Raw genomic sequence first — 56,068 nt, 5'->3', positions numbered from 1 at the left:
GGCGGCAATCCCGGCGGCGGCAACGGCGGTGGCGGGAAGCCGCGTTGAGGGCGCGTTGGTCGTCTTTGAGGTTGAAGGCTCGCGATGCGATATCGGCGGCGCTGCTTTTACTGGCGATCGGCGGTGGACTGGTCGCCGGCGCCCTCCGGCCGATCGACGACGTCCTGGCCGTCCTGCGCTTCGACGCGACCTCTCGCCCTGCCAGCCAGTCGCTGACGGTTCTGGAGATCGACTCGCGCAGCCTGCGTTCAGCCGGCGCATGGCCTTGGGATCGGGCCCGATACGCCGAGGCTATAGACAACCTCGTTGAGGCGGGCGCGACCCTTGTCGCCTTCGACGTAGACTTCAGCGCCCCCTCGACGCCCGCGGGCGACAAGGCCCTGGCCGAAGCGATCGCCCGGCATCCGGGGCAGATCGCGCTGGCCAACTTTGTCCAGAACGACACCTACGGCGCCCGCGACAGCGGCGTGGTCGAGAACAGGCCGATCCCCGAACTTCGTCAGAACGCGTTGCTCGCTACCGTCAACGTCCCTGTCGATAGCGACGGCAAAGTGCGTGGCTACGACATGCGTTCGCTCACCTCGTCGCAGCCTTCGGTGGCCGCGCTGATGGCCGGATCGTCCTCGGGTCCCGGGAGCTACGACATCGATTTCGGGATCGATCACCGGACGATCCCCCATCTCAGCTTCGAGGATGTTCTCCAAGACCGGTTCGATCGGTCCCTGGTCTCCGGACGCGTCATCCTGGTGGGGGCGACGGCCCTTGAGCTGGGCGATGAATTCGCCACGCCGGCAGGGCTGATCCCGGGCGTCTACATCCACGGCCTGGCCTACGAGAGTCTGGTTCAGGGTCGCCGCCTCTTCACCCTCCATCCCCTGGCGACGGTGGCGCTCTGCGGCCTGCTCATATTCCTGCTCCGCCCGCGCCGTGGCGGCGGCGCACCCCTCCGTGGACTGATCATTCGTCACGGAGTGAGCGCCCTTCTATTGCTTTTTGCGCCCATCGGATTGCAGGCGATCAGCCCCCTGGGCCTCCAGGTCGGAGTCCTGCTCTGCACCCAGGTCGCCATGGCCGTCTGGGCGACCCGGGTTGAGCTGGCCCGCCGCGCCCACGCGATCATTCAGGAGCGTGAGGCCGGTCTGCTCCATCTCGCGATGCATCAGCCCGAAACGGGTCTCCCAAATCGTCGCTCTCTCACACAACGCATTCAGGCGGCGTGGGAACGCTGCCCGGAGGCCGGGATCGCCGTTGTGACGATCGGCGTGGCGCGGCATGCCGAAATGCGGGGGGTTGTCGGTTACGCTGTCGCTGACGGGCTGCTGTCACAACTTGCGGCACGCACCCGGGCGCTTGTCGGCGTCGAGGTCGCCCAGATCGCGACCTCGACCCTTGCCTTTATGCTTCAGGACCTTCCGGAGGGTGAACTCGGAGGGGTTCTCGACGGTTTGAAATCGCTGGAGACGACCTTTCAGGTCGATGGGCACGCCATCGATATCTTCCTGCGTATGGGCGCAGTCGAAGAAGGGCGAGGCCCGGTGTCCCCGGAGCTCCTGCTCGAGCGGGCGACCCTCGCGCTAAACCATGCCGGAGAGGCGGACGGGCATGCCGTCGTCTACAGCGACGACAGCTTCGGATCACCCGCCAACAACCTCGCCCTCATGTCGGAGATGCGCCGCGCCATGGCGAGCGGCGACATCGCCCTGCACTATCAGCCCAAACTCTCCCTGTCCGACGACGGCGTAAGGTCGGTGGAGGCGCTCTGCCGCTGGCGCCACCCGGAGCGCGGGTTCATTTCGCCGGACCTGTTCATCCCGATCGCAGAGGAAACGGGCCAGATCCGTGCGCTGACGGAATGGAGCCTCGAGCAGGCGATCCGGGATCAGGCGCGCCTGCAGGAGTGGGGGCACGACGTCATGATCGCCCTCAACATATCCGGTCGACTTCTGACGGATGAAGCGTTCCGCACCCACGTCCTCGAACGCGTGGCCCGACACCCGCTGCGCCTCTGCTTCGAAATCACCGAGACGGCGGTCATTCAGCACCCGGTGCTCGCCACCGACGCGCTCGCCGCCTTCCGGTCAGCCGGCATCAAAATCTCGATCGACGATTACGGATCGGGACTGTCGTCTCTCGGCTACCTGAAGGCGTTGAAAGCCGACGAGTTGAAGATCGACAAGTCCCTGGTCGTCGATGTGCTCGACAGCCAGCGCGACCGCTTGATCATGAAGTCGACCGTTGATCTCGCTCACAGCCTCAACATGACTGTGGTCGCGGAAGGCGTGGAGACCGAGGCCTTGGCCGCCAGCCTCCGCCTTCTCGGCTGCGATGCGATCCAGGGCTACTGGTTCGCAAGAGCTCTTCCGATACTGCAGCTCGCGGAGTTTCTGGATGGTCGCGCCGAGGCGTTTCCGACCCTGTCGATGCCAGTGGATTTGTTAAAGGCCGGGTGACCGGCCGAGCGGCGCCGGCCAAAGGCGCGAGGCCGACAAGATTCGGTTGCGAGCCATCGGGATCCGGGCGAACACCGCCCCGATGACCTGCAAGCCCGCGCCGTCGCCGACGTCCTCGACCAGCCGGCAAGGACGGCTTCGGACACGAACTCGGTGAGCAAATCGAGCGAGCCGACCTGCTCCACGCGCAGACTCCGGGCGAAGACGGAATGCGCGAGGAACGGTCATCAAAGCCTCCCGGACGCTAGGTCCGCTGCCGGAGTCTGGCCTATGCGAGCATGCGTACATTCAGCTCCCGGTCCCACTGCCGGGTGCGGGCCGGCTTGAGCCAAGCGTCCGCGCCCTTTGCAATATCCACGACGCCGGCGTCCTTTGCGACACCGGCCTTGTCGAGCAGGGGCTGGGCCTCCGGCGTATGGCCGATCGCTTTCAGGTGGGCGAAGGCGAAGGCGGCGAAGTCGACGGCCGCGCTCTCCTTCAGCAGTTCAGCGCAACCGGCTTCGGACAGCACCAGCGCGACAGCGTCGAACACCACCGACGGCGTGCCGGCCAACTGGCCGTCGGCCTTCAACGTCTTGCCGCCCTTGAGCGTCACGCCGCCGATTTTCGGCGCCACGATCTTGACCGTGGCGCCATCGGCCTCGGCCGCCGCCCTGACGGCCTCGATGACCGCGCCGTCCGCGCCGTCGGTGACGAGGATGCCGACCGCGCGCCCCTTCAGGGTGTCGGGATATTTTCCGACGATGCGCAGGGCGGGGGAGTCATCCATGTCGAACGGCTTGGCGGCCGCGTCGGCCTTCGCGGGCAGGGCGACATTCATACCGTCGGCGGCGCGCTGGGCGAGCGTTTCATCCACGTTTCGGAGGTTGGCAAGCACGCGATTGCGCACATGGTCCATCGTCACCTTGGACAGTTCGAACACCAGCGCACTGGCCAGGTGGGCCTGCTCGATCTCGGTCTGCGAGCGGAAGAACAGTCGCGCCTGACTAAAGTGGTCGGCGAAGCTTTCGGCGCGCAGACGGACCTTGGTCTCCTCCATGGGAACCTCGAAGCTGCGGAAGCCGCCCTTGGGATCCTCGCGCGGACCGCCCTCCTCGCCCGCCTGGCTGAGGCTGTTGGGCTCGTAGTTGGCGCGGCCGGTGAAGACCTGGGTCTGCATCTGTCCGTCGCGTTGCATGTTCTGGAACGGGCAGCCCTTCGCCTGATTGATCGGCAGCTGGTGGAAGTTGACCGTTCCCAGCCGGGACAGCTGGGTGTCCTGATAGGAGAACAGTCGCCCCTGCAGCAGGGGGTCTTCCGAGAAGTCGATGCCGGGCACGATGTTGGTGGGCAGGAAAGCGACCTGCTCGGTCTCGGCGAAGAAGTTGTCGGGGTTGCGGTTCAGGGTCATCTTTCCGACCACGCGAATCGGGTGGAGTTCCTCCGGGATCAACTTGGTCGCGTCGAGAATGTCGAACGGCAGGGCGTCGGCGTCCGCCTGACTCAGCAGCTGCACGCCGAAATCCCACTCGGGGAAGTCGCCCGCGTCGATTGCCTCGAACAGGTCGCGGCGGTGGAAGTCGGGATCGGCGCCGGCGATCTTGACCGCCTCATCCCAGCAGGTCGACTGGGCGCCCAGCCGGGGCCGCCAGTGGAATTTCACGAACGTCGCCTCGCCCCCCGCGTTGATCAGGCGGAAGGTGTTGACCCCGAACCCCTCCATCATGCGCAGGCTGCGCGGGATGGTCCGGTCAGACATGGCCCACATGATCATGTGCGTGGATTCCGGCATCAGACCGATAAAATCCCAAAAGGTGTCATGGGCGCTGGCGGCCTGGGGATAGCCCCGGTCGGCCTCCATTTTCACCGCATGGATCAGATCGGGGAATTTGATCGCGTCCTGGATGAAGAAAACCGGGATGTTGTTGCCGACCAGGTCCCAGTTGCCTTCGGTGGTGTACATCTTCACCGCAAAGCCGCGCACGTCACGGGGCGTGTCCACGGAACCGGCGCCGCCTGCGACAGTGGAGAAGCGGGTGAACAGCTCCGTCGTCTTGCCGACCTCGGTCAGAATTTTTGCCGTGGTGTAATCGGCGAGGCTTTCCGTCAGTTCGAACACGCCGTGCGCGGCCGAACCCCGAGCGTGAACGATCCGTTCGGGGATGCGCTCATGGTCGAAATGTTGGATTTTTTCGCGGAGGACGAAATCCTCCAGCAGGGTCGGGCCGCGAGACCCCGCCTTGAGCGAGTTCTGGTTGTCGCTGACGGGAACGCCGTGGTTCGTGGTGAGGCGGGCGTCGGGCGCAGAGGCGGCCTGATGGGTCTCCCCGCCCGTTCCGGGCGTGGATGTGGTTCTGGAAGCGGCCATGGAAGAAAATCCCGACAAGAGGAAGCGATGGTCTCCCAACGCCCGGCCGTCCGGGCCGCCTCAGCTTGGCCGTAGCTTATTTAAGTTCTGGGAGCCGGCGGGTCGAACGCCATAACGCCTCACCCTGCTGCGCGGGGGGCGTGGACGAGCGTTTCCGGGAGGTCAAATGGCGCCTGGCCGTCACGCTGCCGCCTACGCCTTCCGGGATAAATCCGCTCCAAGGGTTCGGCCGCCGGCGCCCTGGATGCTCGTCGGGTCTTGGCGCGGAAGCGGACAGCCCGGTTTCCGGGCTCACGGCAACGACCTTCATGGCCTCGCCGATGATTTTACAGCCTTGCGACCGGGCAAGCGGTGTCTGAGGAGGCTGTGAAGCTTACGCCTCCGCTGACCTGTGGTGTCAGACCCAGTTAGAGCGTCCCGAGCCATGGCAGTCCGTCCCTCGCCAGACCCCCTCAAGCGGGATTCTGCGCGAACAAGTCCTATGGCGACCGCTCGACAGCCCCGTCGATGTGATCGCGGGTCAGACCGGTTCAGGGTCGTCCACGCCCTGCCAGCTCTCAGCTCAGGCTCTTCATATCGATGACGTAGCGGTACCGCACGTCTCCGTTCTCGATCTTCACATAGGCGTCGTTGATCTCCTCGATGTCGATCATCTCAACCTCGGGAGCGATGTCGTTGGCGGCGCAGAAGTCCAGCACGTCCTGGGTCTCCTGCAGGTTGCCGATCAGAGAGCCGGCGATGCTCTGGCGTCTGAACGCCAGTTTGGAGTTGTCGACCCCGTCAATCACATCGAGATTCCCCACTACGACGAACTGGCCATCGCGCTTCAGCAGATCCAGCAGGGCGCCCACCTCATGCTTCTCCGGCACGGTGGACAGAATGAAGTCGAAGGCGCCCATGTAGTCTGCCAGCGCGGTCTTGTCGGTCTCGATCACCGCGTGGTCCGCGCCGTGCCTGATCGCATCCTTCAACTTGTCCGGACTCGAGGTCAGGACGGTGACCTCGCATCCGATCGCCTTCGCCAGCTTCACCGCCATGTGACCCAGCCCGCCGAAGCCGAGTACGGCGACCTTGTCGCCCTTTTCAATGCCCCAGTGCTGCATCGGCGACCAGGTCGTGACGCCGGCGCACAGAATGGGGGCAGCGGCCTTCGGATCCAGCCCGTCGGGGATGGTCAGGACGAAGTCTTCGGGCACGACGACCACATCGGAATAGCCGCCGAAGGTGTTGTCCCGACCATAGATGTTGGAGTTGTCCTCCGTTTCGGTCGCCGGAGTCATCGGCCCGTTGTAGGTCGCCAGCCAGCCATTCGGCCCCTCGCAGTAGTTCTGATCGCCCTGCTTGCAGGGATCGCATGTCCGGCAGCTGTCGATCATGCATCCGACCCCTACGAGGTCGCCTTCCTTGAACCGGCTCGTCGCGGATCCCGTCGTCTTCACCCGGCCGACGATCTCGTGGCCCGGGATGCAGGGATAGACCGTGTTCTTCCACTCGTTTTTCACCTGGTGGATGTCGGAGTGACAAACGCCAGCGTAGAGCACCTCGATCGTCACCTCATTATCCTTCGGGTCCGGCCGCTCGATCTCCATGCGCTCGAGCTTGGATTGGGCGGTTCTGGCGCCCCAGGCGATGGATTTCATGACGGTGTTCCGCTGGCTTGAACGAGAGCCGGGAAATCCTCGGGATCGCGTCCCTGTTCCGTAAAGCCAAGGTTCCCGGACTGCTCATCGACCCGGTGGGGGGAGCGTCTTCCTCGCGACGCAGTGGAGGATCGACGGAGGGACGTTCACTCATAGGCCGCTTCGGTCCCCTGCACCCTACTCTCGCGGGGGCGCCCAGTCCGATCCGCGGAATACTCCGATATACTGGGCGTAGTCCGACGCGGGAATGGCCGGATCGAGCGTGAAATCCTGTCCTACGGACGTGCGGATCGTCATGAAGTCGCCATTCCCGATCGGACTGCCTTCACCGGCGGGATTGAAGATCAGGATCCGGTCGGGCTTCGAGGCCGCACGCAGGGTCGCCGCCCCCTGGACTTTCACGAAGGGGCCGTCGATGCTGAAGTCCGTCAATCGCAGACGTCGTACCCCCTCGGGAGTGGGAACGGGGATTTGGACGGCGCTGTCCAGGGAGAGGATGGCGATCGTGACGACCTTGTCGCGGCTCGACAGGTCTGACTGGTCAACACGCGCCGCAAACGGCGCGGCGCCGTTCACCGGCCCCTGCATGGCGTGAAACATTCCCCAGAGCCCATAGGCGGGGCGGTCGCCGAGTTCGCCGGAGCGCACAGCCCAGGCATAGGTCTCGAATATCGCCGTCTCGCGGTGGGTGTCTGCAGAGAGCCGCCGAAGGAGGTCCGTCAAACGTCGACCCACGGCGTCGGACGCGCGTCCCTGCAGCGCCGCAAGCGCCAGCGCCGCCTTGCCCCTCGCCCCTCCGGCCGCCCAGGCGCTCTCGTCCAGGACCCCGCCTCGAGCTTCGACCCATGTCCTGAGAAGCGCCCAGTCATGAATGGAATCCACGCCGATGAACCGGACGCGTCGCTCGGCCGGCAGGGTCTGGTTCAGGGCGCGGACGCCCCGGACCTTGTCCTCGAACGCGGTGTTGCCCCACTGCGCCCCGGTGCGCGTCCAGTGGTCGAAGACCCGCTTCAGTAGGGCCTCGTCTCCGGTGTCGAGATAGGCGTTAAGCTGATCGCCCTGCACCGGATCGACCTCGGCGACATAGTCCCGCAGGCCGATGCGTGCATTGAGATGCGTCAGGAGGTCGAGGTCGAGACGCTGGGGCGCCGCCGAACCATGGCTTTCGGCCAGCAGGAACAGCCGGTTCTCATAGAAGGCCGTCGGGAAGTCGAACCTCATACCGCCGGTCACCGGTCCGTCCGCAACGACGTGAGCGGCGAGCCAGGCCGCTGAAGCCTCGTCGACCGTGTCCGCCAGCACTTCGGCCGGAAGGGGTTGCGGTGGTCCGACCTGTGAGGACGCGGGCGCGCCGACCAGCCCGATGGCCAGACTGACGATCGCAAGAAGGGAGGATTTCATTTCGTTTCCAGTTGAAAAGGAAGGGGCGGAGACGATCAGCGCGCGTCTTCGGGCCGGAAGACGAGCAGATCGGCGGGCTGGCAGTCGAGTTCACGGCACAGGGCGTTGAGCGTCGTGAAGCGGACGGCCCGCGCCTTGCCGGTCTTCAGGACCGAAAGGTTGGCGATGGTCACACCCACCCTCTCGGACAATTCCGTCAGCGACATGCGGCGCGACGCCAGGAGCCGGTCGAGTTCCACGATAATCACGGCCACCCCCTCAAACCGTTCCCTGGACGTCTTCGCGCATGTCCGAACCCTGCCGGAACACCTCGGCGAGCATGAACACGACGAGCACCCCGAGCCAGGCGCCAAGGTCCAGCTGAAACCGCACGCCCTCGCCCGTCGGCCCGAGGGCGTGCATGGCCATGGTGGTGAGCTGAAGTCCCGCCATCGCGGCGCCCATCAGGCGAAGTCGACCCACATTGGCGGCTTCAAATGCCCGACCTTCGTTGACCGACAGGAAGATGCGGCGCAGCCGGTTGATGACGAGCCATGTGAAGCCGCAGGCGAAGGCCCCCGCCGCCATTACGGCGGCCAGCCCGCCCGCCCCTTGATCCGTCAAGCCCGGATCGACGTCACGCGCAGCGTCGAAGGTTCCGGAAAGCAGATCGGGCGCCGCCCACGTCGCGATCAGGCTGCCGAGGCAGACAAGGCCGCCGATCAGAACAAGGACATTCGCAATCCCGAGCACCCAGCGCACGACGCTGGCGACCGAGCGTTTCCCAACCAGAGCCACCATATCAAATCCTCCCCGGCCCCCGCGGCCGTCTCGATAAACGATAAGGAATATCGATTATCGATCAAGGATTTTATCGTTATTCGAGATGAAACTTTCGTAATCGATCGGCTGCCGATCGATGTCGGCCTAGCCGCCAGATGGCGCGCCATTGACCGGTGAGCCGGAACACGTGCTGGCCAGACCCGATGCGCTGACGCCGCGCCGCATGACGAGTGCAATGGAGCCGAGCGCGTCAAGGCTGACGGACGGATCGCCAGGCATGGCGATGAAATCCGCCCAGGCGTTGGGTTCCAGGACGCCGATCGCGCCCGGGTCGACCAGCTCGCCGGCGCTGAAGGTCGCGCTCCGGAGCGCCTCTGCGGGCGAGAGGCCCGCATCCAGATAGCCTTCCAGCGTGCTGCGCGCACCCACGCCTCGACCAAGGCCGTAGGGGACGTAGAGGTCCGACCCCATCGCCAACGGGACACCCGCGTCATGCGCCCGGCGCAGCCGGCTGCGCAGCCCGCTCAGTTGCTCGCGCACTTCCGCCTCCGGTGGTCGCACGGGCCAGGTCTCCGTCATCGCCATCGCCATCTCGACGGACGGGTCGGTCGCGACCAGCCAGACCTTGCGCTGCGCCATGAGTGCGAGCGTTTCATCAGACACATCATAGGCGTGTTCGATCGATGACGCCCCCGCCTCGACCGCCTCCCGGATCGCTGCATCCGAGGTGGCGTGCGCTGCGACCGGCACGCCGTGACGGGCCGCTTCGGAGACGATCGCGCGCATTTCCTCGACGGACAGCCGCGTTCGCTGCGGCGTGGCTTCCGGGTACATCTTGATGACCCGCGCGCCTGCGGCGATGGCTTCGCGGACCGCCGCGCGGGCGTCGACCTCGCCGGTCACAATCCGGTACTCGCCCGCCACCAGCTGGTGAGGGTCCGCGCCAAGCCGGGGCATCTGTCCGCCGGCCGGGGCCAGTCCCGGCCCTGATCCATAGATGGAAGGTCCTGCGACGCGTCCGTCCTGAACGGCTCTCGCCAGGGCGATGTCGAGGAACCGGCCGGAATTTCCGAGATCCCTGACGGAGGTGAACCCGGCGTCGAGATAGGATCTGGCGCGGGCCGCCCCGCTCAGCACCCGGTCTGCGTCGCCGCGCACCGCGTGGTCGAGAGCGGCGATGACGCCGAGGTCTTCACCCGGCTTTTCCTCCAGCAGCAGATGCGTGTGAACATCGATCAAACCGGGCACGACGTAGCATCGCGACAGGTCCAGCACCGGCGCGTCCCCTGGAGCCTCCGTAGGGTCACGCACCTCGGCGATCCGTCCGGCCCGGATGAGCAGATCGCGCGGGCCAACCATTCGGCCGGCGCGCGCATCGAAAAGATTTCCCGCCCTGACGAGGAGATCCGGGCCCGGCGGACGCGTCTGGGCAGCCGCCGTACCGGCAAGGACGGCGAGCCCGGCCGCCAAGCTAACGAGACAGGTTTTCAGCCTCATGGCGCTGCCCTTCCCTGATCAAAACGAGGCGTCCGGACCTATCAGTCCGCTGTCGCATTGGCGACACGGGGGCCTCGCGGATCGCGGCCGAACCCTTCCTCGCAGACCGCCCGACCAAAGGCTTCGGACACCATCATCTGGCGGTCAGCGACGAGACCGGCCAGACCGCCGTCGTCCCTCACGAGCGTCGAGACGGGAAATCGTCCGACGACAGCATTGCCGCGACCGGGATCAACGAACTCGACAACGCCGGACAGTCTGTGCTCCCCGCCCCCGTTCAGAAGCGTGGCGAGGCGGCCGTCACGATCAAGACGATCCAGGTGAATCCGGACGTCGATCGGCGCTGTGCCCCACATGCAGTGGCGCAGTTCCTCGCCGACCTCCTCGGTGAAGGTGTCCTGGAAGTCGTCCTCGGCCCGGAGCCAGTCGCTGGACATGTAGATATTCCTGAGCTGGGCGGTCTCCTGCAAACCGGACAGCACCGCCATCGGCGGTCCGTCGCTGACGACGGGCGCGCAGGCGCACAAGCTGATCGCGGCGAACAGGGGCGAGGTTTTCACAATGGCGCGCATGAGCTTCTCCTTTGCGCCGCCCCTAGTCGATCACTGTTCTTCCACCAGTGAATTCCTTGTAACCCGCGGTTGGGCTCCGCGTGCTCCACGCGAAGACTGATCCGTCTGACGGCGAGGCTTGGCTGGGTGGACCACCCTGCCGTCCAGCAGATCGACGCGGACCGGACCCACGCCGTCAGTTCAGCGACACCTCTCCTCGCGCGGAGGATCGGACGGGGCTGCGCGCCTCCAGGGCCAGTCGACGCCGCACAGTTTCTGTCAGCAGGCAGGCCGGGATCTCGACCCTGTCAAGGCTTCCCCCGCTGGCCGCCTCTCGACAGCCGATATCGCGCTGGTCGATCCAGGCCAGTTCCTCGGCGCGCAACCGCGCTTTTCCGGCGTCGCCCAGGCCGGCCATGACCGCGCGGTAAACGGCGTTGAGCCGCGCGTCCTGGGCCTGAAGTTCAGCGTTGAAACACCCGCCCATCGCGACCGACACGCCTTTGGCCGCCTCGCCGGTATCGAGACACTCATGAAGTCGCTGCGGGTATTCCGCCCTCACCTGGGCGTCCGTAATGACGAGCGGTAGAGATGGCGTGGCGTCCTCGACGGGCATCGGGTTCGCCGCTGACGCGGGGAGATTCGCCACAGGCGCCGACGGCGTCGGGGCCGAAGCCGCAGGTGCGGGGGGCGCCTCAGCAGAGCGTGGGGCGGGCCGGTCACATCCAGCTGCAGCGACAGCAAGCATCAGGCAGAGGCCGTAAGCGGGAAGTCTGAACGTTATGGGGACCTCAAGGACGAAGCGGGACGGAAGGAAGCGCCTTGAGGTCGGCCCTCGTCATGGACGTCGAGAGGTCGGTCCCGGTCCCGCGCTTGACGGGCGTGAGGTCGGAGAGCGGCACATGGACAAAGCGATCAGGATCGCTGTCCTCGATCTCAACCAGAAGCTGGCTGACGCCTCCGTCCGCCGTTCGCAGAACCCGGGCGACGTCGCCGACCTCCTGACCGTTCGCGCCGATGATCTCTGCGTCGAGCAGCTGCGCTTCGGTCAGACCGAAGGCGACGACGGCGAGCCCCGACGCGGTTGCGCTGTCCTGGGCCTGTTGCTCAAGCCTGTCCTCGGCGGCGTCCTGGGGATCAGAGCAGGCGGCAAGGGCCAGGCCGCATGCAGCGATCAGGAGCGGAATTTTCATGGGTGATCCTTTGAAGCGTCGCTGTCCTAACGGGCGGGGTCGGACCGGGTTTCCAGTCTGTCGGCGGCCGGAGCCGGCTGTCAGGCCAGCGCGTCCTTATCCGTCGTCAGGACCCGCTCCGCGCCGGACCACTTGCCAGCAAGCCCGGGAACTTCCTCAAGCTGGCGGACATCATCGAAACGTCCGCGCTCCTGCCGGTAGCGGACGATTTCGAAGCCGTGTCCCGAAAGCGGCTCGATGGCGTCGAGTTCTTCTGCGGTTGCGCGGTTCAGATCGAGCATGCAGGTCTCTCCGGAAGGCGGGATCGCAGGCCGGAACGATTGATCGCGTCCTCGGTTCAACGGGCGTTCAGTCTAGTCCTCGCCGATCTTGCCACATGGCCCGTCGGCTTCCCGGTGCTCCGCGCCGACCTCGGCCTGAAGCGAAATCTCCGGCGCCGATGAGACTTACGGCGCGCCCGCGGCTTGCGGGGCCATGTTGAAGATCAAGTCGCGAGGAAATCCGGGCCGAGCTGAAAGCGCTGATCGCGGAAGCCGCGCCAGAGCCTGAGCAGAGCCGGCGGATCGGCCTTCTCACGCTCGCCGAACACTGGGCGGATGTTCTTCGCCGCCGGCGCCGTAAGGACTGACCGGTGCGCTGACCAACCTGGGTCGCGCATTGGACGCCCGGAACGCAGACCTTTCCCACCGGGTTAATGCGGCCGGACAGCAGGGAGTTTGGCCGTGAGCGATCGGATGACGATGCAGGACCCGCGTGGGCAATATCCGAGGCCTCCCTTTGCGGAGCAGCCGCAGGCTGAGCCGGGACTGGCCCGGCTTATGGAGCCTCGCCCCGATCACGGCGAGACGAGCTATCGGGGCTCCGGCAGGCTGACGGGCCGGAAGGCCCTGATTACAGGCGGCGACTCCGGCATCGGCAGGGCTGCGGCCATCGCCTATGCGAGAGAAGGCGCCGATGTGGCGATATCGTACCTGCCCGCGGAGGCCCGCGATGCGGAAGAGGTCATCGCGCTTATCGGGGCCGAAGGCCGTCGCGCCCTCGCCTTGCCGGGAGACATTACGGATGAAGCCTGGTGCAAGGCCCTCGTCCAGCGGACGGTCAGTGATCTGGGCGGACTGGACATTCTGGTGATCAACGCCGGCCACCAGCAGTATCACAATGCGGTTTCCGAGGTCTCAAGCGAGGATTTCGACCGCACCATGAAGACCAATCTGTATGCGCTGCACTGGATCACGAAAGCGGCGACGCCGCACCTGCCGCCGGGGGCCGCGATCATCACGACCGCATCGGTTCAGGCCTACGATCCCTCGGCGATCCTGCTCGATTATGCGACCACCAAGGCGGGTATCGTCGCCTACACCAAGGCGCTTTCGAAACAGCTGATCGAGCGCGGCGTGCGGGCCAATGTCGTCGCCCCCGGCCCGTTCTGGACCGCCCTTCAACCGTCCGGGGGCCAGCCCCAGGACAAGGTGAAGACGTTCGGAGAGCAGAGCGCTTTCGGCCGGCCTGGCCAGCCGGTGGAGATTGCTCCGGTCTATGTCCTGCTCGCCTCACAGGAAGCGAGCTATATCACCGGCGAGGTCTATGGGGTCACGGGCAGCGCCGGCGTCGCATGACGATCACGCAAAGGCTTAGAACGGCCGGTTGGGTGAGCGGACGCTCGAGGCCAAGGCAGACAGTCAGTGCCGCCTTGGCGGAACACGGGGACCGCGAGACGGTTCAGCGTCCATGACCATAAGAACCTATTCCGTAACATTGGGCGCCGAAGGCGGATTGACTCGCGACGTGCGGGTCGCCTCGCCGACCGACGTGCAGGCGGGCGACGCCGCCCGCCCGCTCATGAGCCAGGGCGAAAGCATCCTGTCGATTGTAGAGATCGCGGCGGCGGATCCCTCTGCGCAGGCGGAGCCGCCGAAATCGCAGGCGGCTGAGTTGGCTCCCGTTACGCCGGGTGCAGCCGCCGCGCCGCTTCCTGGCGGAGTTGAGGACAACGACTATGGATGACGCCCGCATCTGGGGTTCCGAGCGTGCGCTCTGGACCGCGAGGCCGGACCAGTTTCGTCGTACGATCGACGTTGCATGCCTGATGGTCTTGCCGGATGCGCCATTCGTCTTCAGCGGTGCGGACGCCGCAAGCGAGGTGGCGCAAACGCCGCGCTGGCAGGGGGTCGAGTTCAGCGATCAACGCGTCGCCCGCCCCGCAGACGGACTGATCGTCATCGCCTACCCCGTCGCTGCGCGCGTCGAGACCCAGACCTATAGCGCGCGCTGCACCACCACTTATCGACGGCTTGAGCACGACGACTGGCGTGTCGTTCAGCATCAGCAGACCCCGACTGCGACGACAGACGTCTGACATCGACGCCAGAGGCAGATCGACACAACTGCTTCGCCATGTTTCAGAAGAGCGTCGCCTGCCTTGCTGATGAGGCGGCTGCGCGTCCGGGACGCCCCCGCCGCTGCAGTTCGGTCTCCGCACTGAATCGAAGGCTCTGGTCCCGATCCGATGCAAGACCGATCAGGGCGGCGTCGTCGACCGCGCTCCAGGGTTTGCCGCGCTCAGGCCCCGTCGGAACACGGGGCAACAGCCCGGGTTCCCGGCTCCAGGCGATCAGCTGCGCGGGCGTGGACAGGTTCAGCATGTCGCGCAGGTGGTGGGCTGTGACATAGGCGTCCGGCAGTGCGCGGTGGGCCGGCAGGCCCAGCGCATGGTCCAGCCCTTCCGGCCGCCTCAGATAGCGCAGCATCTGGTTTGAAAAACGCGGCAGATCCGGCCAGAGGCGCATGGCGCATTTCCAGGTGCAGATCCATTCGACGCCGCCCGCCAAACGGGGGGTGCAGTAGCGCTGCTCGAAGGCGGCCCGATGAGCGGCGAGGGCGAGCACGCCCTCCTCCGGCCGGAGGACCGCAGAAGCTGCGCGAATCCAGAACGGCGCTCCCTCGACGTCTTCGTCGCGGATATGGTGCACGGCCATGGTGTCGGGCGAGATGGGACGGCCCGGGTTGGTGAGCAGGCTCCCGCGCTCGTCGCCCAGACGCCACCGGCCGGCGTGAGAGACGACATCCTGCCAGCCGATTTCGCAGACATCGGTCGGGCCCGGTCCTGCGGTTTCGAGATCGATCACCCTTATGCGCGCTGTCATCATCATACCCTTAGCGGACGATTCCGGCGCAGGGTTGCACGGATCTCGCTCCGGTCTCGGGCTCGCACGGGCTGCGGCGACGCTTGGTTTGCGACGGAAACACCTATCTCCAATCCTCCACAGGACATGAAACGGAGCCCGGGATGGCCGGAGGCTGGACGCGCGACGGCGCGGTTCTCGATCAGATCGATGACACGGTGCTGGACGGCGTGCTGACGGCGCGGTCCCGCATGCCCGCAGGAGCTGGGACCGAAGACTGCATCGCGTGCGGCGAACCCATCCCGCAGGCTCGTCGTGAGGCGTTGCCCGGGGTCACGACCTGCGTCCCCTGCCAATCGGGGCGGGACAGCCGCGTCGTTCTTTCGGGCATCAACCGGCGCGGCAGCAAGGACAGTCAGCTCCGCTGACGCCATGTCCATCACGCTGCCCCTGTTTGCCGAACCCCATCCAGGCATGCCCGGAGACCCCGCGGGCCTGCGATACGCCGAGGGCGTCGTGTCTGTCGAGGCTCAGGTCCAGTTTCTCGCATGGGCGGGATCGCTCGATTTTGCGCCCTTCGATTTCCGGGGCTTCAAGGGGAACCGACGGACCGTTTCATTCGGATCGCGATATGATTTCACCCACGGTCGGGTGTGTCCTGCCGACGCCCTCCCCGAAGGATTGCTTTCCCTGCGCACTGCGGCGGCTGAGTTCGCCGGCATACCTGCCGCCGATCTGGTTCAGGCTCTCGTCACCGAATACGCCCCCGGTGCGGGGATCGGCTGGCACCGGGACAACCTGAATATGGCATGGTCGTCGGTCTGTCGTTCGGGTCCCGCTGCACGCTGCGGTTTCGTCGACCCGGCCCGGAAGGCTGGCGGCGGACCTCGCAAACCCTTCAACCCGGTTCGGCCTATCTGCTCGATGGATCCGCTCGCGACGACTGGCAGCACAGCATCGTCCCGGGCGACGCGCTTCGCTACTCCGTCACGTTCCGGACGATGCGTCGCGTCGTGCCCTGACAGCGGCGGGCCGACCGCAAATCGAATGACCGGGCCTGACCGCCGTCGCGCCTTTTGGGGCTTTGTGCCGATGTCATGCGCCGGCCCATTGCCCGACAAACGCCTCCCACCGGGCCGGTATGATCAGGCCGCCGCCATTTCGTCCAGAACGGTCTCCAGAAATCGAAGGTCCTGTCGCCGGGCGGCTTCGGATTCAAGGATCAGACGCGCGCCCGACCAGCGGCGCTCGTCATTGGCGACGATCCGGGCGGACAGATGTTCCGCCCGATGGCGTCCGAAGGTCAGCGCCATCGCCTTTGGACCGGACACCACCTCGGTCACGCCTGCGGCGACGGCGAGCGCGGTCAGGCGAGCTGAGCCGACCAGGGCCTCGGCCGCGTCGGGCAGCGGCCCGAACCGATCCTCGATCTCTTCATGGAGGGCGTCGATCCCGTCGGCCGTCGTCAGCTGGGCAAGTCGGGCGTAGAGATTGATGCGCACGACCGGATCCGGGATGTAGTCTTCGGGCAAGCTCCCGCGAACGGGCAGATTCAGCTTCGGCCGAAGGGCCTCGGGGTCTGCCTCTCCGCCAGCTGCGCGGATCGCTTGCCCGAGAACCCGCTGATAAAGGCTGGCGCCGATCAGGCGAATGTGCCCGGCCTGCTCATCCCCGACGAGGTCCCCCCCGCCCCGGAGATCGAGATCGCGGGCGCTGACGGCGAACCCCGCGCCCAAGCGATCCAGAGCCTCGAGCGTCTGCAGCCGTGCGCGCGTCGTTTCGGCCATCGGCGTCGTCGGATCACTGAGAAGATAGGCGAACCCCTGACGGCGACCGCGACCGACCCGGCCGCGGAGCTGATGGAGCTGGGCGAGCCCGAAACGATCCGGACGCCAGACGACCATGGTGTTCGCCCGCGGGACGTCCAGACCGTTTTCAATGATGTTGGTGGCGAGGAGGATGTCTCCACGACCATTGGCGAACCCGGTCATAACGCTGTCGAGCTCATCGGCGGACAATTTACCGTGGGCCACGACCAGGTGGGCCTCGGGCGCCACGGTTTTGAGTTCCACCGCGAGCGACTCAAGGTCCTCGATCCTGGGCGCGACCACGAAGCTTTGACCGCTCCGGCTTTTTTCGCGCAGCAGGATCGATCGCAGGGAGCCGGCGTCGTAGTCCGCAAGGAAGGTCCGGATCGGCCGGCGTCGGGCCGGCGGGCTGGCGATGATGCTGACATCCTGGACGCCGACGAGGGCGCTTTGGAGGGTGCGGGGAATGGGCGTCGCCGACATGGCGAGCAGGTGCGGCGCGCGGGCGGCCAAATCCGCCTTGAGCTTCGCGCCGAAGCGGTGCTCCTCGTCGATGACCACAAGGGCGAGATCTGCGAAGGCCACCTTGTCATCGGCCAGGCTCTGTGTGCCCACGACGATCTGGATTGAGCCGTCCGCCAGACCGGCTTTCACCGCCCGGCTCTCCGCTGCATCGACGATCCTGGAGAGGTGAGCGATCTTCACGCCCGTGCCTTCGAAGCGCTTCTGGAACGTCTCGTAGTGCTGTCTGGCCAGAACAGTGGTGGGCGCGGCGAGGAGAGTTTGGCGACCTGACAATGCGACGGCCGCGGCGGCTCTGAGCGCAACTTCCGTCTTTCCGAACCCGACGTCGCCGCAGACCAGGCGGTTCATGGGTCGGCCCGAGGCGAGATCCTCGAGCACCGCCTTGATCGCGGAGAGCTGGTCAGCGGATTCGGGGAAAGGAAATCGGGCGGCGAACCGGGCGTAGGCTGCGCTCGGCGGAGCAACGGGCGTCGTCCCGGCAGCGGCGCGCGCCCTGGACATTTCCACCATGTGAGCCGCTGTGGCGTCGATCTGGGCGCTGACTTCAGCGCGCCGGGTCGCCCAGCCCTGGGTGTTCAACCGGTCCAGAGTAACCGTCGACGGCTCGGAGCTGTATCGCCAGATGCGATCGAACTCTTCCACCGGCGCAAGGACGGTCGCACCCCCATGGTACTCAAGTCTCACGATATCCCTCTGAACGCCGTCCGCCTCGATGGTGTCGAGCGCCTGAAGCACCCCGAGGCCGTGGTCTTCATGGATCACCACGTCGCCCGGCCGGATGTCGGTGTCGCCGAACGGATTGGCCGAAACGCCGCCGCCTCGCGCCAGCCGCCCGCCGGTGATGTCCGTGGGCGTCAGCACGACCAGGCCCGCACCGGCGTCCTCATAGCCCCCGTCCAGATCGGCCAGGATCGAGACGAAACCGCCCGGCCTGACACGCGCGACGGCGTCCCACCCGTCGAGGCTGTCCGGAGTCTCCAGACCGGCTCGCTTCAGAAGACGGGCGATCACCTTCAGCTCATGCGCAAGCCCGGCGATCACGATGGTCCGACGCTTGTCCTGCTGGGCCACGACATATCGTTTCAGGGCGGAGCCGGGCGCCCGCTCGAGGGCGAAGGCGGGCGGAGGCGAAATCTTATCGACCTCAAGCTCGCGGCCGGGTTCGAGCGCCCTGAAGGCGTCGTCTGCTGTCAGATAGATCTTGTCGGGATCGGTAGGTCGCGCCTCCTCCGGACCGCCGAAGTCGCGCCGCGCCTCAAAGGCTTCGCGGATCTGGTCGGCGACCTGCTCGATGCGATCGCCGACGCCGCCATCCAGGACTATGTCCCCGTCAGGAAGCAGCGCGAAGAGATCGCCCAATGTCATTCCGTAGTGCTCGGCCAGATCCAGTCGACCGGCTTCTGTCGGGGGTTCGCCCTGATCGACCCACTCTGAGGCAGGCGTTAGCTGCACAGCCGACGCTGTTTCCTGCGACCGCTGGGTCAGGGGGTCGAAGGCCTTGATCTCCGCGATCCGCCCGTCCTCCTGCAGGACGATGCGAAACGGCGTGGCGGCGGCGGGCGGGTAGACGTCGACGACCTCGCCGAGGATGGCGATTTCTCCCGGCTCGTCGATCCGCTCATCATGCAGATAGCCGGTTCGGTCAGCGAAGGCCCGCAGCGCATCCCGATCGAGCGTCTCGCCTGTGACGAGATCGAACCTGTCGCATGCGGCCTTTGCTGGTGCGACGCGCTGCATCATCGCCTCGGGCGAGGTGACGACAAGACAGCGGAAACGGTCTTGCCGGGCGAGATGAGCCAGCACCGCCATCCGGCGCCCCATGCTTTCGCGCGACGGCAGCGCCCGGTCATAGGGTAGACAATCCCAGGGCGGGAAGACCAGAACCGTGAGCGGCTCGCTCGCGGCGAAGGCTTGCATGGCGCGCGCGATCTCGTCGGCCCGGCGCTCGCTCGCGGCGACGAAGATGACATCGCGATCCCGACTTGCCGCGCAGGCCTGCGCAAGGCGCGCAGCGATGGCCGCGGCCGGCGGCCGGACAGACGCCTTTGGGCGCTCTGTGAGGGGCGCCGGGCCGTCAACGAGGGGCAACGGTCCGGATTTGGGTATGGTGTCGGTCATGAAGCGCGCCCCTTGGGCCAGTGCAACACGGTGGAGCGGATCCGGTTCTGCCCGTCGTGCGATCGACGCGAAGTTTTGGAGACGTCGGCGTGTCCCGGGGCAAGCGGACGGGATTTCTATCCGCAACCAGACACTCAAGAGTTCTTCGGTGCGGCGAAAGCGCGAAGATTTCGCTTGGGCCGATCTAGCCGCCCGGCTGGGGTCGCAAAACCGTGGGAAAAGGTTGCGCCAGCGCGCCGCGCCCCTTTTACCGGCGAGGTCTCAACACGCTCGGCCTCAACGTCAACCGGGCCTGACCGGACAGAACTCTCCAGTCCGGGCGGCCTGATCCCGCAAAGGCAGGCCTTCAGGCTCGACCGGGAGGCTCAACGGTTGGTGTCGGCGTCAGGCCGCGGCTGCCGGCTTCGGATTTGCGTCAGCCGGATTCGGCCTCGCGGCCCTGTTCAGGGCTTCATAGAGGCGATGCGGTTCAAGCGGCTTGGGGAGCCAGTCCGTCATGCCGGCTGCCCGACACGCGGCGATCTGACTGGCCTCGGTCCCGGCGCTGAACCCGATGACCGGGATATCGGCGTTGACGCCGCAAGAGGCGCGCAGCCGTCGCGTCGCTTCGTTGCCGTCGACGCCCGGCATGTTCACGTCCATCAACACCACATCAAAGGTCTGTCGACCCAGCACATCCAGCGCCGCCGCTCCATCCGAAGCCGTCGTGAGCTCTACATCCAGAGGCTTGAGCACGAGGGCGAGCGTCCGGCGGTTGATCTCATGGTCGTCGACGGCCAGAATTCTCAGGCGAGACCGCGATGAGAGCGAAACGTCTTCGCTGAGAACCCGGGGCGCCGATACGCCCGGGGCCAGCGCGACCGCGAGCGTGAAGGCGGCGCCGGCGCCGGGACGGCTGGAGACGGTGAGGTCCCCGCCCATCAAGCGGGCGAGATCGCGGCTGACCTTGAGGCCTAGGCCCGTCCCGCCGTAGGTTCTGGCGACCTCGGACGATCCCTGGGCGAAGGGCGCGAACAGCCGATCCATGGCCTCAGCCGCGATGCCCGCGCCCTGGTCGCGCACGGTGATCCGGAGGGCGCGCGCTGGCGCGGTGGCGCAGTCGACCTCCACATCAACGGCGATGTCTCCGGCTGGAGTGAACTTGATGGCGTTGGACAGAAGGTTGTTCAGGATCTGGCGCAGGCGATGAGGATCGCCCTTCAGCCACAGATCGGGGTCGACGCTGGAAGAGCGCACGGCGAGCCCCTTGGCCGCGGCTGCGGCCGACCAGAAACGATGGGTGTCGGAGACGAGCTGCGCAAGGTTGAAGTCGCGGGTCTCGAGCGTCATCGCGCCCGCCTCCATCTTGGAGTGATCGAGCAGATCGTTGAGCATTCGGGTCATCAGGTCGCTGGCGTCGACGATGAGCTCGGCGGTCTGTCGACGCTGGGTGGGGTCGTCGTCCTCGCGCATGACCTTTGCGCCCGCGTGGATGGCGCTGACAGGCGTGCGTAATTCATGGCTGATGATGGCGGCCATTGACGCCCGGTCGGCCATCGCGGCCTCGGCCTGCTGAACCCGGTGTTCAGCCTCGTCGAGAGCCTTGAGCTCGGCCCGACGCCCGGCGTGTACGCGCGCATATACAGTGAGCGTGCAGCCGATGTACAAAAGCGATCCCAGGCCGGTGAGAACCGGATCGCCTGAAGGCGAGCCCATGGCGGCCATGACGGGCATTGCGACGAGGGCGATCAGGTAGGGCGTGGCTCCGGTGAAAAAGATCGGCCGGGCCTCGATGCCGGAGGCCACGTTCGTCAACAGCCCGCCGGCGATGATAAGCATGGCGAAGCCCTCAAGCCCGCGACCCTCCATGTGCCAGATCGCCACTGCCGTGCCGGCGAACAATGCAGCCATGGCGAAGGCCGAGGCGAGCGCCAGAAGGACATCGACGGGTCCCGGCGTGCGGGTCGACTGACGAAACCGGAACATGGCCGCGATCTCGAAGGCCTGGATGAGGGCGACGGCGGCGAACCACACCGCGATCAGGTCTGCCCGACCGACGCTGTACAGGGCCCAGGCGACCAGACCGGCCAGCAGTATCCGGACCGGAACCTGCTTGCGACGTTCGTGCGCCGTCGCCGACAGCAATGCGCCCAGAGCTTCCAACCGGATCATGTGCGATCTCCCCGGGTCCGGGCTAACGCCAGTTCCCCAATATCCCGTGAATCCAGATCCAGCCCCACGCCCACCGGGGTCCGCCAAGGCGCTTTTCGGCATTCCCGGTTTCGTCGGTGGACTTTTCGGAACCTCACGCGCTGCGGGTCGTTCGGGACGCCGCGTCGGGAGAGTATCCAGTGAATTCCTACTATTGCATCGTCAACACACCGGGCGTTCCCGTCCGGGAAATCGCCGTGCTCAGCGCCGTTGACGATGAAACGGCCAGAGCTGAAGCCGCCGGCCTGACCCGGTTATGGCCCGGCTATGAGACTATCGCCGTCTATGACGGAGAACGTCCCGTCGGCGTTCTGGCCAACCCGTCGATGGGCTTTGCGCCCGAGCCCGTGTTCCGGGAATTCCAGGCGGCGTGAGCCGGACCCGGATCACCATGCTGGGCGACTCCCTGACAGCGGGCTACGGCCTTCGCCCGGCGCAGGCCTTGCCGTCGCGGCTTCAGGCGGCGCTGGAGCAACGCGGGGTGCTGACGCAAGTGCGCAACGCAGGCGTTTCCGGCGATACGACCGCCGACGGTCTGAAGCGGGTGGAAAAGGACGTCGCCGCTGGCACCGATCTCTGCATCGTCGCCCTCGGCGCGAACGACATGATGCAGCTCATCTCGCCGGACAGGATCGCGCGCAACCTTGACGCCATCCTCGACCGTCTTGAGGCGAAATCCATTCCGGCGATGCTCTGCGGCATGCGTGCGCCGCCCTGGTTCGGAATGTACGCGGTCGGCTTCGACGGCCTGTTCCCCAGACTCTCCCGTGCGAGAAACATACCGCTGGACCCCTTCCTGCTGGAGGGGGTCGCCCTTAACCCGGCCTTTGTGTTGCCGGATCGCATCCACCCCAATGCGAGCGGCGTCGACGTGATGGCCCGCAGGCTGGCGCCGAAGGTCGCCGAGGTTCTGGGCGCCTTGGATAGGCAACGCTCAACTTGATCGACGCCGGAGCGGGACGATCAGTGATCGACTCAAGCCGGAGCGTCCAGAACTACGAACTGCGCCTCGCCGCTGGCCGGGCCAAGTCGCGTAACCTGCACCCTGAGGACGCCCCCACCCTCAAGGGTCAGAATTCTTGGACCACCGCCGAGGGCCGAGACCAGATCACGCACGTTCCCCCTGAGGCGGCCCTCGGCGACCGCGCCCTGACCTGAGCCAAGGGCGATGACGTAGGTCACCTTGGCGATTGCGTCCCCGCAATCCAGTCGGCCCGCACCTGAAAGCTCGGCGTTTTTCGACATCCCGGCCTCTCCCTGCGTCACATGCCACTCCCGGGGCTAAGGCGCTCCTGACAGAACCCTTCGGTTTGAGCCGGACGGGTACGACGGGTGGATGCGAGCCGGATCGATCAGTTCGCGAGACGCGCGGCGCATTCCGTCTGCGCATCTTGCCGGCCCGCACAGGCGCCAGTGGGACTGCCGTCGTCAGAGCGCGTTGCCCGGACGAGCGGAGAGCCGGCCTCTGATCAGGCGTTCAGATTTCGACGTGTCCAAGACGTCATGCCTGTCAGTCGTCGTGTCGCCCTTCCGCGAACTCCTCCACCATCTTCGCGCAGAAGGCCGGCAGGTCGTCCGGATTGCGGGAGGTCACCAGACCGTTGTCGACGACGACTTCCTCATCCACCCAGGTCGCGCCGGCGTTCTCGAGATCGGCCTGCAGGGACGGCCATGACGTCATCTTGCGCCCTTTTACGGCGCCGGCGTTGATCAGGGTCCATGGCCCGTGACAGATCGCGGCGATCGGCTTGCCGGCTTCATGGAAGGCCCGGATGAAGCTGATCGCGCCCTCCTCCAGCCTCAGGGCGTCCGGATTGATGACGCCGCCGGGCAGCATGAGGCCGTCGTAGGTCGCGGCGTCCGCGCGCCCCAGCTCACGATCCACCGGGACCGTGTCGCCCTTGTCGTGATGCTTGAACCCCTGGATCTCGCCGGCCTTGGGCGAGACGATCTCGACCTTGGCGCCCGCCGCCTTCAGCGCCTCGACCGGCTTGGTCAACTCGACCTGTTCGAAGCCGTCGGTCGCGAGGACGGCGATGGTTTTTCCGGTGAGTGAGGCGGCCATTCAAGGACTCCGTGCTTGAGACAGGGCCTCATGAGCGTTTTGAGAAGCGGGGCGTTCCCTGCGACGCCGTCGTCGTTCAGTCGTCAGCCCGTAGCCGATGCCTGCCCTGGCATCCGGCGTAACGTACCAGCCTGGTCTAAAGGTCCTTGTGCAGCCTGCTCGGCTGCCCTCGACAGCAACGGGCGTCACGGCGGATTTCCTCACTGGCAAGCGGCGTCCGCCCTCCGGTCCCGATCGTCCGACCAGCGTCCGACCCTGAAAGCGTCTTGCACGCGGTCGTCCGGCGGATAAGGTAGGTCTCATGCAATCGTTTGCGAGGCACCCATGAGCACACGCGTTGTCATGGCCCTGATGATGGCGGCAGCCGTCGTTTTCGGGCAGCCCGCCTGGGCCCAGAACCGTCACGTGCTCCGCGTCGGCGCCGCCAGGGTCGATGTGACGCCGTCTGCAGATAACTTGCCCGCTCACTACGGCGGCGTTCTGGACCGCGTTTACGCGCGCGCCATCGTCGTCGACAACGGGGACTCCCAACTCGCGCTCGTCACTGTCGATGTCATCAGCCTCGGTGACGAGGCCTTTTCCCGTGTCAGCGCCGCCATCGAGAGTGCGACCGGCATTCCCCGGGACCATCAGCTCATCGCCGGGACCGGAACGCACAGCGTTCCCATCGGCGGTCCAGCCGCGGGTGGCCCTTCCGCCGCTGCCGCCGTCCTCGAGCGCCGGATCGTCGAGGCGGTCGTCGACGCGCGGAGCCGGCTTCGGCCTGCCGCGATGACGTTCGGGCAAGGACAGTCCTGGATCAATGTTCAGCGTGACCGTATCGACCCCGCCACGCGGCGATGGTGGGAAGGTCCCGACTACGACGGACCGTCCGACAAGTCCGTTAGCGTGCTCGCGTTCAACGATCTGACCGGGCGGCCGATAGCGGCCTATTACAACTACGGTGTGTTCAACGTCGTTACGGGAATGCTGGACCTGGTGAGCGGAGACATTTCCGGCGCTGCCTCTCGCTATATCGAGGACGCGACCGGAGACGATTTCGTCGCCGCCTTCGCCCTTGGCGCCCACGGCGACCAGAACCCCATCTTTTTCAACCAGACTTTCGAGCTGCGGGAGCGCCGGATCGAGGCCTACGCAGCGCGCGGGGAAGATATCCGGATCGCCATGCCGCCTCCGGGCGGGACGGGTCTGGACCGGTCAGATCCGGTGGTCGCGCGGCTCATGGATCAACAGAAGCAGGTCAATGCGGCCCTAGGGCTCATGCTGGGTGAGGAGGTCCTACGCGTCATGCGCGACGCGCCCGACGGCGTCACGGACGCCGACATCCACGTCGCCCGGGGCGAGACTCAATGCCCCGGACGGGTGCGCACCAACCAGGGCAGGGGTGGAGTCGCCGGAACCTATGAGGATGCTGATCCCGTGACCGTACGCTATGGGCTCACCCTGATCGGCGATGTGGCGATCGGCTCGGTGAACGGGGCGCCGTATTCGGAAATCGGTTCGCGTCTGAAGCGGGAATCGCCCTTTACCCGCACCATGCTTCTGACGCGGGCCAATGGTTATGTGGGCTACATGCCCTCAGACGCGGCCTATGGGCATGAGACGTTCGCGGTGCTGAACACCCGGCTGAAGCCCGGTTGCGCAGAAACCGCAATCGTCGACGGCGTCCTCGGACTGGTTCCGACCCTACGGTACTGACAACGGGAGTTCAGGCCCTCAGGCCTGAGCCGTCTCCATCACCGAGACAACTCGCCGCATCTGCTCATGGGTGACGACCGGCTTCGACGCGCCGCGCAGTACGCCTGCGAGCCGGTCGTAGAAGCGGCGCCATGCGTTCGGCGAGCACCGCAGACGCGTCTCACGGCCTGCGAGATGGAGGACGGCGGTCGGCCTGGGGACGCCTTTCCAGAAGTCCTCATCGGACGGGCGACGTCCTGAATGGATGAGCATGGCGAAGGGGTCTGAACGCTCGCAGACTACCGCGCCCCGGCTGGCCTGGAGTTCAAGGCTGGGTCCGATCGCCGGAGTGAGCGTCCGCCCTGAAAGTCTGCAGCGGACGGCGTTTGCGTCGAGATGAAGATCGTACCCCACAGCGACGCCGTCAGGAGTCGAACGTGACCAGAGCTCAAGGCGAGGATTGGTCGCCGCCCCGAACAGCGCGATCACCTGATCGATCTGGTGCGATCCGAGATCGACGAAGAGTTGGCGAGGATCATTGGACCCCGCCTCCTGTCGGTCCCAGCGCGCGTCATAACTGATGACGTTCCCGAGGTCGCCTGACCTGACCAGACGACGAACCGTCCGGAAGTCCGCGTCGAACCGGCGGTTCTGAAAGACGGTCAGCGTGCGACCGACGCGCTCTGACAGGGCGATCAACGCATCGGCTTGCCTGACGGACGGGACGAACGGCTTGTCGACGACCACGTGCTTGCCGGCCTCGAGCGCGGCGTGCGCATGGGCGTAATGCATGGCGTTCGGGGACGCCACGACGACCAGCTCGACATCCGTCGCCTCCAGGCAGCTGTTGAGATCGACCGCCCGCGGCGCGCCTCGACGCAAGACCAGGCTCTCCGGGCGGGCGGTCACCACAGCCCGGATGTCGTAATCTTGGGCGGCTTCCAGAAGTGGGCCGTGAAGAAAGGCGCCGGATGCGCCATGGCCGACAAGGCCGACGCCGATCGGCCTCATCGTGGCATCGACCCTGCGGCGGCGGCCTGTATGGCGGCCAGAGCGAGGGGCGTCATGACGGCGTAGCCGTCCGCGTCGGGGTGAACGCCGTCGGCGGTGAGCTCCGGCCTCATCTCCCCGTCGAGACCTCGCATCGCTTCGTGGTAGTCCACGAAGACCGCGCCGCGCTCGCGCGCGTAATCCCTGAGCCATCCATTCAGCTCGCGGATGCGGCCAGCCGGCGCCATTCCGGGCCTCCATGAAAAGGTCGCTGCGGGCGGGATCGCTCCGATTACAACGCCGATGCCGTGGGCTTGGGCCAGCTCCACCATTGATCGAATATTGTTCCTGAAGTCCTCGGGTCGGCCTGGTCCGGAGTTGCCGGCCACATCATTCGTGCCCGCCATGATGTGCACGACCCGCGGCTTCAGGGCGATGACGTCCTGCTGAAAGCGAAGGAGCATCTGGGGCGAGGTCTGGGCGCCGATGCCCCGGTTGACGACGCCGTCGCGGAACAGGTCTGGCGAGGCCGCCTCCCAGAATTCCGTGATCGAATCGCCGATGAACACAGCCTCGACGGCCCGCGTTCCAAGCGCGCCGTTCGAAAGTCGATGGCGGCACAATCCGCCCCAGTCCGCTCGACGCCGCTCCATCATCGCCTCCCTGCGCGATGCGATCTCGGCCTCGGTCGCGGTCGGCGACAGGTCCGGGAGCGGCGGCAGGCAGGGCTCTTCGACCATCCCCACGGGCAGGCTCTGGGCCAGAGCGGGCTGGGAAGCGATACCCATCGCCGCTCCTATCGCCGCGGCGGAGAGCACAAGCCTGATGGCCCGGGTCAACTTCATCCAGCCGCCGAGCGACGCTGTAGTGCAACAGGACGGCTTGCGGTAAATCGTTTGCATGGCCAGTTCACGCTCTCAAAAGGCGCCCGCGCGGGCGCTCAAAATGACGGACATCGCCCGGCTCGCCGGGGTCTCGACGTCGACCGTGTCCCGGGCCCTGGCGGAGAGTCCCCTGATCCCGGCGGCGACGCGGCGGCAGATCCAGAAGATCGCCGCGCAGCACGGTTATGTCATCAACCAGGCGGGTCAGCGTCTGCGATCCAACCGGACCCGGACCATCGGCGTGACGATCCCGCTCGGCCACGAGGCGGACCAGCTGATCTCGGATCCCTTCTTCCTTCATCTGCTCGGCCACCTGGCCGATGAGGTCTCGGCGCGGGACTACGACATTCTTCTCTCGCGCATCCCCTCTCCCCGCTCGGGCTGGCTGACCCGTCACGTCCAGTCGCAAAAGGCCGACGGTTACGTCGTCGTGGGTCAGAGCGATCAGCACGAGGAGCTCAACGAGGCCGCCCGAACCTTCCTGCCCCTGGTCGTCTGGGGCGCTCACCTGCCCGAGCAGGCTTACTGTTCGGTCGGCTCCGACAACGTCGGCGGCGGTCGGCTGGCGACCGACGCCCTGATTCAGGCGGGTCGCAGGCGGATCGTCTTTCTGGGCGCCGCCCCCTTGCCCGAGGTTCAGATGCGCTTGCGCGGCTATGAGGCGGCGCATGAGCGTGCGGGCCTCGCGCTCGATCCCTCGCTGGTCCTGCCGGCCCATTTCACCGGCGATACGGCGCTGGCGGCGGTTCAGGATCTTCTGGCGCGTGGGATCGAGTTCGACGGGATTTTCGCCGCCTCCGACCTCATCGCCATGTCGGCTCTGAAAGCGCTGCAGGCGGGCGGCGTCTCGGTGCCGGACCAGGTGTCGATCGTCGGCTTCGACGACCTTGAGGTGGCCGATCACGCCCATCCGCGTCTCACCAGCGTCAGGCAGGATCTCAAGCGTGGGGCCGCCACCCTGGTGGAGTTCCTCTTCCGGCGGCTGGCGGGGGAGGAGACGCCTTCCGCCACCCTCCCCGTCCAGCTCGTCGAGCGGGACTCGATCACGTCGAGATCCTAGCGTCGCCGCGGCGGAACGACCTCTACGCCTTCCATCAGGTCCAGCAGTCCGTCGACAATGGCAGTCTCCGCACAGCCCGGTTTCAGGCGTGAGGAAAGGACTTCGAAGGTGTATTGCCCGTAGGCCGCGTCGTTGGGAATGTAGCCGGACCCGGCCGTCCCGTTGGTCAGGGACGAAAAGATGGTGTGCTTGAGCGGGCTCTCGGCCTTATAGCGGCGCGCGATCTGGTTGAAGACCTCGCCGTTCACACCGCCGATGGCGACATCCCCGACAAGCAGGAAGCTGAGCCGGATATTGATCGGGTCGGCGTCGACATATTCGCCGGCGTAGCCGCCTCGGCCGGTGTTGGTCCGCCGCCGGCCAGGGCACGAGACCTCCTTCTGGGCGCCGAAGATGCCGTCCGAAGCGGAAGGCCGCTCCATTCCATCGCGGGACACGTGCAGCACCTCTTCGGCGAGCAAGGCCCCATAGCTGCGTGTGAGATTGCGCTGCTGCTCCATGAGGAGGGCGACGCGCGGATCGTTGCGGTCAAGGCCGACGCCGCCGGGCGGCATGGAGTTGGAAATGTCCTCCCCGCGCGTGGCGTATTCGGCGATGCGGATGTCGCGCAGTTCATAGGTCTGGTTGAAGTAGATCGGGTTCTGATCCCCGCCGGCCCCGTTGGACCAAACCGCCACGGCGTCTCCGCCCAGCGTCGCTTCAAGATAGCGAGAGGCCTCCCCGGGCACATCGCCGCTGATCATGTCGAGCTGGCCATTGGTGACCGCGTGGAGCGCGTAGTTGTAGAAGACGGCGATCGGCTTGCCGTCCGGCGTCCGGAAGCGAACGACGGCGACGGTCTTGTCGGACACGCCCTCATAGTTGGGGCCTTCCCACCAGCGCCGGTTTTCCGGGTCGATGATGTTGCGGTTGACGTTCACGTATGAGACGCCCGTTCCATAGTCCATCACGGCCGGCTGCAGGCGGCTGTTGGCGTCCTCGATCGCCTGGAAAACCTTGTCTTCGAAGGCTTGGCCGCTGAGCCGCGGCACACTGTGGGTGTGGGTCGCGGTGAGGATCAGATTGGCTGTCGGAATGCCGAGGCGTTCCGCGCGCCGCGCGACATTGGTCCAGGTCTCCGTCGACATGCCGCCGATATCGACGGTGATCATGGCGGCCTTGGTCGATCCGTTGCCGACGACGATGGCGCGGGCGAAGACGTTGTCGTTCACGCCGGTGTAGTTCCCCGGCAGATCTCCCTGGGCGGGCGTGATGTCGACGCGCGCGGCCCCGACCCGCAGGTTGGCGGCAGGGGCGGCCGCGGACGGCCTAGTCTGGGCCTGGGCGCAATCGGGGGCCGCGGCGGCGGCGATGAGGGCGGCGGCGCAGGCCGCGAGCGTGGTGCGCATCATGGGACTGGTTTCCTCTCGGCCTAGAAGCTCTTGGTGACTTCGAGCGACCAGATCCGGCCATAGGGATTGGCCTGCTGGGTATCGAAGGCGTTGGTGCCGGTCAGCACCACGTTCGGATCCTCGTCGGTCAGATTCTGGACTGACACAGAGACCCGCAGACCCCGGGCCCAGGGCATGGCGTCGTCCGGCGCGAACCAGGAGACGTTGGCGTCCAGGGTGGTCCAGCTGTCGATCTCGGTCACCGGGAGGCGGACGCCGGCCACGGTGATCGGGGCGGTGTTGGTATAGCCGCCGACATAGTTGACGAACAGGTTGGCGCTGATCGTCTCCCGACGCAGACCGAGGTTTCCGCGGATGCGGGTGCTGACCGGATTGTTCAGCGTGTCCAGCACATCGAGGAGGCCCGATGTCGGCGACAGGGTTTGCTTGAGGTTGAGGATTTCGGTCCAGGCGACGCCGCTGGACACCTGCCCGAACCGCGTGTCGAAGTCGTAGCCAACGTTCAGGTCGATGCCGTCCTGCTCCACCGTACCCAGGTTCTGGGCCTGGCCGTTGAGGTAGGCCACCAGCGAGCAATATGGCGTCGCACTGAACGGGATCGGATAGCCCCGGTTGATCAGGTCGCGGTAGACCGGGTTGTAGGTCGACACATTGCCTTCGACGCAGGTGCTGGGCTGCGGCGCGGGCGTGATATAGGCGGCGAAGGCGGCGCGGTTGGCCGGTGTCGCGAGGAAGGTCGAGGCCTGGTCGCCGATGGTGACGATCTTACCCTTATAGTCGATGTTGTAGTAGGTGATCGAGGCGCGCAGCCCCTCCAGCCAGGACGGGCTGTAGTCCGCGCCGATCGAGAAGGTGGTGGCTTCCTCCGGCTTGAGGTTGTTGTTTCCGCCCTGGGTCCGCGCGAACACATTCGATGTTCCGGTCGCGGGGTTGCTGATCGGGATCAGCGGATCGCTTGAGCCGTTCGAGTATTGCGCCAGACCGAACATGGTCACGACGTCCTCGTTGTTCTCCTGCAGGCTGGGAGCGCGGAAGGATTTCCCCCAGGTGCCGCGCACCACGAGATCGTCGGTGGGCTCCCAGGTCAAACCGACCTTCGGATTGGTGGTGTCGCCGAAGTCCGAATAGTGCTCGTAGCGCGCCGCCAGGCTCAGATCGAGACGGCGCATCAGCGGGATATTGGAGCCCTCGGCGACGAGCGGCACGAACAGTTCGCCGAACAGGGAGTTCACATCCCGCGTCTTGGCGCCGAAGTAGGTCGTGCGGAACTGGTTATCGACGTTGGTGGTCGTTCCGGCGTTGCGGTATGTGCCGTCGAGGCGGACGAACTCGGCGCCGAAGGCGGCCCTCACCGTGCCAGACGGCAGGGTCATCAGAGGACCATCCATCTTGATGACGATGTCGGTCAGGGCGGTGCGGTTTCGAAGGTTGTTCTCCCCGAACACCCGCTCCTTGATGTAGTCGTTGACCGGCGCATTGGCGAACGGGTTGAAGTTGGTGTCCCCTCGCGCGATCAGGGCATTGAGCGCCGCCGTATTGTTGATGCCCGCGCTCGGCCCCTTCTCGCACTGGCAGTTCTTGGCCAGGGCATAGGTGGCGTAGGCGTCGATCTGCCAGTCCTGACCGACATCCCACGTCAGGCCGACGGTCTGGGAATAGCTCCGCTCGGTGGCGATTGTGTAGCGACGACCGAAGTCCTTGAACCAGGGATAACGAACACTCAGCGATCCGCCCGGCGCCACCCCGGGCAGGCCCGCGATGTAGAAGGGGCTGGAGGCCGGCACGGTGACGGTGTCGACGCGGTACCCGCGCAGCGCACTGTCCCGACGGCTGAAGAAGCCTTGGTAGTACAGGCTCAGGGTGTCGCTGACGTTCAGATTTCCGAAGGCGGTGAGCGAGTCCCGTTCGCGATGAGGCAGATAGTCGGTGTAGTCGGCGGAATCGACGACATCGGCCCCGGGGATCAGTTGCGCGGCGGTCAGCGGACCGCCCGTGTAGCCTTCGGGAACGCTGAAGTAGCGGACCACGCCGCCTCCGGAAGTGACGATCACCGGAACCCGCGCCGTGACCGTCGTACCGTTGATCCGGTTGTCGTTGCCGCCGAACGGACGCAGGTCCTGACGCAGGAAGGGGCTGTCACCACGCAGCATGGCGCGCCGGTCGTCATGGTCGTAGGCGACGACGAAGTTGCCCCATTCCCAGGACCGGCCCACGACGGCGGCGGCGCCCCATTGGTCGTAGCCGTCCGCCGCAGAATAACGCCCGGTGATTTCGGCGCCGTCGTAGTTCTTGCGGATGATGAAGTTGACCACACCGCCCACGGCGTCAGTGCCGTAGATGGCCGACGCGCCGTCGGTCACCACCTCGACGCGTTCAAGGGCGGCGATCGGGATCTGGTTCGGATCCCCGAAGGCCGAGGTTGTACCGGAAGGCGCGATGCGGCGACCGTCCACCAGCATCAGGGTGGCGTTGGCGCCCAGACCACGCAGGTTCAGCGATGTGCCACGGCTGTGATTGGTGCCGGCGTCCTGGGATCCCGAGTTGCGGGTCTCGTCGATCCCGAGGTTCTGCAGCTGCGGGAGGGTGCGCACCACATCGGCGGTCGAGGTCAGCCCGGTCGCCTGAATGTCCTCGCGGGTCTGGGACACCGTCGCCGAGCCGACCGGTCGGATGCCGCGGATGCTCGTGCCGGTGACCACGATGTCCTCGACCTGGGTCGCCTCCTGATCTTGCTCGTCCTGCGTCGGCAGGCGCGAAATGTCTGAAGAGGCCGGTGGCGCGGTCTGGGCCGCGACTGGACCGGCCAGGCCGAGGGCCAGGGCCGTGGCGGCGCCGCCAAGGGCGAGCGCGCGCAGGGACAGGTTCGCCCGAGGGCGTTCGATGATGCGCATATTTTCCTCCCGCTCCTCGTACACCGGCACGCAATCGGTTGCGTTCAATGTCGAGGATTCTCTCTTGAGCTTATGACAAACACGCTACGCAAACGATTGCAAGACTCCTTCTGCATCGAGGGCCAGGGCGAGAGCGCCGAACAGACCGGAATGTTCGCCGAGCCCGGGTCCGACCAGCAGATCGGACCCGTCAGGCGCCATCGTGGGCACATAGCCGGCGATGGCGGCGGAAAAGGCCGAACGCGCCGCCGCGAGGACGGCGGGCCTGCGCCCCACGCCCCCGCCGATGACGATCTTCTGGGGCGAGGCCGTCAGGGCCACCGCAGCGAGCACCTCGCCAAGATACGCCCCGGTCAGCGCGAAAAGCGGATGGGCGTCTTCAAGGTCGTCGGCTGCGCCCCCCAACCGGTCGGCGAGAGCCGGCCCGCTGACGAGCCCCTCAAGACAGTCGCCGTGCCAAGGGCAGCGTCCAGCGAAGCCGTCGCCCTGAAGGCGCCGCGGTCGGATATGACCGGCTTCCGGATGAAGTGCGCCGTGCACGGGCCGGCCGTCCACAACCACGCCCATGCCGATGCCGGTCCCGACGGTGACATAGACATGCGACCCGCACCCCACAGCCGCGCCCCAGCGCCCCTCGCCGATCGCCGCCGCGTTGACATCCGTGTCGATCACGACCGGGACGCCGAACCGTCGGGACAGCGGCCCCGCGACATCCGCATGAGACCACCCAGGCTTGGGCGTGGCGCCGATACGACCCCAGTCGGGACGATCGCGATCGACGCCGAGGGGGCCAAAGCTTGCGACTCCGATCCGCGTAAAGCCGCGGCCTTCGCGTTGCAGGCGCTCCAGAGCGTCGCCGAGGGCGACGACGGTGGTGTCGGGCGAGGTCGTCGCGACTGCGATCGGAGCGGCGTGCGCCTGGGGCCCCTGCCCCACCGTCACCGCCGCGCGTGTACCGCCCAGTTCGATGCCGGCTACGGAACTCATGCCGTTCGCTCCAGCCACCGCAGGCCCCAGGGATCAAGAGCAACCGGCCCCGTCCCGGCTTCACCGGAAATCAGGTCAGCCCAGCTCTCCGCACCGAAGCGCGCCACCGCGGGCTCCCCCTTGAAGTTCGCAAGCAAGACGAGGCGAACGTCACCGCCGCGCTCGAAGGCGAGGACGCCGTTGGCCTCGACATCGAGAATCTTCACGGGCCCGAGCGCCTCAAACGCCGTATGGCTGGCCCGGAGGGCTGCGAACCGCCTGATCGCGGCGAAGATTTCGCCGGCGCGTCCGGCGCCTCCCTTCCGGGCGATCTCCGCCTTGGCCCAGTCCATCGCCGGCCGGCCCAGCCAGCGCCCCTCAGCGGCCCGCGCCGGGTCGTCCCGATAGGTCTCGTCATTGCCCAGAGCGACCTCGTCGCCCATGAAAACGACCGGTGCGCCGTCGAGCGCGAAACAGACGCCGTACAGCAGAAGGAGCCGCGCCGCGCCGTCAGGATCGGCGGCGTCGTCCGCGCCCGTCAGTGAGGCCGCCATGCCGTTGATGCTCGGCACGCCAGCGAAAACCTGGAACACCTCGCCCTTGCCGAAAGTGGCCGGCGACGTCCGTGTCAGAGCCGTCGCGGCCCTCGCCTGAAGTTCGGTTGAGACATGGGGCGTCAGCCCGCTGAAGATCACGTCGTCATGACACCGGACGTAGTTGACCCAGGCTCCATGCGCCGGTCGGGCGGCGCCGGCCTCGATCATCCGTCGCACCGGCTCCGCGTCGGCCAGCGCCAGCGAGGTCCAGGCGCCGGCCATGACGCCGTTCGCGTAAGCGAGATCGCATTCCGGCATCGCTTCGTCGCCGAAGAAGGGCAGCACTTCTTCGAGTCGATCGATCGCCTCGGCCTTCAGCACCACGCCCGGCGCCGCGACGTCCAGGATTGCCCGCCAGGCCGCCAGAATCAGATGGACCTCCGGAAGATTGCGGCAGGCGGTGCCCGCCCGTTTCCAGAGAAAGCCGGTGGAATCCAGGCGGAAGCCGCCGAGGCCGAGGTTGGCGAGGTTGAGCAGGGCCGAAGTCATGGCGGTGAAGACGCGCGGCTCGGCGTAGTTGAGGTCCCACTGGTAGGGATAGAAGCTGGTCCAGACCCAGGCGCCGAGTTCGTCCGACCAGGTGAAGCTGCCGGGCGCGCTGTCGGGAAAGACATCCTGCAGATGGGCTTCCCACGCGTCGACCGTCTCGCGGCTTTCGAAGACGTGGAAAAACTCCCGAAAGCGCGGGTCGCCCTGCCGGGCCGCGAGCGCCCAGTGATGATCGTCGGCGACGTGATTGCAGACCAGGTCGGCCACCACCTGCACCCCGGCCCGGCGGGCGGCGCCCAGGAGGGACTTCAGTTGCCCCAGGTCGCCGAGCTCCGGATTGACGTCTTCGAAGTCGGCGACGGCATATCCCCCATCACTCTCTCCGGCCCGAGGTTTCATGAAAGGCAGGAGATGGAGGTAGGTGACCCCGAGGTCCGACAGGTAGTCGAGACGGTGCTCGACGCCGGCGAATGTGCCGCCGAAGCGATCAACGTAGGTCGAATAACCGACGGTCTGTCCCTGCCGCCACCACCCTTCGGGCGGGTTGGCGGCGTCCCAGGCGCGCAGTTCGGGCGAGCGGGCCCGGCGGGCGTCAAACACGAGGCTGCGGAGATCGCCCAGCCAGGATTCGAAACCGGGGGTCCTGCCGTAAAGCGCCGACAGCGCTTCGGTCGCCCGCGCCCAGGCTTCGCCAGCGGCCTGATCGACAGGCGCCGGGCTCGTCTCGGCGAGCGCACCATCCATACAGATCCTCCCCGGGTCGTTCGACCACTTATATGCAATCGTTTGCCTGTCATTTCCGCGCAATTCAAGTGGCGATAGCGAAGGCCGGCAATCTGCTCGCGGTCACAGGTCGAATTTTCCATGCTATCGATTGCGCAGCTCGTCGAAATAGGCTCACATAACCTCGAGCCGACGCAGTTCGGCGATCGCGAAAGCGGTCCAGAGGGAGGATTTCATGGCCAACGCTGGCGATCGCAGACTGCTGCGTGTGCTGACCTATCTGATGTTCGCGATGTTCGCGATGACGACCGACTCGGTCGGCGTGATCATCCCCCACGTGATCGAGCGCTACTCGCTGGGCATGACTGCGGGCGGCGCCTTTCAGTACGCCACGATGGGCGGCATCGCCCTCGCCGCACTGGGCCTGGGCTTCATGGCGGATCGTGTGGGCCGCAAGGTCACCATCATCATCGGTCTGGTCCTGTTCGGTCTCTCGTCTGCCCTCTTCGCGGTCGGCGAGGAGTTCCTGTTCTTCGTGGGACTGTTGTTCGTCGGGGGACTTGGCATCGGCGTATTCAAGTCCGGCGCCCTGGCGCTTATCGGCGACATCTCCGGGTCGACGCGGGAGCACTCCGCGACGATGAACACCGTCGAGGGTTTCTTCGGCATCGGCGCCATTGTCGGCCCCGCCATCGTGGCCTGGCTGCTGCAGTCCGGGGCGGACTGGAAATGGCTCTATGTCGTGGCGGCCGTGATGTGCGGGGGCCTGGTGCTTGCATCGAGTCTGGCGCGCTATCCGGCCCGTCCGACCGTGGTGGAGGCCAGACCGAGCGCCGGCGTCGGCGAGACCCTGAAGCTGATGGGTGATCCCCATGCGCTCGGGTTCGGGCTGGGCCTGATGCTCTATGTGGCGGCCGAGGCGGCGGTGTACGTCTGGGCTCCAACCTATCTCGCCGGCTACGAAGGCCAATGGGGCTGGTTCGCGGTCTATGCAGTGTCGATCTTCTTTGTCCTGCGCGCGGCCGGTCGCTTCCTTGGAGCATGGCTGCTGTCACGTCTCGCGTGGCAGTCGGTTCTGGCGATCTGCAGCGGGGGCATGTTCGTATGCTTCGCCATCGCGGTGTTCGGCGACCGCGGGGCCGCGGCCCTCGCCCTGCCCGCCTCCGGTCTCTTCATGTCCGTGCTCTATCCGACGATCAACTCCAAGGGGATCAGCTGTTTCGACAAGGGACGCCACGGCCAGATCGCGGGATTGCTGCTCTTCTTCACCTGCGTGAGCGCCGTGTTGGCGCCGCTGGCCATGGGACTTCTCGGCGACGCCTTCGATGATCCGAAATACAGTCTTTACCTGGCTGCGGCCTGCGCCTTTGCGCTGACCCTTCTGGCCGTCTGGAACGCCGTGGCCGATCCGACGCGAACCCGTCTCAACCGGCGAGACGAAGAGGACTACGTCTCGCCGGAGGACACGGCCTCGGCCATGGCCCCGCCGGCCTGATTTTCCGGTTCTGCCCCCCGATGGTCTCCAGCCGTCGCACTGAGCGCCCTCCCAGGGGGCGCTCTTTTTTTATCCGTCGACAGACTGCGTTGCGCCCTTGGCCATGCGTCCAGCCATCGCCCGAGGCCGGCGTATGGAGGAGCCTCGAACAGGACCGCCGCGCGTCCCCCGCGTCCCCCGCGTCCAGCCGACGAAGCGGCCGTCTCTTCGATCAATCCTGTCACTAGCAATGGATGTCGCGACCTGGCGATCGGGCGGCGCGTGGACCCAAACACGCGCCGCCCGATCGCGATGACGACCTTACCAATCTGCGGGGCTGCGCGTATGGCGACCCGAGCCGATGACGCATCTCGCGCCACCACCGGTGCGGCCACAGCGCCTTAGTCGTGCCGACGCCGGGCATTTGCAGCCTGCCCGAACAGGCCTCAAGCGTCTGCAGTTCTCGAGGCCGGTGCGCGCGCCGGTGTCGGCTTCAGATTGGGCCTTCATCCTTTTACCAAATATCGACTAGCCTTGCGCAGCCCGGGCGGCCGCCGCGGATGTCCAGGCTTCGGCTAAAGGCGGCGGCGCATGGCTCAACCATGTTCTCAACGCCCGGCGCTACCAAGCCTGCGTGGTACACTTGCCAAGGTTGTGAACCTGATTCATCCTGCAAGTCCGTCCTTGACGACGGCGAGGCGTGAGAACCTCGGTTGAGATCGTAACGACAGACCAAATGCGCGCCGTTGGTGCGCGTTGGCGTGACGTTCGTCACGTTGAGAGCCTGCGACCTCAGCCAGAGTTTTTCGTCCCGAAAGGGAGCGAGGTCATGGCGAGCAAAGCCGCAAGCGCAAACAGTGTCGTGAACCCACGGACTGAAGAGCTGTATCGCGATCATGCGCGGTGGCTGCTGCGCACGCTGCAACGTCGGTTCGGCGGCGACGTGGCGGAAGACCTGGTTCAGGAGACCTACGCCCGCCTGGCGAAATACGGTTCGGTCGAGATTGCGAACCCGAAGCCCTTCCTGCTCACGGTAGCGCGCAACGCGTTCCTGCAAGGCTACAAGCGTGATCGCCGGCGAAGCGAGGCGGAACAGGTTCAGTTTGCGCTCTTCGGCCGGACAGAAGCATCGTCACAAGTTGAGACAGTCGTCTTTCGCGGAATCGTGCTGGCCATGCCGGTTAAACTTCGGGACGTCTTTTTGCTGAGTCGGGTCGGCGGCCTGACTAACCGTCAGATTGGCGATCAGTTGGGCATCGCGGAAAAAACCGTGGAGTACCGGATGACCCGGGCTCTCGCCTACTGCGCGGCCCAGCTGCGGCGCTGATTTGACCGCGGCGCGATCACGATCCCGTCAACCTGAACAGCGCTGCAACGTCCTGAAACGATGTCGCCGTATCCGGTGGCTTTCCGGTCTTGACGACCCGCAGGACGTTGCGTGGAAACTTCGGCCATGGCCGACGTCATTCCTCATGACCGGGAGTTCAGACCGCCGCTGACGGCGCGCAGCGACGACCGCTATCCACGGCTGCCGGTCCCTCAGTTTGCAACGACTTCGCCGCTCAGTAGACGCGGCCTCCTGCAGCATTTCGCCCGGAAGGGTGGGCGGGCGATGGTTCGCCCGGTGGTAGCGGTCGACCACTCGCGCCGGGTCGCCGTGAAGGTTCGGCCAGTGCCTCACCTGTCGGCTCCCCGGGCGGGCCTTATGGCTCACATCCGCTATGTCGAACGGGACGGCGCGGGCCCGGCTGGCGAGCCGGTCGAGCTGTTCGGGCCTCAACAGGATCAGGCCGACGGACACGCTTTCGCCTACACGGCCCAGGACGACCGCCATCATTTCCGTCTCACCATCGCGCCCGAGGACGGTGTGGAACTCGGCGACCTGCGCGCCTTCGGTCGGGAGCTGATGAGCCGGGTCGAGCGTGATCTGGGCACCCGGCTCGAATGGGTCGCGGGCGCCCACCACGACACGGGCCGGCCACACCTGCATCTGGTCATCCGCGGCGTCCGGGACGACGGACGGACGCTCCGGATCGAGCGCGACTATATGACGAGCGGCTTCCGGGACCGGGCGCAGGAGATCGCGACCGAAGCCCTGGGCAGTCGCCCGCTTCGTTCCCAGCCGCACATCCTTCGGCTCGACCGGTTCACGCCTCTGGATCGCTGGCTGGTCGAGAACGCCATTGACGGCAAGGTCACCATGAAAGACTTGCCGGACCTCATCCGCTCCGATGCGCTTCAGCGACTTGGACACCTTGAGACCCGCGGCTGGGTAAAACGAGAGGATTTTGGAACCTGGTCGATCCCGACCTCGCTGCGGCGCGACCTGTCCGGCGCACAGGAGCGGTCCGCGCTGGAGTCGGCGGCGACGAGGGTTCTCGCCGACAGCGCCCTTAAGGCCCCCGTCGCGGACCTGGTCGACGCCACGCCCAGGGCCCGTGAACGCTTGGTCGGATCGTACGTCGGCACACGCTTCGTAGGACCCTATGCCGGCGGCGTTCACGTCCTCGTTCTGGACCTTCACGATGGCCGTCTGGGTTACATCCGGATGCCCGACCAGCACTCTGTCCTGTGTCTGGACCGCATCCCCGAAGGCTCGATCATTCAGGTCGGGGGATGGCCGCGGGACACCCGCGCAGCGGATCGCACGGTTGCTGACGTTGCGGCGAGAAACGGCGGCGTCTGGTCGCCCTCCCGACACAGCGCGGCCTTCCCCGCCGATACGCCCAAATTCATCGAGCGGCATCTGAAACGGGTGTCATCGCTCGCCCGCGAAGGCGCCTGCGAGTGGCTGGACGGTGATCGCTTCGCGATACCCGAGGACTTCGCCCAGCGGGGGCTCAAGTCCGACAGCGCGCGCTGGGGCGACGCCAACCCTGTCGTGCATGTCCTCGATGATCGACCTCTGAGCCAGCAGGTCGACGCCAAGGGTCAGACTTGGCTCGACCGGGAGTTGAGCCTGGATCAGCGCTTCGCCTACGAGGGCCGCTTCGGGCGCGACGTCCACGTGGCCCTTGAAGCTAGGGTCGATCACCTCCGGCGCGAGGGCCTTGGTTCCGGAGATTCCTTCCGGCTGTCCAGCGACGATCTTGTGGAACTTGGCTTGCGGACCGGCCAGGAGATGTTCGATGCCTGCCGAGAACGCGGCAAGGCTTTCTTCATGGCCCAGACAGGGGACCGCGTAAGAGGGGTATACACCCAGAAAATCCACCCGTTCGGAGGCGCATTCGCCGTGATCGAAACCGACGCCTCCGCGACACTCGTGCCGTGGAAGCCCGGCCTGGAAGCCTGCCGCGGTCAGCAGATCACGGGTGTTTTGGGAGAAAACGGTCTGGAGTTCAGGACAGCCCGCGCGTTGTCTCGAGGATTGGGACTGGAGCTATAGATGGTCATGAGTTTGACGACCGTCGATGCTGTCTTTGACGGCTAAGCGCCAGGAGCGGACGTTGGTGCCCGCGCAGAAACTTGACGTTGCGGACATGGTTTTGGACTACGTGCTTGGCCGCCCGACCGTAGCATGGCAGATGCCGCAGCATGAGCCTGATCAACATCCGCCCCTATACGCCTGCCGATCTGAACGCGATCATTGCTCTGTTCAATGGCTCGGTGCGACAAGTTGCGAGCCGCGATTATAGCGCCGCCCAAATCGACGCTTGGGCGCCGATCGCGGTCAACACGAGGCTCTGGTCAGAACGACTTGAACGCAAGCCCACATTCGTTGCGGAATACCAGTCTCAGGTCGCCGGGTTTAGTGACTTGGAACCGGCAGGCCAAATCGACATGCTGTTTGTTCATAGCGACTATCAAGGCCTCGGCGTCGCCCGGAGTCTCATGAACCATATCCTGCTCAAAGCCCGCGAGCAGAACCTTGCAGAGCTGACCACCGACGCGAGCATCACGGCTAGACCCTTCTTTGAGAGAAGTGGCTTCCGAGTGCTCAAGGAGCAGGACGTTCAGCTCCGTGGTCAGACCTTCCGCAACTACCGTATGGCTCGAGCCCTTTGATCAACATCAACGGCCTCTGCGCGCCAGTTCCGGACATTAGCGCAGGCTCGCACATCGGACGTTCGTGCTAGCCTTGCGACAGCACCTATAAACGAGACATCTCGGACATTTCCGATGAGCGACGCGGCCCTGAAGGGACCAGCTTCCTACTTTCCCTCTATCGAGAAGACATATGGCCAGCCCATCTCTCACTGGCAGCAAATCGTCCGAGCCGGTTACCCCGCCAAGCATATGGAGCTCGTCGCGCTTCTCAAGAACGAGCACGGTCTAGGTCACGGCCACGCCAACGCCTTGGTGGCGCACGCGCTAGCGAGCGACGGCCTAAAGTAGCAGCTATTAAGTCTGCGGTCTAAGGCCGGCTATGCCTCAGGTCGGAGAGGCTAAAAAAGGCGGCGTTACCGCCTCTCGTAGACCAACGTCATCTTCCGCTCCGGACTGTCGATCCGCCAGGCCACCTCCGTAAACGACTGACGATCCTCGGCCAGAGAGTTCTGTCCTTGCACGAATGGCTTTCCATCGACCCAGAATGTCCAGTCGTAGCTAGTCGGCGAGGTCGCCGTAACCGCCAGGGCGTTGCCTGAACTCGCTGATCCGCTGTCGACCACAGGCTCCCCGTCAAATCGGGTGATAATCACACTTCGAGCTTCCACCGACTCCATTCGCATCGCGCCGCCGCCGGCATCGCTATAAATCAGTGTCTCCGGCTTATCGCCGGCGTCTTCGGCCCTTAGTGACCATGTCCCAAACCAGGGGCTCGTATCACTGCCGTCCTGTGCGGCACCTCCCAACGTAACCGCAAGTAGGGCGGCGGCGATGCAGCGCTTCAGCACGTTTACATCCTCCAATGCTGGCTTCCACGAGCACTCTGCAACGAAGATGGTTTCCAGTCGAGCAGCAGCGGCTCCGCGCCAGAAGCGGACATGAGCTTCGCGCGCGGAAGGCGACACTCATTCAGGCCCTTGAAACCCATCCCCGATAGGTCAGGGCGGTGTAGAATAGCTGGGGATCGACAAAGCCAGCCGCGCGGAGCAGATCGGACTCCGCTTTAGGCGACAGGATCGGCAACCGCTCCCCCAACGTCCGCGCCCCGCCTTTTGTCTTGTCGAACGAAATGCCATTGGTGTTGGCGAAGGCCTCAAGCCGATCAAGCCAGAGATTTCGCTCTTGTCCCTCCGGTATGCTGTGGTGAGCGACTACGAAAGTAGCCCCCGGTTTCAGCCGACGCCGAATTTCGTTCAGCATGACGACGCGCTCTTCGGCCGGTACGAAGTGCAGGACCAGCAAACATGAAGCGCCGTCGAAGGGGCCTTCCGGCACCGAGCTGATATAGCCTTCGCGCCAGTCGACGCGATCCGCCAAAGCGCCCAGCGTCCGCCGGGCGAGCTTCAGCATTTCGGCGGACGGATCGACCCCGACAAAGCGCCAGCCGGGCTCGGCCTCCGCGAAGACCTTGAGCTCCAGCCCGCCTCCAGCGCCGATCACCAAGATGCGGCCGTCGGCCGGCGCCGTCTCGGCCAGCAGGAGCCGAGTCATCTTTTGGAGGTCAGCGAAGCCCGGCACGAGCCGGGGCGGATTGTCTGTGTAGCGGGCGACCGCTTCGGGATCGTCGAAGCCGTTCATGCCGCGGCCGCCTCAAGAACCAGGGCCCGGTGGGCGGCGACACCCGCCATGACGCCGGCGGCGGAGGCGAAGGTGGCGTTGTACATCTGCGAGGCCGCGTCGCCGGCCGCGAAGACGCCGGCAAGGCTCGTCTGCTGCGTCTCGTCGACTTGGACATAAGGCCCGGTCATCCCGTCTGCGAACGCGCATCCGAGCTGGTCTGCAAGCGGACTGGCCATGCGCGTCTTCGGCGCGGTGAAGACCGCTTGTGTCGGGACCTCCCGACCGTCAGCCAGCCTCAGGCCGCGCGTCTCCGCCCCATCCCCGAGGAGTTCGGCCACCGGCGTGCGTTCGATCTCCACGCCGCGTTCGGCCAGTTGCGCCGCCTCGTCTGGCGAGGGCTCGAACACACCCTGAGTGTAGAAGGTCGTCGGGCCCCAGTCCGGTAGAAGCAACGCCTGGTGCACAGCCCCCGAGGCGTTAGCGATGACGGCCAAGCTTCTGTCCTGCACTTCATAGCCGTGGCAGTAGGGACAGTGCAGGACGCTCACGCCCCAGCGCGGACGCATCGACTCCAGCGGCAGGTCATCCGCGACCCCTGTCGCCAGGATCAACTTGCGCGCCCGCACCGCTGTGCCGTCGGACAGGGTCAGCGACGCGCCCTCCTCATCCAGTGAGGCCGTTAGCGCCTCACCATGGACGAAGTCGACAGTGGGATAGCGAGAGAGCTGGGTCAGCCCCTCCCTCATGATCTCCGCCGGCGCCACGCCGTCCTGACCAAGAAAGCCATGCGAGGCGGCGGCGAAGCGGTTGCGCGGCTGACCGGCGTCGATCAGCAGGAGCCGGCGCCGCGCGCGTGCCAGCATCACCGCCGCAGACAATCCTGCGAAGCTGCCGCCGACCACAATGGCGTCATATCGATCCATGAAACGCTCTCGCAACTCGTTATGTTACGAGTCCTAGACCGTCCGTATTTTTCACGCAACTCGCTTTGTTACATCTGCTCGTCTGTGCTAGGGTGCGGTCATGCCCACAGACAGCCGCCTGTCCCGTATGCTGCACGTCCTGATCCACATGGATAACATCGGCGAGCCTGTGACGTCCGAAACCATTAGCACGATGTTGGACACCAATCCGGTCGTGGTGCGGAGGACCATGGCCGGTCTCAGGGCGGCCGGGTATCTGACCTCGGTCAAGGGTCACGGCGGCGGCTGGACCCTAGCCCGACCTCTGGACAAGGTGACCCTGCGCGACATCCATAACGCCCTAGGCGCCCCCCGGGTATTCGCCATCGGCCTGGCTGACGACAACCCGCGATGCCTGATTGAGCAGGCCGCGAACCACGCCCTCAAGGACGCGCTGGATGATGCCGAACAGCGCCTGCTGAAGCGCTTTGGGGAGGTGACGCTTGGCGAGCTGTCCCGACATGTCGCGGCCTCTCGCAACGCCACCTAAGTGGCGCTACCCCGTCTTGGGCATCAGGAAGAACGCTAGACGTATAGGGAAGCGGTGCTTTGCCGGTCTCGTGCTCGCGCCGTCACCAGAGCCGCCTCGCGCCAGTAGCGGACTGGGAACGGGATCGGAACCAGACCTCTGGGCAGTGTCGGAACTGGCGTCACCCCTGTCCAATGACCCAACGCTGACGACATGTGGGACCTGGAACGTGGGACAGAGGCATCGCCAGTCAGTCCAAGGGGTCGGGCGTTCCCGCCTCCCCAATGTCCGGGGCTAGCGACCGCGTTCTGGTGATCCGGACCACCGCAAATGCTTGGCAAGCCGCCGCGAGCCGAACGGGCGCTACCTTCGAGGAGTTGCCGGCATCGTCGAATCAACCGCCACGAATGTAAGCCTTCGGTCTGGCCGCAATCGCGGCTTCCGCACCCGGGCGGCGGAACTGGGCGTGAGGCGTCACCTAGACGTGCTGCACGTAAGCGCCAGACGGCGCTCGGGCTAAGATCGGTCTCAAACGACCTCCACGTCCAACTCAAGGCCGCGAATAACTTCGGCCACGCAAGTCGCAGACCCGCTGGTGCAGTCGATTGAGAACTGCGCAGATCCATCTACGTATCGTTCCGCCTGGACGAAGACCGCCGAAGGACCGGCCTTGCTGCGGCCGCTGGCCTGGTCTGTGATGGTCACTTGCCCGGCGGTTTCTGGGATGCCCACGCTAACCGCATGCCTCGTATTGCATTGGCGGCGCATACTGATTGTCACGACATCCCCGCTGACGGCGCCGGTCACACCGCTGACCTCGCATTGTACAGGAATGTGGGCAACGAGCCTCATGGTGGCCCGAGACCCAGGGCTGGCCATCGAAGTGCTCGCTACGGCCGCAGCCGCAAAGACAGTAAGGAACATCGGAATAGCGCGCATCTGGCCCCCTCTGGACGAGCGAACCTGACATGCGCGCCTTAAGGCTTGTCCAAGCGACTTGGCTTACGAAATCTTACTCATTGGGGATCGACCGAGACCGTGATGATGTCCTGGTAGAGTCCGGCGTACCGCCCTCTGACCTCGCCGACCCGGAGCGTCAGCGGATAAGAAGCGCCGCTCAGCGACATTGGAGGCGTCCGGCTGATCGTCGTCGGAGTCGCCAGCGACCGCGGCTCACCATCGAGGTTTATCGTGTAAGGCACCGCGGGCAACTGGGGTCCATCCTCATGTTGCATCACGCCGCCATGATCGGATGTCAGTGTCACGAGCACGGATGTGTTGGCCCAGACGTTGATGAAAACTCGCGCTTCCTCCCCTGTCGTCAGAGTCTGAAAGTCGATAGCGGGCGGCGCCATTCCGATGCTTCCGCGGCCTGGTGACGACGCCCCGGAAATGCTCATCTGTGATCGAGCGGGCACAAGCGTGGAAAGCGACATGGCCCTGTCTGTAACGATGGGATCTCCGCCACTGAACACAGAAAGCCCGATGCGCTGCTCATAGCTCCCGGGCGACACAACGGCTCCGACCTCGAGTTCCGCCACGAAAGAGACCTTGATCTCTCCTGCGGCCGGCACTTGCACAGGAAACGGGCCGATCTGCGCGCCGCCTTGAAGCCCGGCAGGATGGACCAGCGTGTAAGTGATGGCCCCACCGAGCTTGAGTCCCCCGCCCTCGGGCTGGAGGATGACGCCGGCCAGACAGCTCTCAAGCCCCGGATTCCGAATGATCACGTCGAACGCCAACTGCGTAGGCGATGGCGAAAACGGGTCGTATATCTGCAAGACCGGGGAGGCTGAGGCGACAGTCGCCCCCGGGCATGCGGACCAGGCGGGGCCCGGCAGAACGACGGCGACGCCAGCCAATATAATGAGGGCAGATCTCATTTCAGGTCTCCTCCGACCGTTAACACGCCGATATCAACCGTTCCTGCGGAGTCCTCCGGCACATCTATCACCCCGATGGACCTTTCCGTTCCAAAGACCACGACGTCATACCGGCCAGGCGCAACCTGCTGGGCAACCAATCGCCCGGTCCGATTGGTGAAGAACGTCGTTTGGACCGCCTCCTTGCCGGCGAGGGGCCTCAATGTGCCACCGAGCAGCGCGCCCGGCTCACCATTCGAAAGCACGAGGCGTCCCATCACAGTATTGGAAGCGGCTGAGCCGACCGGCATCACGAAGCCGCTTGCAGCTCCCGGCACGAGATCAATCCGGCCAGCTCCAATGTCATAGCCGGGGGGTGCGTCCTCAACCCGGACCTCCACGGAATCGAAGGCGTATGGACGCTGCAACGGGACAAGGGCGGATCCCAGCGCGCCCGTGCGGGCCGTGTCGCCGAATGTCGAACGCGAGCGTGCATAGACGACAGCGTCGCCGAGCGTGGGATGAGGATCAACCACCACAAAGCCGCGATCGGCCTCACGGCCTAGCGCCCACCGCCCATCGGCCCACCCCACCCCGAACGTGAGGCCAGCGTTGGTGAGCTGTGTTTCCTGACCTTCGGCGCCCAGGTAGTCGTGCGTGACCCGGGCCCGGAAGCGGTTGCCGTAATATTCGAAATCCGCGTTTGCGAGCGGAGCGCCATCGCTTTCGCCGAGCGCCAGCCGGTACCCGAACTCATCCAGGCTGTCATAAGCACGCCTGTCGAGCTCGGCTATGCTCTCATTGCGCGCGGTGCTGTACCTCGCTCTAGCCGACATCCTTGCGCCCAGCGGAACACTGATCGAAAGGCTGGCCCGGTCTTCATCAGAAAAGCCACCGTCCCTTTGCTCAAGATTCAAACCGACTGAAAAACGGCCGAAGCTGCGCGAGAAGGCCATGGTCGACCGGCGCTGATCGTCCGGCTGGCCACGCGAACGGCTGTAGCCTGCGCCCAAGGTGGCGAACACGCCTGCGGGCAGTTCGGCCTGATAGCGGGCATCCACTTCCCAGGCGTTCGCGTTGAAAGTTGCCGCTCTCGGCAGCATCGGAGAGAAGCCCTCGGACACGGCTTCGAAGTCCACCTGCACACCACTCTGGCGGCCGCTCGCACTGAGGCCGAAAAGCCGCCACGTCATGAGAACGGCGTGTTCGGCGTCATCGTCCGTGTTTAGATCCATTGCCGTCTGGACGCCGAAAACGCCGAACCGGGTCGCGTAGGCCGCCTGCCCGGCGAACAGGGCGTTAGTGGGGTCGACCTGCACGGCGGCTCCGAGCGTAACGGCATCATTGACCCCGCGCTGATAAAACCCGCTGAAAAGCAGGTCGTCGTCATACCGGGGGTCATCGAAAAACCCACCTCCGACCTGCCGGAACCCGACGGTCGCCGAGAAGATCGATACACCAGGCTCGAGCAGTTCAACGTCAGAGAAGAACGAGAGGGAAGAGACTTCGCGACGGCCGCTGTCATCCTCGACGACGAGCTGGACGTCGTTGTAGCCATCAAGGAAAGGGAAGTCGCGCAAGTCGTATCGGCCCGGGCCCAGTCGCAAGGTCTGCTGGACGACGCCGTTTACGAGTACCTCGACACGGGACGCGTTCTCCAGGGTGAGCTGACCACGGCCGGATGGACGTACGTTTCTGTAGGGCTGAATCGTCTGGTACAGACGTTCCACCGACAAACCGGCAAGGCTGACCGGCGCCTGATAAGCGCCGAGCGTCTGGGGATCTACATCACCAGCAGCGTAGCGCAGCGCCCGGCTTGTATCGTCATAGAACAGGGTGGTTCGACGGCGCGCTGCGTCGCCATCCTCCCTATAGCCGCCTTCGAACGCGAGGTTCAGACCGTCGACCCCCCCGATATTGCCAAATCCCCGGATGGCTACTTCTGCGGGTTCTCTGACGACGTCGTCGGCTGGCCCCTTGTAGTCGATCTGGGTGTTGAGCCCGACAGTGATTCCGAAGGCCCGATCGGAGGGCGGGGTCACCGTCGCCCCTCCTCCCTGGCGCGTGTAGTCAATCAGTGAGATGCGATTAAGCGCCCGGGCCCCCGCTGTGATCTGAGCGTTCAAAGTCAGCGCTGCCTGATCGAACGTAAGCGAGAGTTCGGGCCCGGATAGGATATTTACCGCGACGAGCTCGCCCCCCCCTGCCCGAGCCAGGAGGCCGTCGATGACGGATTGAGCAACGAGCGGACGGAGCAACTCCACCAAACGGGCCACTTCGACCGCAGCGTCGCCGTTTACCGACGTCTCAACAGGCACTTCTCCGACATAGGCGCCATTGAGCGACATGGAGATGGCCAGGCGAAAGCGCCGGTCTTGGACTGCGGCTCCGGGAGTTATGAGGCCCGAGAGAGTGGGCGAAGCTGCGGGTTCTGCGCCAGTTGTCCCGACGGAGGCGGCGAGGGCCATAGCGGCCAGACTGATCGACATGGACTAGCGTCCGGAGCTGATCGGTACGAACTCAAATCGGGCTGATGCCCCCTCTCGAACAAAGTCCTGCCCCACGGGCAAATCGATGATGCGGGTCGCGCCTGGTTCGATCAGGGGCTGGGAGACCGCCGCCCGAAGGTCATCGCCCTCCAGCGTCTGTGTCGCGCCGCCAGCGGTGGTAAAATGCCAACTGCCGTTATGAAGACGCGCGTACCGATTGCCACGGTTGATGACCGTGATGTGGAGCTTGCCGGGTTCGGCGGCCGGCTCCACCGACGTGACCTGGACATTGGCGGTCGCGCCCGTCGGCGTCACGGCAACGGATGTCCCGAGATTGAATAAGAACTGGACGCCGGATGACTCCGATCCCGTGGTGTTGACCGGCAACTGAGCCACTGTAACCACATACAGTCGCGTCTGGCTGATCGTCGGGTCACCGACGTACTGGACCCGAAAATTCTGAAATCCGTTAGGCGGAACGATACCCTGTGGCGGAAAGACGATGAAATCATCTTCGGCCGGCTCCCGGGTTTCCTCCCCATTAGGGCCGATATGGCGACGCTCGACCCGGATCTCCACCGGCATCGGAGTGTCATTTGTGTTCTCCACCCGAACATCCTGCGTAGCCCCCCGACCGGTCGGAGTAAGGTCATACGACATCGGCTGAACGCGCATGGCCAGGACGGGCGTCACCAACAACCCGAACGCCAGCAACGCGGCTGCAAGGCCCCGCCATCTGTCAGCTCTGAACAGTTTCATGAACATGCGCCTTCCCCTGACACGGTCGCCGCCTATTGGGCAGTGATCTCGACCGTCACCGTGTCTTCGTAGGCTCCAGCAAGTAAACCAGTGATTGACCCCGGCATAAAAACCGAAACGGGCGCCGTCTCACCCACGGTAATCGCCCCGAATGGCGCGACGGTCGTGGTCACCGGGGAGGTCAACTCGGTCGGTGCAAAGGCGAGCGGAGAAGCGCCACCGTGAGCAAATCTGTATGGGATGCGGTCGGATCCGCGAACAAGGGCTCCACCATTCTCGCTGGCGATCCGCCTGCTGAAACCGGCTACGCTGTTGCAGATATATGTGATCTCGCCCAGTCGCTGCGCCGATGACAGTGCCAGATCGACTGTCGTCACATCGGGGACGGCGCTGACCACTGTGCACGTCTCGTACGCCGTCGCACGAAGTTCGATGACGCCAGAGGACGATATTCCCAGCCCTGCCCCGACATCATAGGTCTGGGCGAGCGCCGGGCGTGCCGAGGAGAGCATGATCGTCAGGATTACGGAACAGCGAAAAATCATGGATGAGCCCGGCGGGTGGCGTCAGCTGACGCGAGCACGATGCAGGCTCAGTTCGCGCTGATCGTGAACGTCACCAAGTCTGTATAGCTGCCTGCGAACGCAGGGCCCGTGACAGCGCCGACGGAGATGTCGAGGCTGATGAACTGGGGAGTGACATAGGCGCTCGCGCCGCCGATCTCCGACGAGTTTACAGGCACGCCGAACCGGACGCCGCCCCAGGGGGATGAATTCATGGTGTAGGCGTAGAAAGAACCCGGCGCTTCAGTATTCACCAGTGCGCTCCCATTCGCGGAGCCTACCGTGGTTGTGAAACCTTGCGGGTCATTGCACTGGATCGTCACGCCGCCCACAGCTTGCGATCCCGAAGCCAGGTTTACGACTGCGTCACCCGTTGTAGCGATCGTGCAGATCGCCGGCACCACGCCGTTCACAGTCATGGAATCCGAGGACTGGGCATATGCCGGGGCGGCGAGCGCCGACAGCGCGGCGGCGACGATGAAGCGTTTGGCTGCGGTCATTCCAACATTCCATGCGCCACGGGGCGGCGCTCGTTCTCAAGGAACCGGGAGAATGAGGCGGCGCCGAAGCGCCGCCTCAACCCGACTTAGTTCGCGCTGATCGAGAAGGTGATCACGTCCGAGTAGGTGCCGGAGAAAGCCGGGCCGTTTTGGGCGCCGATGGCCACACCGAGGTTGACCACCTGCGGGTTGATCGCCCAGGCAGCGCCGCCCAGTCCACCGGCGTCGATGCTTTGCGTGGCTTGCGTCAGCGGGAAGTTGCCCGGCATGCCCTCGACCGTCAGAGTGTAGGCATACGACGAACCCGCAGCTTCGGTATTGACGAGCTTGCCGCCGTTGGCAGAGGACGCGCCGGCGGTGAAGCCTTGCGGGTCGTTGCACTGGATGGTCACGCCGCCGATGGCTTGCGACGAACCGCTGGCCAGGTTGACGGTCGCGTCGCCGGGAGCCTGGATCGAGCAGACGGCGGGGATCGAACCGTTGACGGTCATCGAATCGTTCTGGGCGAAAGCCGGAGCAGCGATAGCCGAAAGTGCGGCGGCGGCAACGAGAATGCTCTTCATGATAGTTATCCTTCAGCTCTTATTGGAGTCGTAGCCAATGGCTCGACGATAGGGTGATGGCGTTCGAGACTTCAGCTGATCGCAGGCATGAGTCATCATCCCCGAAATCAATGAAGCCATGCCCTGTCAGGCAGGAATAACTTCATCGCGTTTCGTCGGCGCGCTCTACAAGCTCGCCAGAACTGTCAGATGACTGGTATTCCCCGCGGCCCCCTCGGCCTTAACGACTTGTTAATAGACGTTCAGATTCTCGGAACGCAAGCGGAAAGAGCGCCGTTCGTTCAGTTTCAACCGCAGTAGTAGAATTTAACCACGCCTACCGTCGGACATTCGCCCAACAGGGGATTTTCCTCTGGTGGCCTGTGGGCCGTTCGTTCGAAGCGCTTGGAAGCGAACCCGCATGACCCGGGACAACCGCACACGCTTGGACAGCCCGGTCTTCGTTATCGGCGCCAGCCGCACCGCTTGAGCGGACCAAGCACAGGAGGCCCGAGGCGAGGTCCGCACCTCCCTTCACACCAGCCAGCACCGGACATTACGAGCGGCCGCTATGAGTCAGGAGCGGCCCTAAGCTGAGCGCAGTTGCTCGATGCGCCTCTGACCAGCAGCCTGCACCAAATCTCGCAGACTGACCGCCGCCGCCGTCAACGCGACCAGATCTTCCTGCGAGACGTCGAACTGATCCGAGTATCGCGCCTCTACGTAGGCGCGCTTTAGAAGTTCAAACCGACGCCGATCCGCCCTCGCCTCCCTGGGCCATGCCAGCGCCAGCGATTTATCAGCGTCTTCGGCGAGTGATCGGAGGAACTTGATGTTGTGCGACCGCGGAAAATAGAAGGTCTGAACCAGCAAGAAGCATGCGTAGGCGGCTTCAACGGCTTGGTGCAGATTAAACGCCGCGTTCCTTCTCCAAGACGATTTCTCGGCGCTTCTGGCCCTCGAGATTTCGGCCAGTTCAAGGAAGCGGTCGATGTCATCGCTTCTCGTCTCGAAATACTTCTCCGCCACCTGCAGCGCCTCGACCTTGGTCGGCGGCCGCGGCTCCGCCAGCGGATGCCCCGGGAGGTCGTAGAGCATCACCCCGTCGCGGTGGATGTCGGTCCAAAAATACTCGCCGCGCGACAGGCCCTGGTTCACCTCCGCCAGGGTGTGGACGATGATGTTCACCGTCCGTCCGACCGCCGAATCGCGCAGGATCTTGTCCTCGGCCACCCACCAGTAGTTGGCGATGTCGGTCAGCTTCGGATGGCTGACGATCACCAGCAGATCGAAGTCGGAGAGATAGCCGTTGTCCGGCTCGTCGACCCAGTCGTTGCGCGCATACGACCCGAACAGGATGATCTTGAGGATCTGGCCGCCCTTGCGCCATTCCGAGGTGCCGCCGGCGCCCTGTTTGATCGCCGCTTCGAACTCATTGAGCAGGATCGACCGGACGTGCGCAAGCTCGCCTTGTTGCTTCTCTGGCAGATGATCGAGGTCGGCTTTCACCAGCAGAGCTTACCCCGATTTGTCCGCGTCGCGGAGCCAAGCGCGGAATATATCTGCGTTGGCGGAATGCGTGGCATCCCGAGACTTGAACTTAAAAGGCTTTGGACAAGCCAAACTCAACCGCCATCCTGCGATAGTCATAGATACCAACAGTCGAGCTGTTGTCCTCGACGTTCAGCCGGATCGTCGGGCTCATGTCGGCGACAGTCAGGGCCCGAAGTGTTACGCCGGCCCGGGCCAGAACCATCCAATCCTTGCGCCGCTCGGGAAACAGGAAAAGCCTCTCATCGCCTTCTGTCCGCCGGGCGCCGACGGAGGCGAAGATCGTCCCCCAGTTCGTCTCCAGCCATGATCCCGCTGTCACCCCTCCCCCCCAGGTCGCGTAGCCCGGGTCTTCAGCGGACTGCCGGGTTCCTGAGATCGAGAGTGAAATCCCGCTCCGCGCGTCGAGCGCGCGTTCGTAGGACGCCGACGCATCATAGAGCCCTCCGTTCTGGAGCGCGTTCAGCTTGTAACTCGCTCGCGCTGCGCTGCCCGACACGACCAGTTGGGATCGCCCATCCAGGGGATGAACCCAGTCGACGGAGACGACATCGGTGCTGGCGTAGAGATCGCCCGCAAACCACCGGTAGGTCCGGCCGGCGGACGCGGTCACTCGATCCAGGCCGGCACGCCACTCCAGACCGAGGAGAGCAGACGCCGAAACATCGTTGAATCGCTTGTCGTCATAGACGTTCGACAGGGTCGAGACCCTCGGCACGACCGAGATTTGATCGGTGAGGCCCAGTCTTCCGTAGGCCTGACCGGCGACACGCAAGCCAAGGCCGGATTGCGCGCGAGCGTCCTCCGACAAGGTCAGTGGCGCAATGATGGTGTCCAGCGTTCGGGCCTGTGTGGCGCGGTTGATGTTGGTATCGGGCGCCAGGCCGATCTCGAATGACCCGCCGAGGCCCTTTGGCGAACGGATCGCGGCGGCGAATTGGTCGACCAGTGGGGCGGCGTCCGGGGGGATTCCTGTCGCACGGGCTTGCCTTAACTCCCTGCGAGCATCCGCCTCGCGACCCATCGCTGCGAACATACGCGCAAGTTCGAGCCGCGCGGCGATAGCGTCCGGCTTTTCGTCGAGCAACGCCCGGAAGGCGACGGCTGCGGCGTCGTAGCGACCGGCATCGGCCAGCAACAGCCCTTTCCGGTAGCGGGCCTCAGCGCGGATTTCGGGGTCCGGATCGCGGGAGAGAGCGTCATAAAGGACCGAGGCGTCTTCAACAGCACCCGCCGCTGCGCGCGCTTCGGCCAGTTGGAAAACCTGCGCTGGCGTGAGATCCGAGGGGGTATCCTGAGCCCAGACCGGCGAGGCTAAAAGGATCAACGCGGCAAACAGCAAATCCGCGCCTGTTCTCCATCGGACCACGTCCCCTGATGACCTCACCGACGACGTGCGACCGTAACCCCGCCGATGAGTGTACCACCGGCATGGACGCCTTCCGGGACCCGCAGATCGAAGTCCCCTCCGATTTCTTCCCCCGTGGGACCGTAGAAGCGGCTGATCAGTTCCCCGACATTCGCTCCGTTATATGTAATGGGCGCCAGGCTGGCCTTCGTCGAACCCAGCTGCCCAGTGAAGTCATAGCGACCGAAATCGATGACGCTGGACCCGCTTCTACCGTTCAGGGCAAGGTTCCCTGAATAGGCCTGATTGCTGAAATCGACGTTGAACACCGAGGAGCCTCGCACATCGTACTCAGTGCCGGTCGTCCGGTTGACACCGGCCCCGTAGACGACGCCCTCATACCGGGCGTTGCCGGTTCGCGTCGCGAGCAAACGCTCAGGCGTCTCGAGTCCGTAGACGAAGTGATGATACTGTTTGGTGGTTACGAACCCGCCACGTTCTGTGCTCTGCCACCGCCCAAGCGTGGCGTAGGTCAGCGCCAGTTCACTGTTCGCCGTTCCCACCCGATAGAGTTCCAGTCTGACGTCGCGGCCACCGAAGTTCTTCTCGTAGACCGTGAAGTTCGGGTCGGAGGAACTGACGATAGACGCCGTCGTAAACAGGCCTCCGGGCATATTGGAGATGCCCGGGCCAAAGCTGAAGTTGCCACTCGTGCGGTCCTCAAACTGACCGATCATTCGATAGGTGCGGGTGGTTACGCTGGTGTCGCCGTCAAATCGGTCAGCGAACAGGCCCATTCCTTGGGCGAAGAATAGTTGGGTGGTCACCAGATTTGTCATCGTGAGGTTCACTGCGGGACCCGTCCCGCGTTGGCCCGTAAAGCTGCCAGCGACGGTGGCGCCGTCACGGTTGCTCGCGCTGAAACTCGCGCCAAGTTCCTCCGCTCCCGGACCATAGAACCGGCCCGAGAGGGACCCCGTGAGGTTTGCGTTTCGACTTCCGGCGGTGACTGCGCCGGAGAAGGTCCCGTCTCCGCTCGATAGGAGCCCGGCCCCGTTGAGTTCGATGCCCCCACCCCCGACCGAAGCTCCCGTCAGCAGGGCGGTCTCGGTCAAATAGGTCTTGGTCGAGAAGACACCCGCCATGAAATCAACGTCGAAGGTTCCTCGTCCCTCCAGAACACTGGGTTCGAAACCGGGGACCGTCGACGCGCCAAAGACGTCAATGGCGAAGTTGGCGCGTCCCGTGCGCGGCATTGATGCCGCGCCGGTGTCCAAGCCGTAGACGAACGTAGACAGAAGATCATTCTGGCGGTCGCCCGTGACGCTCGATCTCTGCCAGTATCCCAGGCCGACATAGCGATTGCTGGTTCCGCCGGAATACGGCGTCGTGACGAGCGTGAGCAGGTCCCGGGTTCCACCGCTTTCCTTGCCGAAGCGAACCTCTCCGTTCGCATTCGTGATGATGTCACCCGGAGCGAACGCCTGCGAGCGGCCGTCGACAGAGACGGAATAGGTTCGATTGGCGGCATTGTAGGCGATCGACAGGGTGGAGGGCGCGCCGCCACTGCTGACCGTCGTATTCGAGGTGAGATTGAAGACGCTCTGTGAGCTCGCGGCGGGGCCGACGAAGGTCTGATCAAGCGTCAGATTGGCGATATCCGAGTTCGTCGGAGGCGGCGGGGGCGGAGGTGGAGGAGGAGGAGGCGTGACGACGCCCCCGCCGGTACCTCCGCCACCTCCACCTCCGCCACAGGCGGCAAGCCCCGCCGCACACAGGGCGATTACAACCAGATTCCGCATACGTGACCTGCTCCCTCTCCAGAGGAGAGGGTTTGGCCATTCCACCTTGGGTGGTCAAGTCAGAATTCGGAAGTCGGTTAGCTCTCAGGCCCGCTTCGCCGCCGCCGCCGCCGCCTCTTCCCGCGGCAGGACATGCCGGAAGTTCGTAACCGCCACCGGCCACGTCTCGAGCAGCCTGCGCGCCAGCGGCGAACCCGTCTCGACCGCATGCCGGGCGACCAGATCGTGCAGCCGCTGTCCCGCCTCGCCCATGACCGCGCCCAGCACCACCGAGCCTGCATTGACGCGCAGATGCGCCGTGCCTTCCGGATCGTGCACGAACGCCTCGCCGCCGCTCATGCCCGCGCCGAAGTTCCAGCCGGTCGAGCCCAGAACCACAACCGCGCCGCCCGTCATGTATTCGCAGCCGTGGGTGCCGCAGCCCTCGATGACCGCCGTGGCGCCCGAGTTGCGAACCGCGAACCGCTCGCCCGCCGCGCCGGCCGCGAACAGCCGACCCGAGGTAGCGCCGAACAGGCAGGTGTTGCCGATGACCGCCGCGCCGGCCTGCCAGTTCGGCGGCCGGACCACGATCTCGGCGCCGGACAGGCCCTTGCCGACATAGTCGTTGGCCTCGCCGTCCAGCTCGATCTTCAGCCCCTTCATGCCCCACGCGGCCAACGACTGGCCCGCCGGCCCGCGCAGGTTCAGGGTCAGATGGCCATCGGGCAGGTCTGAGCCATAGCGGCGCACGATGTGCGACGAGATGCGCGTGCCGATGGTCCGCTGGGTGTTGGCGACCGAATAGGTCAGCTGCATCTTCTC

Annotated in this window: 50 protein-coding genes (1 of these 50 running past the window's edge); 16 read left to right on the top strand and 34 right to left on the bottom strand. The window is 65.3% G+C overall.

The window, feature by feature from the left end; all coding sequences use genetic code 11:
• The first annotated feature begins 71 nt into the window (after window positions 1-71).
• On the top strand, window positions 72-2,450 hold the full coding sequence (locus ACIQC9_RS00745) for a putative bifunctional diguanylate cyclase/phosphodiesterase (protein WP_400611671.1): 2,379 nt from the start codon (window positions 72-74) through the stop codon (window positions 2,448-2,450).
• Between the two features lie 268 nt (window positions 2,451-2,718).
• Here ACIQC9_RS00745 and ACIQC9_RS00740 read toward each other — a convergent pair whose 3' ends face one another.
• From ACIQC9_RS00740 to ACIQC9_RS00695, 10 genes are all read right to left on the bottom strand, one after another.
• A complete protein-coding gene (locus ACIQC9_RS00740) occupies window positions 2,719-4,797 on the bottom strand; it encodes a catalase (RefSeq protein WP_400611669.1) in 2,079 nt (692 codons plus the stop codon).
• A gap of 557 nt (window positions 4,798-5,354) precedes the next feature.
• On the bottom strand, window positions 5,355-6,437 hold the full coding sequence (locus ACIQC9_RS00735) for an NAD(P)-dependent alcohol dehydrogenase (RefSeq protein ID WP_400611667.1): 1,083 nt from the start codon (window positions 6,435-6,437) through the stop codon (window positions 5,355-5,357).
• Window positions 6,438-6,614: 177 nt separating this feature from the next.
• Window positions 6,615-7,838 carry a hypothetical protein gene (locus ACIQC9_RS00730; protein ID WP_400611665.1) on the bottom strand — a complete coding sequence of 408 codons (1,224 nt, stop codon included), beginning with the start codon at window positions 7,836-7,838 and terminating at the stop codon, window positions 6,615-6,617.
• Between the two features lie 35 nt (window positions 7,839-7,873).
• Window positions 7,874-8,086, bottom strand: a complete 213-nt coding sequence (locus ACIQC9_RS00725; protein WP_400611663.1) for a helix-turn-helix domain-containing protein — start codon at window positions 8,084-8,086, stop codon at window positions 7,874-7,876.
• Window positions 8,087-8,096: 10 nt separating this feature from the next.
• Window positions 8,097-8,618, bottom strand: a complete 522-nt coding sequence (locus ACIQC9_RS00720; RefSeq protein ID WP_400611661.1) for a DUF2975 domain-containing protein — start codon at window positions 8,616-8,618, stop codon at window positions 8,097-8,099.
• Window positions 8,619-8,744: 126 nt separating this feature from the next.
• Complete coding sequence (locus ACIQC9_RS00715) at window positions 8,745-9,911, bottom strand: amidohydrolase family protein (protein ID WP_400611659.1); 1,167 nt, start codon at window positions 9,909-9,911, stop codon at window positions 8,745-8,747.
• 227 nt (window positions 9,912-10,138) lie between these two features.
• On the bottom strand, window positions 10,139-10,669 hold the full coding sequence (locus ACIQC9_RS00710) for a hypothetical protein (RefSeq protein WP_400611657.1): 531 nt from the start codon (window positions 10,667-10,669) through the stop codon (window positions 10,139-10,141).
• A gap of 175 nt (window positions 10,670-10,844) precedes the next feature.
• Entirely contained in the window at window positions 10,845-11,264 is a 420-nt protein-coding gene (locus ACIQC9_RS00705) for a lysozyme inhibitor LprI family protein (protein ID WP_400611655.1), read from the bottom strand.
• 175 nt (window positions 11,265-11,439) lie between these two features.
• Complete coding sequence (locus tag ACIQC9_RS00700) at window positions 11,440-11,841, bottom strand: hypothetical protein (RefSeq protein WP_400611653.1); 402 nt, start codon at window positions 11,839-11,841, stop codon at window positions 11,440-11,442.
• An 80-nt stretch (window positions 11,842-11,921) separates the two neighbouring features.
• Window positions 11,922-12,122 carry a ComEA family DNA-binding protein gene (locus tag ACIQC9_RS00695; protein ID WP_400611651.1) on the bottom strand — a complete coding sequence of 67 codons (201 nt, stop codon included), beginning with the start codon at window positions 12,120-12,122 and terminating at the stop codon, window positions 11,922-11,924.
• A 441-nt stretch (window positions 12,123-12,563) separates the two neighbouring features.
• Between ACIQC9_RS00695 and ACIQC9_RS00690 the strand changes: the two genes are divergently transcribed.
• The 3 genes from ACIQC9_RS00690 to ACIQC9_RS00680 all read left to right on the top strand — a co-directional run bounded on the left by ACIQC9_RS00690 (window position 12,564) and on the right by ACIQC9_RS00680 (window position 14,197).
• Window positions 12,564-13,457: an SDR family oxidoreductase gene (locus ACIQC9_RS00690; protein ID WP_400611649.1), complete on the top strand. Its 894-nt coding sequence runs from the start codon at window positions 12,564-12,566 to the stop codon at window positions 13,455-13,457.
• A 112-nt stretch (window positions 13,458-13,569) separates the two neighbouring features.
• Window positions 13,570-13,845: a hypothetical protein gene (locus ACIQC9_RS00685; protein ID WP_400611648.1), complete on the top strand. Its 276-nt coding sequence runs from the start codon at window positions 13,570-13,572 to the stop codon at window positions 13,843-13,845.
• Window positions 13,838-14,197 (top strand): DUF4440 domain-containing protein, encoded by a 360-nt coding sequence (locus tag ACIQC9_RS00680; protein WP_400611646.1) that lies wholly within the window; start codon window positions 13,838-13,840, stop codon window positions 14,195-14,197. The genes ACIQC9_RS00685 and ACIQC9_RS00680 overlap by 8 nt, the downstream gene beginning before the upstream one ends.
• A gap of 43 nt (window positions 14,198-14,240) precedes the next feature.
• On the opposite strand, the gene ACIQC9_RS00675 is transcribed toward ACIQC9_RS00680, so the two are convergent.
• Window positions 14,241-14,984 (bottom strand): DNA polymerase III subunit epsilon, encoded by a 744-nt coding sequence (locus tag ACIQC9_RS00675; RefSeq protein ID WP_400611644.1) that lies wholly within the window; start codon window positions 14,982-14,984, stop codon window positions 14,241-14,243.
• 143 nt (window positions 14,985-15,127) lie between these two features.
• Here ACIQC9_RS00675 and ACIQC9_RS00670 point away from each other — a divergent pair, with 143 nt between their 5' ends.
• Both ACIQC9_RS00670 and ACIQC9_RS00665 read left to right on the top strand, forming a co-directional pair.
• Complete coding sequence (locus ACIQC9_RS00670) at window positions 15,128-15,391, top strand: DksA/TraR family C4-type zinc finger protein (protein ID WP_400611642.1); 264 nt, start codon at window positions 15,128-15,130, stop codon at window positions 15,389-15,391.
• Between the two features lie 381 nt (window positions 15,392-15,772).
• Entirely contained in the window at window positions 15,773-15,985 is a 213-nt protein-coding gene (locus ACIQC9_RS00665) for a hypothetical protein (RefSeq protein ID WP_400611641.1), read from the top strand.
• A 123-nt stretch (window positions 15,986-16,108) separates the two neighbouring features.
• On the opposite strand, the gene ACIQC9_RS00660 is transcribed toward ACIQC9_RS00665, so the two are convergent.
• Both ACIQC9_RS00660 and ACIQC9_RS00655 read right to left on the bottom strand, forming a co-directional pair.
• Window positions 16,109-19,414 (bottom strand): DEAD/DEAH box helicase, encoded by a 3,306-nt coding sequence (locus tag ACIQC9_RS00660; RefSeq protein WP_400611640.1) that lies wholly within the window; start codon window positions 19,412-19,414, stop codon window positions 16,109-16,111.
• Window positions 19,415-19,798: 384 nt separating this feature from the next.
• Window positions 19,799-21,565 carry an ATP-binding protein gene (locus tag ACIQC9_RS00655; RefSeq protein WP_400611638.1) on the bottom strand — a complete coding sequence of 589 codons (1,767 nt, stop codon included), beginning with the start codon at window positions 21,563-21,565 and terminating at the stop codon, window positions 19,799-19,801.
• 179 nt (window positions 21,566-21,744) lie between these two features.
• Here ACIQC9_RS00655 and ACIQC9_RS00650 point away from each other — a divergent pair, with 179 nt between their 5' ends.
• Both ACIQC9_RS00650 and ACIQC9_RS00645 read left to right on the top strand, forming a co-directional pair.
• The gene (locus ACIQC9_RS00650; protein WP_400611637.1) at window positions 21,745-21,978 is read left to right on the top strand and encodes a hypothetical protein; all 234 of its coding nucleotides are present in this window, start codon (window positions 21,745-21,747) and stop codon (window positions 21,976-21,978) included.
• The gene (locus ACIQC9_RS00645) at window positions 21,975-22,547 is read left to right on the top strand and encodes an arylesterase (RefSeq protein WP_400611636.1); all 573 of its coding nucleotides are present in this window, start codon (window positions 21,975-21,977) and stop codon (window positions 22,545-22,547) included. The genes ACIQC9_RS00650 and ACIQC9_RS00645 overlap by 4 nt, the downstream gene beginning before the upstream one ends.
• A gap of 32 nt (window positions 22,548-22,579) precedes the next feature.
• Here the strand turns inward: ACIQC9_RS00645 and ACIQC9_RS00640 are convergent, their stop codons facing one another.
• A complete protein-coding gene (locus ACIQC9_RS00640) occupies window positions 22,580-22,849 on the bottom strand; it encodes a hypothetical protein (RefSeq protein ID WP_400611634.1) in 270 nt (89 codons plus the stop codon).
• Window positions 22,850-23,114: 265 nt separating this feature from the next.
• Window positions 23,115-23,669, bottom strand: a complete 555-nt coding sequence (locus tag ACIQC9_RS00635) for a type 1 glutamine amidotransferase domain-containing protein (protein ID WP_400611632.1) — start codon at window positions 23,667-23,669, stop codon at window positions 23,115-23,117.
• A 324-nt stretch (window positions 23,670-23,993) separates the two neighbouring features.
• On the opposite strand from ACIQC9_RS00635, the gene ACIQC9_RS00630 reads away from it, so the two are divergent.
• Window positions 23,994-25,367 carry a neutral/alkaline non-lysosomal ceramidase N-terminal domain-containing protein gene (locus ACIQC9_RS00630; protein WP_400611630.1) on the top strand — a complete coding sequence of 458 codons (1,374 nt, stop codon included), beginning with the start codon at window positions 23,994-23,996 and terminating at the stop codon, window positions 25,365-25,367.
• Window positions 25,368-25,385: 18 nt separating this feature from the next.
• Here ACIQC9_RS00630 and ACIQC9_RS00625 read toward each other — a convergent pair whose 3' ends face one another.
• A complete protein-coding gene (locus ACIQC9_RS00625; RefSeq protein ID WP_400611628.1) occupies window positions 25,386-26,357 on the bottom strand; it encodes a Gfo/Idh/MocA family oxidoreductase in 972 nt (323 codons plus the stop codon).
• A complete protein-coding gene (locus tag ACIQC9_RS00620; RefSeq protein ID WP_400611626.1) occupies window positions 26,354-27,124 on the bottom strand; it encodes a GDSL-type esterase/lipase family protein in 771 nt (256 codons plus the stop codon). The genes ACIQC9_RS00625 and ACIQC9_RS00620 overlap by 4 nt, the downstream gene beginning before the upstream one ends.
• 157 nt (window positions 27,125-27,281) lie before the next feature.
• Between ACIQC9_RS00620 and ACIQC9_RS00615 the strand changes: the two genes are divergently transcribed.
• Complete coding sequence (locus ACIQC9_RS00615; protein ID WP_400611624.1) at window positions 27,282-28,280, top strand: LacI family DNA-binding transcriptional regulator; 999 nt, start codon at window positions 27,282-27,284, stop codon at window positions 28,278-28,280.
• Here the strand turns inward: ACIQC9_RS00615 and ACIQC9_RS00610 are convergent.
• The 4 genes from ACIQC9_RS00610 to ACIQC9_RS00595 form a co-directional block, all read right to left on the bottom strand.
• Window positions 28,277-29,671, bottom strand: a complete 1,395-nt coding sequence (locus ACIQC9_RS00610; RefSeq protein WP_400611622.1) for a neutral/alkaline non-lysosomal ceramidase N-terminal domain-containing protein — start codon at window positions 29,669-29,671, stop codon at window positions 28,277-28,279. The two genes, ACIQC9_RS00615 and ACIQC9_RS00610, sit on opposite strands and share 4 nt — an antisense overlap.
• Before the next feature lie 20 nt (window positions 29,672-29,691).
• Window positions 29,692-32,562: a TonB-dependent receptor domain-containing protein gene (locus ACIQC9_RS00605; protein ID WP_400611620.1), complete on the bottom strand. Its 2,871-nt coding sequence runs from the start codon at window positions 32,560-32,562 to the stop codon at window positions 29,692-29,694.
• A gap of 84 nt (window positions 32,563-32,646) precedes the next feature.
• Window positions 32,647-33,549 (bottom strand): ROK family protein, encoded by a 903-nt coding sequence (locus ACIQC9_RS00600; RefSeq protein WP_400611618.1) that lies wholly within the window; start codon window positions 33,547-33,549, stop codon window positions 32,647-32,649.
• Entirely contained in the window at window positions 33,546-35,357 is a 1,812-nt protein-coding gene (locus ACIQC9_RS00595) for an alpha-amylase family glycosyl hydrolase (protein WP_400611616.1), read from the bottom strand. Before ACIQC9_RS00595 ends, ACIQC9_RS00600 begins: the two co-directional genes overlap by 4 nt.
• Before the next feature lie 214 nt (window positions 35,358-35,571).
• Between ACIQC9_RS00595 and ACIQC9_RS00590 the strand changes: the two genes are divergently transcribed.
• The 5 genes from ACIQC9_RS00590 (at window position 35,572) to ACIQC9_RS00570 (ending at window position 41,145) form a co-directional block, all read left to right on the top strand.
• Complete coding sequence (locus ACIQC9_RS00590; protein ID WP_400611614.1) at window positions 35,572-36,831, top strand: MFS transporter; 1,260 nt, start codon at window positions 35,572-35,574, stop codon at window positions 36,829-36,831.
• An 808-nt stretch (window positions 36,832-37,639) separates the two neighbouring features.
• Window positions 37,640-38,137, top strand: coding sequence for an RNA polymerase sigma factor (locus tag ACIQC9_RS00585; protein WP_400611612.1), 498 nt, complete (start codon window positions 37,640-37,642; stop codon window positions 38,135-38,137).
• Window positions 38,138-38,515: 378 nt separating this feature from the next.
• Complete coding sequence (locus ACIQC9_RS00580) at window positions 38,516-40,195, top strand: DUF3363 domain-containing protein (protein WP_400611610.1); 1,680 nt, start codon at window positions 38,516-38,518, stop codon at window positions 40,193-40,195.
• Window positions 40,196-40,344: 149 nt separating this feature from the next.
• On the top strand, window positions 40,345-40,815 hold the full coding sequence (locus ACIQC9_RS00575; protein ID WP_400611608.1) for a GNAT family N-acetyltransferase: 471 nt from the start codon (window positions 40,345-40,347) through the stop codon (window positions 40,813-40,815).
• A gap of 114 nt (window positions 40,816-40,929) precedes the next feature.
• Entirely contained in the window at window positions 40,930-41,145 is a 216-nt protein-coding gene (locus ACIQC9_RS00570) for a DUF4287 domain-containing protein (protein WP_400611606.1), read from the top strand.
• Window positions 41,146-41,210: 65 nt separating this feature from the next.
• Here the strand turns inward: ACIQC9_RS00570 and ACIQC9_RS00565 are convergent, their stop codons facing one another.
• The 3 genes from ACIQC9_RS00565 to ACIQC9_RS00555 form a co-directional block, all read right to left on the bottom strand.
• Window positions 41,211-41,645 carry a hypothetical protein gene (locus ACIQC9_RS00565; RefSeq protein WP_400611604.1) on the bottom strand — a complete coding sequence of 145 codons (435 nt, stop codon included), beginning with the start codon at window positions 41,643-41,645 and terminating at the stop codon, window positions 41,211-41,213.
• A 121-nt stretch (window positions 41,646-41,766) separates the two neighbouring features.
• Window positions 41,767-42,435, bottom strand: a complete 669-nt coding sequence (locus ACIQC9_RS00560) for a class I SAM-dependent methyltransferase (protein WP_400611602.1) — start codon at window positions 42,433-42,435, stop codon at window positions 41,767-41,769.
• Entirely contained in the window at window positions 42,432-43,340 is a 909-nt protein-coding gene (locus tag ACIQC9_RS00555) for an NAD(P)/FAD-dependent oxidoreductase (protein ID WP_400611600.1), read from the bottom strand. Before ACIQC9_RS00555 ends, ACIQC9_RS00560 begins: the two co-directional genes overlap by 4 nt.
• A gap of 100 nt (window positions 43,341-43,440) precedes the next feature.
• On the opposite strand from ACIQC9_RS00555, the gene ACIQC9_RS00550 reads away from it, so the two are divergent.
• A complete protein-coding gene (locus tag ACIQC9_RS00550; protein WP_400611598.1) occupies window positions 43,441-43,869 on the top strand; it encodes an Rrf2 family transcriptional regulator in 429 nt (142 codons plus the stop codon).
• A 995-nt stretch (window positions 43,870-44,864) separates the two neighbouring features.
• Here ACIQC9_RS00550 and ACIQC9_RS00545 read toward each other — a convergent pair.
• From ACIQC9_RS00545 to gltB, 10 genes are all read right to left on the bottom strand, one after another.
• Complete coding sequence (locus tag ACIQC9_RS00545; protein WP_400611596.1) at window positions 44,865-45,590, bottom strand: hypothetical protein; 726 nt, start codon at window positions 45,588-45,590, stop codon at window positions 44,865-44,867.
• A 137-nt stretch (window positions 45,591-45,727) separates the two neighbouring features.
• Window positions 45,728-48,199, bottom strand: a complete 2,472-nt coding sequence (locus ACIQC9_RS00540) for a hypothetical protein (RefSeq protein ID WP_400611594.1) — start codon at window positions 48,197-48,199, stop codon at window positions 45,728-45,730.
• A gap of 3 nt (window positions 48,200-48,202) precedes the next feature.
• Window positions 48,203-48,964, bottom strand: coding sequence for a fimbria/pilus periplasmic chaperone (locus ACIQC9_RS00535; RefSeq protein WP_400611592.1), 762 nt, complete (start codon window positions 48,962-48,964; stop codon window positions 48,203-48,205).
• 26 nt (window positions 48,965-48,990) lie between these two features.
• Window positions 48,991-49,503 carry a hypothetical protein gene (locus ACIQC9_RS00530; protein WP_400611590.1) on the bottom strand — a complete coding sequence of 171 codons (513 nt, stop codon included), beginning with the start codon at window positions 49,501-49,503 and terminating at the stop codon, window positions 48,991-48,993.
• A 47-nt stretch (window positions 49,504-49,550) separates the two neighbouring features.
• Window positions 49,551-50,021 carry a hypothetical protein gene (locus ACIQC9_RS00525; RefSeq protein WP_400611588.1) on the bottom strand — a complete coding sequence of 157 codons (471 nt, stop codon included), beginning with the start codon at window positions 50,019-50,021 and terminating at the stop codon, window positions 49,551-49,553.
• 86 nt (window positions 50,022-50,107) lie between these two features.
• Window positions 50,108-50,584: a hypothetical protein gene (locus tag ACIQC9_RS00520; RefSeq protein ID WP_400611586.1), complete on the bottom strand. Its 477-nt coding sequence runs from the start codon at window positions 50,582-50,584 to the stop codon at window positions 50,108-50,110.
• 567 nt (window positions 50,585-51,151) lie between these two features.
• Window positions 51,152-52,072, bottom strand: coding sequence for a HEPN domain-containing protein (locus ACIQC9_RS00515; RefSeq protein WP_400611584.1), 921 nt, complete (start codon window positions 52,070-52,072; stop codon window positions 51,152-51,154).
• Between the two features lie 91 nt (window positions 52,073-52,163).
• A complete protein-coding gene (locus tag ACIQC9_RS00510; RefSeq protein WP_400611582.1) occupies window positions 52,164-53,456 on the bottom strand; it encodes a surface lipoprotein assembly modifier in 1,293 nt (430 codons plus the stop codon).
• A 41-nt stretch (window positions 53,457-53,497) separates the two neighbouring features.
• On the bottom strand, window positions 53,498-55,264 hold the full coding sequence (locus tag ACIQC9_RS00505; RefSeq protein WP_400611580.1) for a transferrin-binding protein-like solute binding protein: 1,767 nt from the start codon (window positions 55,262-55,264) through the stop codon (window positions 53,498-53,500).
• Window positions 55,265-55,348: 84 nt separating this feature from the next.
• Window positions 55,349-56,068, bottom strand: the 3' portion of a protein-coding gene (gltB, locus tag ACIQC9_RS00500; protein WP_400611578.1) for a glutamate synthase large subunit. Its footprint extends 3,762 nt past the window's final position; only the last 720 of its 4,482 coding nucleotides appear in the window; the start codon falls outside the window, past its right edge; the stop codon is at window positions 55,349-55,351.

Source organism: Brevundimonas sp. NPDC092305 (genome assembly GCF_044755415.1).
In the GTDB taxonomy this organism is placed as follows: Bacteria; Pseudomonadota; Alphaproteobacteria; order Caulobacterales; family Caulobacteraceae; genus Brevundimonas.
The sequence above is the reverse complement of the archived record's forward strand: the minus strand, read 5'-3'. Positions and strand labels throughout refer to the sequence as shown.

Bases quoted from the DNA above. Each gene is read 5' to 3' on its own strand.
- ACIQC9_RS00740 (WP_400611669.1), bottom strand. From the start codon at position 4,797: ATGGCCGCTTCCAGAACCACATCCACGCCCGGAACGGGCGGGGAGACC.
- ACIQC9_RS00735 (WP_400611667.1), bottom strand. From the start codon at position 6,437: ATGAAATCCATCGCCTGGGGCGCCAGAACCGCCCAATCCAAGCTCGAG.
- ACIQC9_RS00730 (WP_400611665.1), bottom strand. From the start codon at position 7,838: ATGAAATCCTCCCTTCTTGCGATCGTCAGTCTGGCCATCGGGCTGGTC.
- ACIQC9_RS00720 (WP_400611661.1), bottom strand. From the start codon at position 8,618: ATGGTGGCTCTGGTTGGGAAACGCTCGGTCGCCAGCGTCGTGCGCTGG.
- ACIQC9_RS00710 (WP_400611657.1), bottom strand. From the start codon at position 10,669: ATGCGCGCCATTGTGAAAACCTCGCCCCTGTTCGCCGCGATCAGCTTG.
- ACIQC9_RS00705 (WP_400611655.1), bottom strand. From the start codon at position 11,264: ATGCCCGTCGAGGACGCCACGCCATCTCTACCGCTCGTCATTACGGAC.
- ACIQC9_RS00700 (WP_400611653.1), bottom strand. From the start codon at position 11,841: ATGAAAATTCCGCTCCTGATCGCTGCATGCGGCCTGGCCCTTGCCGCC.
- ACIQC9_RS00695 (WP_400611651.1), bottom strand. From the start codon at position 12,122: ATGCTCGATCTGAACCGCGCAACCGCAGAAGAACTCGACGCCATCGAG.
- ACIQC9_RS00685 (WP_400611648.1), top strand. From the start codon at position 13,570: ATGACCATAAGAACCTATTCCGTAACATTGGGCGCCGAAGGCGGATTG.
- ACIQC9_RS00680 (WP_400611646.1), top strand. From the start codon at position 13,838: ATGGATGACGCCCGCATCTGGGGTTCCGAGCGTGCGCTCTGGACCGCG.
- ACIQC9_RS00675 (WP_400611644.1), bottom strand. From the start codon at position 14,984: ATGACAGCGCGCATAAGGGTGATCGATCTCGAAACCGCAGGACCGGGC.
- ACIQC9_RS00670 (WP_400611642.1), top strand. From the start codon at position 15,128: ATGGCCGGAGGCTGGACGCGCGACGGCGCGGTTCTCGATCAGATCGAT.
- ACIQC9_RS00665 (WP_400611641.1), top strand. From the start codon at position 15,773: ATGGTCGTCGGTCTGTCGTTCGGGTCCCGCTGCACGCTGCGGTTTCGT.
- ACIQC9_RS00660 (WP_400611640.1), bottom strand. From the start codon at position 19,414: ATGACCGACACCATACCCAAATCCGGACCGTTGCCCCTCGTTGACGGC.
- ACIQC9_RS00655 (WP_400611638.1), bottom strand. From the start codon at position 21,565: ATGATCCGGTTGGAAGCTCTGGGCGCATTGCTGTCGGCGACGGCGCAC.
- ACIQC9_RS00640 (WP_400611634.1), bottom strand. From the start codon at position 22,849: ATGTCGAAAAACGCCGAGCTTTCAGGTGCGGGCCGACTGGATTGCGGG.
- ACIQC9_RS00635 (WP_400611632.1), bottom strand. From the start codon at position 23,669: ATGGCCGCCTCACTCACCGGAAAAACCATCGCCGTCCTCGCGACCGAC.
- ACIQC9_RS00630 (WP_400611630.1), top strand. From the start codon at position 23,994: ATGAGCACACGCGTTGTCATGGCCCTGATGATGGCGGCAGCCGTCGTT.
- ACIQC9_RS00625 (WP_400611628.1), bottom strand. From the start codon at position 26,357: ATGAGGCCGATCGGCGTCGGCCTTGTCGGCCATGGCGCATCCGGCGCC.
- ACIQC9_RS00620 (WP_400611626.1), bottom strand. From the start codon at position 27,124: ATGGGTATCGCTTCCCAGCCCGCTCTGGCCCAGAGCCTGCCCGTGGGG.
- ACIQC9_RS00615 (WP_400611624.1), top strand. From the start codon at position 27,282: ATGACGGACATCGCCCGGCTCGCCGGGGTCTCGACGTCGACCGTGTCC.
- ACIQC9_RS00610 (WP_400611622.1), bottom strand. From the start codon at position 29,671: ATGATGCGCACCACGCTCGCGGCCTGCGCCGCCGCCCTCATCGCCGCC.
- ACIQC9_RS00605 (WP_400611620.1), bottom strand. From the start codon at position 32,562: ATGCGCATCATCGAACGCCCTCGGGCGAACCTGTCCCTGCGCGCGCTC.
- ACIQC9_RS00600 (WP_400611618.1), bottom strand. From the start codon at position 33,549: ATGAGTTCCGTAGCCGGCATCGAACTGGGCGGTACACGCGCGGCGGTG.
- ACIQC9_RS00595 (WP_400611616.1), bottom strand. From the start codon at position 35,357: ATGGATGGTGCGCTCGCCGAGACGAGCCCGGCGCCTGTCGATCAGGCC.
- ACIQC9_RS00590 (WP_400611614.1), top strand. From the start codon at position 35,572: ATGGCCAACGCTGGCGATCGCAGACTGCTGCGTGTGCTGACCTATCTG.
- ACIQC9_RS00585 (WP_400611612.1), top strand. From the start codon at position 37,640: ATGGCGAGCAAAGCCGCAAGCGCAAACAGTGTCGTGAACCCACGGACT.
- ACIQC9_RS00580 (WP_400611610.1), top strand. From the start codon at position 38,516: ATGGCTCACATCCGCTATGTCGAACGGGACGGCGCGGGCCCGGCTGGC.
- ACIQC9_RS00575 (WP_400611608.1), top strand. From the start codon at position 40,345: ATGAGCCTGATCAACATCCGCCCCTATACGCCTGCCGATCTGAACGCG.
- ACIQC9_RS00570 (WP_400611606.1), top strand. From the start codon at position 40,930: ATGAGCGACGCGGCCCTGAAGGGACCAGCTTCCTACTTTCCCTCTATC.
- ACIQC9_RS00560 (WP_400611602.1), bottom strand. From the start codon at position 42,435: ATGAACGGCTTCGACGATCCCGAAGCGGTCGCCCGCTACACAGACAAT.
- ACIQC9_RS00555 (WP_400611600.1), bottom strand. From the start codon at position 43,340: ATGGATCGATATGACGCCATTGTGGTCGGCGGCAGCTTCGCAGGATTG.
- ACIQC9_RS00550 (WP_400611598.1), top strand. From the start codon at position 43,441: ATGCCCACAGACAGCCGCCTGTCCCGTATGCTGCACGTCCTGATCCAC.
- ACIQC9_RS00540 (WP_400611594.1), bottom strand. From the start codon at position 48,199: ATGTCGATCAGTCTGGCCGCTATGGCCCTCGCCGCCTCCGTCGGGACA.
- ACIQC9_RS00535 (WP_400611592.1), bottom strand. From the start codon at position 48,964: ATGTTCATGAAACTGTTCAGAGCTGACAGATGGCGGGGCCTTGCAGCC.
- ACIQC9_RS00530 (WP_400611590.1), bottom strand. From the start codon at position 49,503: ATGATTTTTCGCTGTTCCGTAATCCTGACGATCATGCTCTCCTCGGCA.
- ACIQC9_RS00525 (WP_400611588.1), bottom strand. From the start codon at position 50,021: ATGACCGCAGCCAAACGCTTCATCGTCGCCGCCGCGCTGTCGGCGCTC.
- ACIQC9_RS00520 (WP_400611586.1), bottom strand. From the start codon at position 50,584: ATGAAGAGCATTCTCGTTGCCGCCGCCGCACTTTCGGCTATCGCTGCT.
- ACIQC9_RS00505 (WP_400611580.1), bottom strand. From the start codon at position 55,264: ATGCGGAATCTGGTTGTAATCGCCCTGTGTGCGGCGGGGCTTGCCGCC.